Annotated in this window: 36 protein-coding genes (1 of these 36 running past the window's edge); 19 read left to right on the top strand and 17 right to left on the bottom strand. The window is 70.0% G+C overall.

The features are described 5' to 3' along the window. Nucleotides 1–751 carry the 3' portion of a thiolase family protein gene (locus V7793_RS03820; RefSeq protein ID WP_256790860.1) on the top strand. It extends 470 nt beyond the left edge of the window, so only the last 751 of its 1,221 coding nucleotides appear in the window; its start codon lies off the left edge, out of view; it ends in the stop codon at nucleotides 749–751. After that, nucleotides 748–2,877: a 3-hydroxyacyl-CoA dehydrogenase NAD-binding domain-containing protein gene (locus V7793_RS03815; RefSeq protein ID WP_335581453.1), complete on the top strand. Its 2,130-nt coding sequence runs from the start codon at nucleotides 748–750 to the stop codon at nucleotides 2,875–2,877. Before V7793_RS03820 ends, V7793_RS03815 begins: the two co-directional genes overlap by 4 nt. Before the next feature lie 132 nt (nucleotides 2,878–3,009). Here the strand turns inward: V7793_RS03815 and V7793_RS03810 are convergent, their stop codons facing one another. Continuing rightward, nucleotides 3,010–3,825 (bottom strand): DUF5753 domain-containing protein, encoded by an 816-nt coding sequence (locus tag V7793_RS03810; protein WP_335581452.1) that lies wholly within the window; start codon nucleotides 3,823–3,825, stop codon nucleotides 3,010–3,012. Nucleotides 3,826–4,021: 196 nt separating this feature from the next. Between V7793_RS03810 and V7793_RS03805 the strand changes: the two genes are divergently transcribed. From V7793_RS03805 to V7793_RS03795, 3 genes are all read left to right on the top strand, one after another. Beyond that, nucleotides 4,022–4,204 carry a hypothetical protein gene (locus V7793_RS03805; RefSeq protein ID WP_335581451.1) on the top strand — a complete coding sequence of 61 codons (183 nt, stop codon included), beginning with the start codon at nucleotides 4,022–4,024 and terminating at the stop codon, nucleotides 4,202–4,204. A gap of 70 nt (nucleotides 4,205–4,274) precedes the next feature. After that, nucleotides 4,275–4,880 (top strand): mycothiol-dependent nitroreductase Rv2466c family protein, encoded by a 606-nt coding sequence (locus V7793_RS03800; RefSeq protein WP_335581450.1) that lies wholly within the window; start codon nucleotides 4,275–4,277, stop codon nucleotides 4,878–4,880. 98 nt (nucleotides 4,881–4,978) lie between these two features. After that, nucleotides 4,979–5,335, top strand: coding sequence for a hypothetical protein (locus V7793_RS03795; protein WP_335581449.1), 357 nt, complete (start codon nucleotides 4,979–4,981; stop codon nucleotides 5,333–5,335). 79 nt (nucleotides 5,336–5,414) lie between these two features. Here the strand turns inward: V7793_RS03795 and V7793_RS03790 are convergent, their stop codons facing one another. After that, nucleotides 5,415–8,318, bottom strand: a complete 2,904-nt coding sequence (locus V7793_RS03790) for an NACHT domain-containing protein (protein WP_335581448.1) — start codon at nucleotides 8,316–8,318, stop codon at nucleotides 5,415–5,417. 639 nt (nucleotides 8,319–8,957) lie between these two features. Further along, nucleotides 8,958–10,034 carry a hypothetical protein gene (locus V7793_RS03785; protein WP_335581447.1) on the bottom strand — a complete coding sequence of 359 codons (1,077 nt, stop codon included), beginning with the start codon at nucleotides 10,032–10,034 and terminating at the stop codon, nucleotides 8,958–8,960. Between the two features lie 224 nt (nucleotides 10,035–10,258). On the opposite strand from V7793_RS03785, the gene V7793_RS03780 reads away from it, so the two are divergent. The 5 genes from V7793_RS03780 to V7793_RS03760 all read left to right on the top strand — a co-directional run bounded on the left by V7793_RS03780 (nucleotide 10,259) and on the right by V7793_RS03760 (nucleotide 16,043). Beyond that, nucleotides 10,259–12,490 (top strand): HAMP domain-containing protein, encoded by a 2,232-nt coding sequence (locus V7793_RS03780; protein WP_335581446.1) that lies wholly within the window; start codon nucleotides 10,259–10,261, stop codon nucleotides 12,488–12,490. 4 nt (nucleotides 12,491–12,494) lie between these two features. After that, nucleotides 12,495–13,793, top strand: coding sequence for a poly-gamma-glutamate synthase PgsB (gene pgsB / locus V7793_RS03775; RefSeq protein WP_335581445.1), 1,299 nt, complete (start codon nucleotides 12,495–12,497; stop codon nucleotides 13,791–13,793). Then, a complete protein-coding gene (locus tag V7793_RS03770) occupies nucleotides 13,790–14,272 on the top strand; it encodes a poly-gamma-glutamate biosynthesis protein PgsC/CapC (RefSeq protein ID WP_335581444.1) in 483 nt (160 codons plus the stop codon). Before pgsB ends, V7793_RS03770 begins: the two co-directional genes overlap by 4 nt. A 34-nt stretch (nucleotides 14,273–14,306) precedes the next feature. Further along, nucleotides 14,307–15,413: a C40 family peptidase gene (locus V7793_RS03765; RefSeq protein ID WP_335581443.1), complete on the top strand. Its 1,107-nt coding sequence runs from the start codon at nucleotides 14,307–14,309 to the stop codon at nucleotides 15,411–15,413. 99 nt (nucleotides 15,414–15,512) lie between these two features. Then, on the top strand, nucleotides 15,513–16,043 hold the full coding sequence (locus V7793_RS03760; protein WP_335581442.1) for a hypothetical protein: 531 nt from the start codon (nucleotides 15,513–15,515) through the stop codon (nucleotides 16,041–16,043). A gap of 77 nt (nucleotides 16,044–16,120) precedes the next feature. Here V7793_RS03760 and V7793_RS03755 read toward each other — a convergent pair whose 3' ends face one another. After that, nucleotides 16,121–18,223, bottom strand: coding sequence for a tachylectin-related carbohydrate-binding protein (locus V7793_RS03755; RefSeq protein WP_335581441.1), 2,103 nt, complete (start codon nucleotides 18,221–18,223; stop codon nucleotides 16,121–16,123). A gap of 359 nt (nucleotides 18,224–18,582) precedes the next feature. Between V7793_RS03755 and V7793_RS03750 the strand changes: the two genes are divergently transcribed. After that, nucleotides 18,583–27,948, top strand: coding sequence for a DNRLRE domain-containing protein (locus tag V7793_RS03750; RefSeq protein ID WP_335581440.1), 9,366 nt, complete (start codon nucleotides 18,583–18,585; stop codon nucleotides 27,946–27,948). Between the two features lie 569 nt (nucleotides 27,949–28,517). Here the strand turns inward: V7793_RS03750 and V7793_RS03745 are convergent. After that, nucleotides 28,518–29,606 carry a hypothetical protein gene (locus V7793_RS03745; protein ID WP_335581439.1) on the bottom strand — a complete coding sequence of 363 codons (1,089 nt, stop codon included), beginning with the start codon at nucleotides 29,604–29,606 and terminating at the stop codon, nucleotides 28,518–28,520. Between the two features lie 168 nt (nucleotides 29,607–29,774). Here V7793_RS03745 and V7793_RS03740 point away from each other — a divergent pair, with 168 nt between their 5' ends. Then, complete coding sequence (locus V7793_RS03740; protein WP_335581438.1) at nucleotides 29,775–30,161, top strand: NTP pyrophosphohydrolase; 387 nt, start codon at nucleotides 29,775–29,777, stop codon at nucleotides 30,159–30,161. Nucleotides 30,162–30,175: 14 nt separating this feature from the next. Here the strand turns inward: V7793_RS03740 and V7793_RS03735 are convergent, their stop codons facing one another. The 7 genes from V7793_RS03735 to V7793_RS03705 all read right to left on the bottom strand — a co-directional run bounded on the left by V7793_RS03735 (nucleotide 30,176) and on the right by V7793_RS03705 (nucleotide 40,944). After that, nucleotides 30,176–31,684: an amino acid permease gene (locus V7793_RS03735; RefSeq protein WP_335581437.1), complete on the bottom strand. Its 1,509-nt coding sequence runs from the start codon at nucleotides 31,682–31,684 to the stop codon at nucleotides 30,176–30,178. A 338-nt stretch (nucleotides 31,685–32,022) separates the two neighbouring features. Then, nucleotides 32,023–34,008 (bottom strand): 1-deoxy-D-xylulose-5-phosphate synthase, encoded by a 1,986-nt coding sequence (dxs, locus tag V7793_RS03730; RefSeq protein ID WP_335581436.1) that lies wholly within the window; start codon nucleotides 34,006–34,008, stop codon nucleotides 32,023–32,025. Between the two features lie 407 nt (nucleotides 34,009–34,415). After that, on the bottom strand, nucleotides 34,416–35,741 hold the full coding sequence (locus V7793_RS03725; protein ID WP_335581435.1) for a sugar ABC transporter permease: 1,326 nt from the start codon (nucleotides 35,739–35,741) through the stop codon (nucleotides 34,416–34,418). Further along, complete coding sequence (locus tag V7793_RS03720; protein ID WP_335581434.1) at nucleotides 35,738–36,652, bottom strand: ATP-binding cassette domain-containing protein; 915 nt, start codon at nucleotides 36,650–36,652, stop codon at nucleotides 35,738–35,740. The genes V7793_RS03725 and V7793_RS03720 overlap by 4 nt, the downstream gene beginning before the upstream one ends. Before the next feature lie 11 nt (nucleotides 36,653–36,663). After that, nucleotides 36,664–37,770: a substrate-binding domain-containing protein gene (locus tag V7793_RS03715; RefSeq protein WP_335581433.1), complete on the bottom strand. Its 1,107-nt coding sequence runs from the start codon at nucleotides 37,768–37,770 to the stop codon at nucleotides 36,664–36,666. 245 nt (nucleotides 37,771–38,015) lie between these two features. Next, on the bottom strand, nucleotides 38,016–39,215 hold the full coding sequence (locus V7793_RS03710) for an ROK family transcriptional regulator (protein ID WP_335581458.1): 1,200 nt from the start codon (nucleotides 39,213–39,215) through the stop codon (nucleotides 38,016–38,018). 1,534 nt (nucleotides 39,216–40,749) lie between these two features. Beyond that, on the bottom strand, nucleotides 40,750–40,944 hold the full coding sequence (locus V7793_RS03705; protein ID WP_335581432.1) for a hypothetical protein: 195 nt from the start codon (nucleotides 40,942–40,944) through the stop codon (nucleotides 40,750–40,752). A gap of 150 nt (nucleotides 40,945–41,094) precedes the next feature. Here V7793_RS03705 and V7793_RS03700 point away from each other — a divergent pair, with 150 nt between their 5' ends. The 3 genes from V7793_RS03700 (at nucleotide 41,095) to V7793_RS03690 (ending at nucleotide 44,439) form a co-directional block, all read left to right on the top strand. Beyond that, nucleotides 41,095–42,501, top strand: a complete 1,407-nt coding sequence (locus tag V7793_RS03700) for an FG-GAP-like repeat-containing protein (RefSeq protein ID WP_335581431.1) — start codon at nucleotides 41,095–41,097, stop codon at nucleotides 42,499–42,501. A gap of 114 nt (nucleotides 42,502–42,615) precedes the next feature. Further along, nucleotides 42,616–43,746 carry an acyltransferase family protein gene (locus tag V7793_RS03695; RefSeq protein WP_335581430.1) on the top strand — a complete coding sequence of 377 codons (1,131 nt, stop codon included), beginning with the start codon at nucleotides 42,616–42,618 and terminating at the stop codon, nucleotides 43,744–43,746. Between the two features lie 210 nt (nucleotides 43,747–43,956). Then, nucleotides 43,957–44,439: a hypothetical protein gene (locus V7793_RS03690; protein ID WP_335581429.1), complete on the top strand. Its 483-nt coding sequence runs from the start codon at nucleotides 43,957–43,959 to the stop codon at nucleotides 44,437–44,439. A gap of 93 nt (nucleotides 44,440–44,532) precedes the next feature. On the opposite strand, the gene V7793_RS03685 is transcribed toward V7793_RS03690, so the two are convergent. The 3 genes from V7793_RS03685 to ngcE form a co-directional block, all read right to left on the bottom strand. Further along, nucleotides 44,533–45,471, bottom strand: coding sequence for a carbohydrate ABC transporter permease (locus V7793_RS03685; protein WP_335581428.1), 939 nt, complete (start codon nucleotides 45,469–45,471; stop codon nucleotides 44,533–44,535). Next, a complete protein-coding gene (locus V7793_RS03680) occupies nucleotides 45,471–46,388 on the bottom strand; it encodes a carbohydrate ABC transporter permease (RefSeq protein WP_335581427.1) in 918 nt (305 codons plus the stop codon). The genes V7793_RS03685 and V7793_RS03680 overlap by 1 nt, the downstream gene beginning before the upstream one ends. Before the next feature lie 202 nt (nucleotides 46,389–46,590). Continuing rightward, a complete protein-coding gene (gene ngcE, locus V7793_RS03675; protein ID WP_335581426.1) occupies nucleotides 46,591–48,036 on the bottom strand; it encodes an N-acetylglucosamine/diacetylchitobiose ABC transporter substrate-binding protein in 1,446 nt (481 codons plus the stop codon). A 695-nt stretch (nucleotides 48,037–48,731) separates the two neighbouring features. On the opposite strand from ngcE, the gene V7793_RS03670 reads away from it, so the two are divergent. Both V7793_RS03670 and V7793_RS03665 read left to right on the top strand, forming a co-directional pair. After that, nucleotides 48,732–52,679, top strand: a complete 3,948-nt coding sequence (locus V7793_RS03670) for a GH92 family glycosyl hydrolase (RefSeq protein WP_335581425.1) — start codon at nucleotides 48,732–48,734, stop codon at nucleotides 52,677–52,679. Nucleotides 52,680–52,806: 127 nt separating this feature from the next. Beyond that, nucleotides 52,807–53,862, top strand: coding sequence for an FG-GAP repeat domain-containing protein (locus V7793_RS03665; RefSeq protein WP_335581424.1), 1,056 nt, complete (start codon nucleotides 52,807–52,809; stop codon nucleotides 53,860–53,862). Nucleotides 53,863–54,016: 154 nt separating this feature from the next. Here the strand turns inward: V7793_RS03665 and V7793_RS03660 are convergent, their stop codons facing one another. Next, complete coding sequence (locus V7793_RS03660; protein ID WP_335581423.1) at nucleotides 54,017–55,210, bottom strand: serine hydrolase domain-containing protein; 1,194 nt, start codon at nucleotides 55,208–55,210, stop codon at nucleotides 54,017–54,019. 112 nt (nucleotides 55,211–55,322) lie between these two features. Then, the gene (locus tag V7793_RS03655; RefSeq protein WP_335581422.1) at nucleotides 55,323–55,844 is read right to left on the bottom strand and encodes an EF-hand domain-containing protein; all 522 of its coding nucleotides are present in this window, start codon (nucleotides 55,842–55,844) and stop codon (nucleotides 55,323–55,325) included. A 311-nt stretch (nucleotides 55,845–56,155) separates the two neighbouring features. On the opposite strand from V7793_RS03655, the gene V7793_RS03650 reads away from it, so the two are divergent. Together V7793_RS03650 and V7793_RS03645 are read left to right on the top strand one after the other, a co-directional pair. Continuing rightward, nucleotides 56,156–56,587 (top strand): hypothetical protein, encoded by a 432-nt coding sequence (locus V7793_RS03650; protein ID WP_335581421.1) that lies wholly within the window; start codon nucleotides 56,156–56,158, stop codon nucleotides 56,585–56,587. 38 nt (nucleotides 56,588–56,625) lie between these two features. After that, the coding region (locus tag V7793_RS03645; protein ID WP_335581457.1) for a cobalamin-independent methionine synthase II family protein at nucleotides 56,626–57,671 on the top strand (1,046 nt) is incomplete at its 3' end.

The following is a 57,671-nucleotide window of genomic DNA, read 5'->3' as shown; positions in this document are numbered from 1 at the left end:
CGCGGAGAACCTGCACGACCGCTACCCGCAGCTGACCAAGGAGCGCTCGGACGCCTACGCCGTCCGCAGCCAGGAGAAGGCCGCCAAGGCCTACGCCGACGGCAAGATCCAGGCCGACCTCGTGCCGATCTCCGTGCGCCGCACCACCCCCGAGGGCGGGGAGCTGGGCTGGGGCCTGGTCACGGCCGACGAGCCGATGCGCCCGGGCACCACCATGGAGGGCCTGGCGGGCCTCAAGACGCCGTTCCGCCCGCACGGCCGGGTCACCCCGGGCAACGCCTCGGGCCTCAACGACGGCGCCACCGCCTCGCTGATCGCCTCCGAGGACGTCGCGCGCGAGCTGGGCCTGCCGGTCCGGATGCGCCTCGTCTCGTACGCCTTCGTCGGCGTCGAGCCCGAGGTCATGGGCTACGGCCCGATCCCGGCCACCGAGAAGGCCCTCGCCAAGGCCGGCCTGACCATCGACGACATCGGTCTGTTCGAGCTGAACGAGGCCTACGCCGTGCAGGTGCTCGCGCTCCTGGACCACTACGGCATCGCGGACGACGACCCGCGCGTCAACCAGTACGGCGGCGCCATCGCCTTCGGCCACCCGCTGGCCTCGTCCGGCGTGCGCCTGATGACCCAGCTGGCCCGCCAGTTCGAGGAGCAGCCGCACGTCCGCTACGGCCTCACCTCGATGTGTGTCGGCCTCGGCATGGGCGGCACGGTCATCTGGGAGAACCCGCACTTCGACGGAGGCAACAAGTGAGCACCACCGCTGAACTTCTCAAGGGCGCGGCGGAGCTGTTCCCCGGCGAGGTCGTGACCCAGGCGCACGTCCGCCACTTCGACCTCCCCTTCGGCGCCGGGCGCTTCGCGCTCATCACGCTGGACAACGGCCTGGACCACACCAAGCCGACCACCTTCGGCCCGCAGTCGCTCGCGAACCTCAACGCCGCGATCGACCAGGTCGAGAAGGAGGCCGCCGAGGGCGCGATCACCGGCATCGGCCTCACCGGCAAGCCGTTCATCTTCGCCGTCGGCGCCGACCTCAAGGGCGTCGAGCTCCTCAAGCGCCACGAGGACGCGCTCGCCATCGGCAAGGGCGGTCACGACGTCTTCAAGCGCCTGTCCTCCCTCGCCGTCCCGACGTTCGCGTACTACAACGGCGCGGCCATGGGCGGCGGCGTCGAGGCCGGCCTGCACTGCACCTACCGCACCGTCTCGAAGGCCATCCCGGCCTTCTCCCTCCCCGAGGTCTTCCTCGGCCTGGTCCCCGGCTGGGGCGGCTGCACCCTGCTGCCGAACCTCATCGGCGCCGACCGCGCGGTCTCGGTCATCATCGAGAACTCGCTCAACCAGAACCGCCAGCTCAAGGGCAAGCAGGTCTTCGAGCTCGGCATCGCCGACGCCCTCTTCGAGGGCGCCGACTTCCTGGAGCAGTCCCTCGTGTGGACGGCCTCCGTCCTCAAGGGCGACGTCCAGGTCGACCGCGCCGAGATCGACCGCGGCGAGGCCTGGGACCAGGCCGTCGAGCGCGGCCGCTTCATCGCCGACTCCAAGGTGCACGGCGCCGCCCCGGCCGCCTACCGCGCCCTGGACATCATCTCCGCGGCGAAGAACGGCGACCTGCGCCAGGGCTTCGACGCCGAGGACCAGGCCCTCGCGGACCTGATCATGGGCGAGGAGCTGCGCAGCGGCATCTACTCCTTCAACCTGGTGCAGAAGCGCGCCAAGCGCCCGGCCGGTGCCCCCGACCGCTCGCTGGCCCGCCCCGTCACCAAGGTGGGCGTCGTCGGCGCCGGCCTGATGGCCTCCCAGCTCGCGCTCCTCTTCGCGCGCCGCCTGGAGGTCCAGGTCGTCCTCACCGACATCGACCAGGAGCGCATCGACAAGGGCGTCGGCTACGTCCACGGCGAGATCGACAAGCTCCTCGCCAAGGGCCGCATCGGCAACGACAAGGCCAACCGCCTCAAGGCCGCCGTCACCGGCTCCCTCGACAAGGCCGCCGGCTTCGGCGACGCGGACTTCGTCATCGAGGCCGTCTTCGAGGAGATGGGCGTCAAGCAGCAGGTGTTCGCCGAGGTCGAGGCGGTCGTGCCCGCGCACACCATCCTCGCCACGAACACCTCCTCGCTGTCCGTCACCGAGATGGCATCGAAGCTCAAGCACCCCGAGCGGGTCGTCGGCTTCCACTTCTTCAACCCGGTCGCCATCCTCCCGCTGCTGGAGATCGTCCGCGGCGAGAAGACGGACGACGCCTCCCTGGCCACGGCCTTCGCCGTCGCCAAGAAGCTGAAGAAGAGCGCGGTGCTGGTGAAGGACGCCCCGGCGTTCGTCGTCAACCGCATCCTCACCCGCTTCATGGGCGAGATCCAGAACGTCATCGACGAGGGCACGCCGGTCGCGGTGGCGGAGAAGGCCGTCGAGCCGCTCGGCCTGCCGATGTCCCCGCTGGTGCTCCTGGAGCTCGTCGGCCCCGCCATCGGCCTGCACGTCTCCGAGACGCTGGCCGGCGCGTTCCCCGACCGCTTCAAGGTCTCCCCGAACCTCGCCGCCGTGGTGAAGGCCGGCAAGCGCGGCTTCTACGTCTACGACTCCGGCAAGCCGGAGCTGGACCCCGAGGTTGCGGCTCTGCTCGTCCAGGGCGACTCCGTCCTGACGGAGGAGCAGGTCCGGGCCCGCGTCCTGGAGGCCGTGGCCCAGGAGATCGGCCTCATGCTGGACGAGGGCGTCGTCGCCGAGGCGCAGGACATCGACCTGTGCCTGATCACCGGCGCGGGCTGGCCCTTCCACCTGGGCGGCATCACGCCGTACCTGGACCGCTCCGGCATCGCCGAGAAGGCGAACGGCAAGCGGTTCCTGCCGGTGGGTGTTGCTTCCGTCCCCGCGTAGTCGCTGGCGCTGTGCCGGTGCGAGGGCCGTACGGGGTTTCCCCGTACGGCCCTCGCTGTCGGCCCGGCGCCGTGGGCAGGTGCGGCCCCCGGGACACTCCGGGCGCCGCGACGCGCGGGGTTGACGAGAGCGTTACCGCTCCTGCAGGGCCCGGCCCATTGGCGTCGGATAGGTCAGAGGGGCGTAGTCCTCGGGCAGCGTTTCCATCACCGACCGGATGAATGTCACCGACTCCGAAGGCGACAGGGAACAGGACCTGAGCAGGTCGTAGGAACGTCGGCGGGCAGTGGCCCTTTCGAGGTCCTCCATCAGAGTCCCACTGTCGCTACCCTCCTCCCAGGCCACTTGAGTGCCGTCGGCCCTGGTGAACAGCGCCAGGGAGCCGCCCACCAGGGGGTGACCTCCGTAGGCGAAGGGCAGCACTTGCACTGTGCCCGAGGCCGTCAGCATGAGGTCGATCAGCCGGTTCAGTTGTGCCCGCATGACGGCAGGGCCGCCGAAGCCGCGATGCAGAACCGCCTCATCGAGGATCGCGGAGTAATCAGGCGGGGTGTCGGCTCGGAAGATGGCTTGACGGTTCAGCCGTATGTCCACCATGGCCTCGATCACCTCCGCCACGGCGCACGGGTAATGCGCCTTGAAGAGGGCGCGGCTGTAGTCGGCCGTCTGCAGGAGCCCCGGAACCACCTGACAGGTGTACTCGGCGACGGAGCACGCCTGCGCTTCCAGCTCCATCCGCCTTTGAAGCTGATCCGGCTGGCTTTCATTCCGCGCGAGCTGGTAAAGCTCACTGAAAATCCCGTCGGTTCCGAACCGGGCGTCCAATAACGCCGGAAGCTCCGGCGGTGGCATCGAATCCGCCGTCTCCACCCTCGCCAAGTGGCTCTTGCTGAAGTTCACGATCTCGGCGAGCCGTTCCAGGCTCATGGTGCCGCGATAGGCACGCATCTTCGCACCGAACAAGTGCCGGGCCGACCGGGTGGGTGTCAGCGGGCGTGGTCGTGCAGGCATGTGTGCACCTCCCATCTCCCCTGCTTGCACGGGGGACATCCAATGCTGGCGGTCGGGTTTCCGCCTCGGCAACTCTAGTTCTCTGAACATGAGTTGCCCGCTGTGGCGAGCAAGGACCCAACGGAGGCCGGACATGATGAACGCGCGTGCGAATGCCCACCCGCACGACGAGGAGAGCACCCGCACGGACAAGGCCTCGTGCCTGACGTGCGCGGTCCTCGTCATGAAACGCGCCGCCGCGCTCCGGCAGGGCCTGGCCGCAGTGAAGGAGGTCGAGAGGCGGCGCGATGAGCACCTCCGGCAGGGGTGCCGGTAGGCATTGGCCCACGATCTGCGCGGGGAAGTGGACCTCACTACCGGTCCACCTCCCTCGTACGCTCATGACCATGACACACAAAGTGGACTTCTACTTCGACCCCATCTGCCCCTTCGCCTGGATCACTTCCCGCTGGATCCTGGAGGTCGAGCGCCACCGCGACCTCGATCTGCGGTTCCGCGTCATGAGCCTGTCCGTGCTCAACGAAGGCCGCGCCGACCTGCCGGAGCGCTACCGCCGACTGCTCGACGTGGGCTGGGGCCCGGTGCGGGTGTGTACGGCCGCGGCGCAGGCGCACGGGGAGGGCGTGCTGCGCGACCTGTACACGGCGCTCGGTACGCGCATCCACAACGGCGGTGGCGAGCCCTCCGACGAGCTGATCAGAAAGGCGCTGGCTGACGCCGGCCTCCCGGAGTCGCTGGCCGACGCCGCCCGCTCGGCCGACCATGACGAGGCGCTGCGCAAGAGCCACCACGAGGGCATGGACCCGGTCGGTGAAGAGGTCGGCACGCCGACCATCCACATCGACGGCGTCGCCTTCTTCGGGCCCGTTCTCACCGCGATCCCGCGGGGCGAGGAGGCCGCCCGGATCTTCGACGGCGTGCGGCTGCTGGCCGGTTACCCGAACTTCTTCGAGCTCAAGCGCACCCGCACGGGCAGCCTCGACTTCAGCTGACTTTGCATGGCATGCACATGCCCGGATAGCGTGGTGATCATCCCGGTGTCCCCACCCGGGCGCCGGGGAACGTCATCGACCACGACGGGGAACAACGCATGAACATAAGGAAGTTGGCCGCCGCTGCCATCACCGCCGCCACTCTGGTCGGGGCCACCGCCCTGACCGGCGGCGTCGCCACGGCCGACGCGCGGGTCGCCGCGGCCTCGTCCTGCAGCTACAACACGCTCACGGCGCTGGAGAGCGTGAAGATCCGTACCACGACGAAGCTGAACGCCACCGCCGTCGGCCTGCTCCCCAAGGGCAAGTCGGGCCGCGGCTGCGACTCCACCGGCACCGGCCAGAGCGGCCAGTCCTACAACCTCTGCGGGAAGAAGGACAACAGCTGGGTCCTTCTGAGCTACGGGGGCCACGAGGGCTGGGTGCCCACGACGTGCATCAAGCAGTGGCGCTGACAACAGCCGGCCGCTGACCGACGGCCTGACATCCGGTGCGCTGCGAGAGGGGCTTCCGCTCCCCCCCCACCGCTGCGTTTCACGGCACCGGAGCCGGAGCCGCCCGGCGCTCATCATCCTCCGCAGCCCCCGCGAGCCGCTGCTGAAGCCGCAAGTGCCGGAACTCGTAGTGCGCGCCCGACTGGCGCAGCACCCCGCGCCGGTGGGCCTCTTCGAGGAAGGCCATGAGCCGCCACGGCGCACGCCCGGTGACGGCCAGCCAGATCCGGGCCGTGCCGAGCCGGCCCCAGGCGCTCAGCGCGAGCGAGGACGTGCCGAGCGGCACCCACAGTTCGGTGTGCATGGTGCCCAGCGCGCCGCCATTGCCGACCACCGGGATCAGCGCGAGGCAGACCCCGCCCGCGAGGACGGCGGCGATGGCGCTGCGTGCCTTGGTGGCGGCGCGGTCGGTGCGCAGGGTGCTCTGCGGGCCGGCGGCCCGCAGGGTGTCGGAGGGGGTGCTCAGGGCGCGGTAGACGCCCGAGGCGCAGCCTCCGATGGCACCGATCAGCACGCCGAATTCCGCGAGCGGGACCACGACGTCGCCGATGACGGCCGACGTACTGCGGTAGGCGAGCCACAGCCGGACACCGTGCGGCAGTTCGGACACCACGTTCCAGGCGTCGGCGGGGGGCCGGCCCGCCGTGATGAGCACCGGCCCGCCGCGCTCCATGCGGATGCGCACCGGCTGGTAGAAGGGTTCGGGCGTGCGCCCGTTGTACGCGATGCCGCCGTGGCGCGGTACGGCGAGCGGCTTGAGGTGCGGGCCGCGGGGCAGCAGCTCGCCCGCGTACGGCTTCGGGGAGTCGATGGTGCGGATGCCGCCGGGCGTCACCCGGGCGTACCAGCCGTCGATCCGCTGGCCGTTCGTCAGTGTGGGAGCGGAGCGGACCTCGTACGCCGCGAGCGCGCCCACGATGCCTCCGACGACCGCGGAAACGCACACTCCGATGAGCGAGCAGACGAGGAACCCGCGCAGGAGACCGCTCGCGAAACCGCGGAGAACGGCGGCGGGGCCCGTGAACGGGGCGGCGGCCCGCTCCCCGTGGCGCAGTCCGGCCAGGAACAGGAGCAGCCCGGCCGCGAGGCACGTCACGGCCGGTAGGAACAGCCGGACGGTCAGGAGGACCGGCCCGGCGACGGCGAGGCCGCTCGCCAGCGCGCGGACGACCCCGAGGCCGCTCGCGCTGCCGGCCCACGGCAGGCCCAGCGGGGGCGGGCGCCGGGGCAGGCCGGCGACGGCGAAGAGCATGGACAGGATCAGCCCGAAAGCGCATCCGTTGAAGAACCAGGCGGGCCGGGGCGTGATCGCGTCCCCCAGCCTCAGGCCGAAGAGCGGTGGCGCCAGGAGGCCCGCCACCACGGCGAGGGGCGCGGCGACGGCGGTCAGCGTCACCGCCGTGCGGGCCAGCCGGCGCGGTCCTTGCGGCGTGTCCGCCCGCGCGGGCAGCAGGCAGGAGAATCCGCAGCACAGTCCCAGGAAGACGCCCGTGAGGTGAAGGACCATCGACAACGTGCTGTCCCAGTCGCCGACGACGCCCTTGCCGTACCAGGCCAGCGGCACCAGCAGCGCTGCCGTCGCGAGGAGCGCCGTCAGGGCGGGGCCGATCACGCGCAGCGCCTTCGGCATCGCGTCCGGCAGCTCCCACCAGGCGAGCCGCCACGTACCGCGCCGGCGGTCGCGGCCGCCCGGATCGCGACCTTCCGGATGGCGGCCGGCCGGGTCGCCGCCGTCCAGGTCGCGGGCGAGGCGGCGAAGCCAGCGGTGGGCCGCCTCCGGCCGCCAGGTGCTTCCGGGCGCGTCGCCGAAGGCCGCCGGCACGAAGGCCTCCAGCAGATGTTCCTCGATGCTCTCCGCCGTGGGGAAGCGTGCCGCGTCCAGGAGTTCGGCCGGGTCGCGGGAGGTGTCTCCGTAGACGGTGCGGGCCAGGGCCACCATCAGGGGCGTGCCCAGCACCTCGGTCAGCGGCTCCGGGGGCGCCTCCAGCACCGGCGTCCACGAGGTCGAGCCCCGGCCGTCCGGCCGCGCCGTGCGTTCGAGGTAGGCGCGTGCCGTGCCGAAGTCGAGCCGCCGCAGCTCCACGACATCGGCGGCGGTCAGGACGTCGCCGGCCTCCACGGCGCGGCTCCAGGCGATGGTGCGGCAGGTGAGCAGGACGGGCAGCCGTTCGTCCAGCTCCCTGTTGAGCCGCCGCATCGCCTCGCCCTGCACCGGCGGGGGAAGCTCGTCGAAGCCGTCGAGCACGGGCAGGATGAGACCGGCCCGCAGCAGCTCCTCGGCCAGGATGTGGTCACCGGCCGAAGCGGCCAGCGGGGGGTACTCCGCGGAGAGCCGTTCGGCCAGCCACGCCCGCAGGGTGACGGCCTGCGGATCCCACCCGGCGAGCGGGAAGAGGACCGGCACCGGGCCGCCCGGCTGCCGGGCGGCGAGCATGCCCAGGACGAACTGCACGGCGAGAATGCTCTTCCCCGCCCCCGGCCCGCCCAGGACCACCAGCCGGCGCGACGGCACCTCCTCATACGCCTCGACGATCCGGCCGAGCTGCTGGTCGTCGTCGCGCGGCGGGGGCACGGGGCCCCCGTGGACGTTGCTCTGGTGGTCGGCGAGCGGCGGGCCGACGCGGGACCAGCGGACGCGGAGCGGCTCCGGATCCTGGAGCCGGCGCAGCTGCGCCTCCGCCGCCCACTGGCTGCGTACGGCTTCGGCGAGGGCGTCGGCCGGATTCACGGGGCCGCCGCCGTCCCCGTCGCCGGAGCCGTTCAGGAGGTCGGCGGCGAAGGCGCACGCCGAGACCACGGCGGAGACGACGGAGATCCACGTCGCGGTCCCGGGGCTGTCGACATCGCCCCGCCACAGCACGACGGCCAGCGTGACCAGAGCCGCACAGGCCAGCCCCAGCCCGATGCGCCGTTGCACGCGCGCCCGGCGCAATGGCGCCCCCATAGGCTCCCACCCCCGCATCCGAATTCCCGCCTGCTCCGGTGAACGGCTCCTACCCGCCCCGGGTGAACGGCTCCCATCCGCCCCGGGTGGACACCACCGGCCGCCCGGCCAGGTGGGCACGGGCCGCCCGCCTCGGCGGAACGGCACCTGCCACCCGCCTCACGTGAACGCCACGCGCCACCCGCCCCGGGGCCACCGGCACCGAATCAGGTAACCCCTCCCCCACGGCCCCCGGGGCGGAAATCGGCGGAAGGCCACCCGGCGGAGCGAATCGCCGGAGGAGCGAATCGCCGCCAGAGCGAGCCGCCGCCGGAGCGGATCACCGAGGGGCGGGGCACCGCCGGAGCGAACCGCGGTCAGGGCGGATCACCGGCGAAGTGGAGCGCAGGCCGAGCACATCACCACCGGAGCGATCCGCGGGCGGCGCAAATCACCGCCGGAGCGAACCGCGGGCGACCCGATCGCCGGGGAAGCGAAGTGCGGGCGGCCCCCGATCACCGGCGAAGCCAAGCGCGGGCGGCCCCCATCACCGGCAAAGCCAAGCGCCGCCGGAGCGCATGACCGGCGGATCGGATCGTCGGCGGATCGGATCGCCGGCGAAGCGCAGCACGGCACAGCACGGCACAGCACGGCGCAGCGTCAGCCCCGCCCCGTCCCCCACCGTCCGGCCACCTCCGCCAGCGCCCGCACCGCCTTCGCGACCAGCGCGTCGTCGTCCCGTATCCGCCGGTTGTGCTCCACGTGCACGAACGGCACGCCGGCCTCGCCCGCGTACTCGCCCTCCACGTTCGTGCGGCCTTCGAGGCGGCCGCAGTAGCGCTCCCAGACCTCGCACACGCGCATGCCCTGCGCGCGGTAGGCGGCGGCGAGGCCCCGGGCGGAGGGGAGGCCCGCTTCACCGCTGCCCGGGGAGACGACGACGTCGTGGTCGGGCAGGCTGCTGTCGGCGAAGCCGTGGACCTGGACGGCCGGGAGGCGGCGGTCGGCGAGGGCGGCGGAGACGGCGGCGAAGACGGAGTCGCGGCGGTGGGCGACGTCCGCGGCGTCGGGGCCGCCGCCGGAGTCCGCCGCGCGGTGGGCGCCGGCCAGGACGAGCACGCCGCCCGGGGTGCCGCGCAGGAGTCCGATGCCGAGCTGTTCGGTGCGCTGGTCGGCGGAGGGGTGCGGGACCTGGACCTGCCAGCGGACCGGGCCGCGCAGGTCGACGTAGACGCGGCCCCAGCCGCGCCGGACCTCGCCCTCCCGCGTGGCGTCGGCGATCTCCGCGTACCGGGTGCCGCCGCTGCTGTCGACGAGGTCGCGCACCACGTAGCCGACGCCGCCCAGCCTGCGCCCGGCCGCGGTGCGGTCCCCGTCGAGGAGGGCGCGGACGCCGTCGGCGACGGCGCGGCGCTCGCGCTCGGTGGGGATGCGGTAGCTGCCGTCGGCGGTGATGCCGTCGGTGTAGTCGGTGATGCGCCGGGCGAGGTCGACGGTGCCGGTGCCGTTGTGCTGCGGCGCGGCCCTGCGGGACCTGGTCGTGTCCTTGCGGCCGTCCCCGTCCGCGGCCGACGGGCCCCCGCAGCCGGCCGCCCCGGCCAGGAGCGGCGCGCCGAGCAGCACGCAGAGCAGCGCCGTCCGCACGGCGCGGGCCGTACGGGCGGCACGGGCCGCACAGGCCGTACGCGCAGTGCGGACCGTGCGCACGCTGCGGGCGGTCTCCGGCTGGCTCGTCATGCCGGCAAAAGTACCCCGGAGCCGCACGCTTTCCCGCCTGTACTTCAACTGCTCCCGATACGCACGCACATGAGGCACATGGCGTCGAAATTTTGTCAATACTTTAGCTTCCACTTAGGATTCTGCAGTTCCCCTTAGCCCATCCTGATGAGCGGCAAGCAGAACAAGGTATTCCGCCGTCCCGGGCAGCAATGCCGTGCCGCGGCCGAAAGGAATACCCAGGAATGCCGCCCACCGCTCCGCGCGGCGCGCGTCGGCGCAAGATACGCCGGCGTGCCGACATGCCCCTGCTCGGCGGCGCCCGCCCGCCGATCGCCGCGCTCCTGGCGCTGCTGCTGCTGGTGGCGGGGGCGACCGCCCTGGTGCTGGGCGACCACGACCGGGCCGCCGTCGACAAGGCCGTGCTCAGTTCGCAGCAGCGGGTGGCGGAGGACGGCGCGCTCGCGCTGCGGGCCTCCCTGGACGAGAGCGTCACCGATCTCCAGCGCGCCGCCGCGCTGTTCACCGGGCCCCAGGCCGTACCGGCCGACACCGTCCTGGACAAGCTCGGCAAGGTCTACAACAAATGGCGCGGCCTCGCGGTCATCGACCCCGCGAGCGGCAGCCTCCTCGCCGCGCGCGGCGAAACGATCCCTCTGGCCGATGCCCTCAAGGACGGATCAAACAAAACCGCCGATAACGGGAACAAGGGCGACAAGGACGGCGGCCTCGCGCCCCGGCTCGTGAAGCTTCCCTCCGGCGAGACCCGCATGCTCGTCACCGCCGCCCTGCGCGACGGCGGCAAGCTGCGGCTGCTCGTCGCCTCCGGCACCCTCAACGTGCCGGGGATCTCCACCGGCGAGAACCGCTCCCTGCTCGTCGTCGACTCCGCCGGCACGGTCCTCGCCAAGGACGGCCCCTCGATCACCCGCACGGCGTGGGCCAAGCGTGCCGCGAAGACGGCCGCCGCCGCCTCCGGCAAGACCCCCGAGCCCGGCGGCCACCCGGGCGCCGGCGGCAGCCTCATGGGCGGCTCGGACAAGAAGCACCGCACCGCGGTGGGCTATGCGGCCGCGGGCCGCTCCCCCGGCGAGACCAGCCCCGCGGGCGGCCTCGGCCTGTCGGTGGTCACCTCCGTCAAGGTCTCCGAGGACGCCAAGGCCGTACGTACCCAGGCCTTCGGGCTGGTGGCCGCCGCCGTGCTGCTCGTCCTCTCCGTACTCGTCACCTGGATCCTGGTCCGCACGGTCCAGCGCCCGCTGATCCAGCTGTACCTGGAGAGCCGCAGGATCGGCCGCGGCGAGCTCGACCGGCCGGTGCGCAGGTTCCGCGGCCGCGAGCCGGCCCGGATCGGCGCCGCCCTGGAGAGCCTGCGCGGCCAGCTGCTCGGCGGGCGGCCCACCCGCACCGGCCGGGCGCGCGGCGGCTTCGGCACCCGCGCCACCGTCATCGTCTGCGGCGTCGTCCTGCTCGCCTGGGCCGCGCCGCTCCTGCTGCTCCTCAACCGCGCCGGCAGCGGCGTGACCGTACCCAAGCAGCTCGTCGAGGACCAGCGCCGGCGCACCGACACCGCCGCCGACCGCGTCCGCAAGGCGCTCAACGAGGGCTGGGCCGACGTCGCCTCCGTCGCGCAGATCGTCGGGGCGGGCGGCGGCAAGGACGACGCCGCCGACAAGGCCGTCCTGCAGACGACGCTGCGCGAACACCCCCGCTACCGCTCCGTCTACGTCCTCGACGCCGACGGCAAGGTCCTCACCCGCGCCGGGGCCTCCCCGCGCCACCCGGGCGGCCGGAAGCCGTACCCGGACTCCGTCGCCCAGCTCAACACCTCGGGCAAGGAGCCGGCGGTCGCCGCGTATGCGGCCGTGCCCGACGGCAAGGGCCGCACCGTCGTCGGCGAGTACGACCCGCAGTTCCTGATCTCCATGGTCACCCGGCCCGGCCTCGGCCAGGTCTGGCTCGTGGACGACAAGCACCGCATCATCGCCGCCGACCGCCAGCACGGCTTCCGCGCCTTCTCGAAGCTGCCCGGCCGGCACCTGGACGCCCTCGCGGTCAAGGCGCGCAAGGCCACCAACGGCACCGCGCTGCTGCACCGCACCGGAGACGGCTCCTCCCTCGCGGCCGCCGCGCCCTTCACCGGCGGCGGAGCCGTCCGCGACCTCGGCTGGCAGGTCGTCAGCGAACAGCCGGCGTCCTGGCTGGAGCTGCCCGAGTACACCGCGCAGCGGCACACCATGCTCGCCGGACTGCTCGGCGTCACCGCCGCCGTCGCCTGCCTGGGCTGGCTGCACATCCTCGTCATCCGCCCGCTGCGCAAGCTCGCCGGCCAGGCCGAGGCGCTGGCCGGCGGCGACCGCAGGACGGTGCTGTTCCCGCAGCACCACGACGAGGCGGGCGCGGTCGTCCGCAACCTCGAACTGATCCGGCAGCAGCTCGCCCAGAAGCAGCCGGCGCGCCCCTCCGGAAGGAACTGACCCGGTGCTCTTCCTCTACACGGTCCTGGTGATCTGCTGTGCGATCGTCCTGGTCGCGGGCGTCGTCGAGCAGCGCCGCCACTTCACCAACCTGGACATGATCCCCACCCGGGTGCTGATCAACGGCATCCGCGGCAAGAGCTCCATCACCCGGCTGTGCGCGGGCGCGCTGCGCGGCGGCGGCCTGGTCACGGTCGCCAAGACCACCGGCACCGCGGCGCGCTTCATCCACCCGGACGCCACCGAGGAGCCCGTCTACCGCAAGTTCGGCATCGCGAACGTCGTCGAGCAGATCGGTATCGTGCGCCGCGCCGCCGCGTACCGGCCGCACGCGCTCGTCATCGAGTGCATGGCCGTCATGCCGGCGCTGCAGGAGGTCAACCAGACCAAGCTGATCCGCTCCACGATCGGCGTCCTGTGCAACGTCCGCGAGGACCACTTGGCGGAGATGGGCCCCACCCTGGACGACGTGGCCCGCTCGCTGAGCCGGTCCATGCCGCACGGCGGCATCTGCGTCACCGCCGAGCGCGACCGGCTGCACATCCTGCGCGAGGAGGCCGCCGAGCGCGACTGCCGGCTGATCGCCGTGGACCCGGAGACCGTCACCGACGCCGAGCTGCGCGGCTTCAGCTGGTTCACCTTCAAGGAGAACGTGGCCATCGCCCTCGCCGTCGCCGACCTCCTCGGCGTCGACCGGGCCACCGCGCTGCAGGGCATGTACGACGCACCGCCGGACCCCGGTGTGCTCTCCGTCGAGCGCTACCTCACCCCCGACGGCAAGCCGTTCCGCTTCGCCAACATCTTCGCGGCCAACGACCCCGAGTCGACGCTGATGAACGTCGAGCAGCTGCTGAGCCTGGGCGCGATCGAGCGCCCCCTGCACGTCCTCATCAACTGCCGCCCCGACCGCGTCGAGCGCAACGGGCAGATGGGCGAGCTGATCCCCCGCCTCGAACCGGAATCGGTCTTCCTGATCGGCCACCCGACGAAGAGCGCCGCCGACGCGATCCCCGCCGAGTGGCGCTCGAAGATCGTCGACCTGGGCGGCGACCGCCGCGACCCGGCCGAACTGGAGCGGGAGATCCTGGACCGGCTCGGCCCCGGCGCCTCGCTCATCGCCATCGGCAACATCCACGGCCAGGGCGAACTGCTGCTGGAGCGGCTGGCGGAACTGCCCGCGGACGAGACGCCGCAGGCTCAGCAGACTCAGCAGGCTCAGCGGCCGGAGGAGCTGAGTCCGCAGCGGGAAGAGCCCCCGGTGTACGTGCCGACCTACATAGATCCCACAGGAGACTTCCGTTGATCCCCGCCGTCCTCACCCCGGAGATCGCCGCCATCGGGATCGCCCTCGGCCTGCTGTTCTCCCTGGTCTGCTACCTCACCACCAACCTCTCCCCCGGCGGCATGATCACCCCGGGCTGGCTGGCCCTCACCCTCGTGGAGAGCCTGCAGCGCGCCGCCATGGTCGTCGGCATCACCGTCCTGACGTACCTGTGCACCCTGCTGCTGCAGCGCTACGTGATCCTCTACGGCAAGCGCCTGTTCGCGGCGGTCGTCCTGACCGGCGTGGTGCTGCAGGCCACGCTCCACGTGATCCTGCAGCAGCAGTTCCCCCTGATGTACGCCAACCAGACGCTGGGCTTCATCGTCCCCGGCCTGATCGCCTACCAGCTCGTGCGCCAGCCGCGCGGCGCGACCCTGCTGGCCACCGGCACCGTCTCGCTCGCCAACTACGTCGTCCTGACCGCCGGCATCCTGCTGGGCTTCATGCCCACCGCCTGAGCCTTCCCGACCCGACCCCACGGAGCGCAGCCCCATGACGAAGGACCGGAGCAAGGGCCGGAACAAGAGCCCGAGGAAGGGCCCGAAAAAGGGCCTGACCGGCCGCCACGCCCTCCACACCCTGGTCGTGCTCGGCCTGCTCGGCACCAGCGCCTACCTCACGGTCGAGCTGCGCGAGAAGCAGGACGCCGACGCGCCGCCGGTGCAGTCCGTCGCGGGCTCCGGCGGGACCGCCGGCAGCAAGCCGGCCTCCGGCGAACGCCGCTTCGAACGGCTGGCCAGCCCCGCCCGCACCGTCGTGCGCGCCGCCGACGGCGGAGTGCTCGGCACCTTCACCGACGGAGCCCGCACCGCCGTCCTCACCGGCGCGAGCCGCACCTTCACCGAGCCCAAGCACACCTCGGCCAAGGTGACCACGGACAGCTGGGTACGGCTGCTGCCGGAGGCCTGGAAGGAGGGCTCCGAGAAGTCCGCCTGGTTCAAGGACTGGTTCAGCAAGTCCCTGGGCAGCAAGGAACCCGACGTCTTCGCCTTCGCCATGGAATACATCGAAGGCGCCCCGCAGAAGAAGGACGCCCAGGGCATCCCCTACTCCGGCGACGCCCAGTTCGGCCCCCTGAACCCCAACGGCTCCGCGGCCGGCGACCTGCGCCTGGAACAGTCCGACTTCTACGACTACCTCGGCATCCCGTACCGCTTCCGCGACGGCACCGTCGAGCGCCCCGAGCCGGCGCGCTTCCGCGCCATGGACTGCTCGGGCTTCATCCGCACCGTCTTCGGCTACCGCGCCCGCTACCCCCTGATGGCCAAGGACGTCAAGGGCGACGGCCTCCCCCGCACCTCCAACGGCATGGCACGTCTCTCCCCCGGCGTACCGGTCCTGGAACTGACCGGCAAGCGCCCCGACGCCACGGACCGCCTGCAGCCGGGCGACCTGGTCTTCTTCGACATCGACAAGCGCACCGGCGACCGCCTGGACCACGTCGGCATCTACATGGGCCTCGACACCGACGGCAAACCCCGCTTCATCTCCAGCCGCGAAGAGGCCAACGGCCCCACCTTCGGCGACAAGGGCGGCACGGCCCGCCTGGACGGCAACGGCTTCTACGCGGCGGGGCTGCGGAGCGCGAAGAGGTTGTGACACCACCCCGGGCACATCCGGGCCCAAATATTCTGTTTGCCGGAACTCCGTGTCAGACTTGCCCGGTTCACAGGTGATTCGCGACAGAAGTGGGAGACCGTGCCCGAGCAGGTGAAGTCCTCGTCCGGCGAACGGAGCGCAGGAGAACGGATCGGCCGCGCGGCTCGCGGCGCCCGGACGCGGCTGTGGTCGACCCGCAGGCGCCGGCTGACGACGATCGGCACATCGGCCGCCTTGGTGGCCGCCGCCGTCACCGGGGTCCTGCTCTTCCGGGACAGTGACCCCGGAGCGGAGCCCGGGGCCAAGGGTGCTCGCAAGCTCGTCATGGCGTACATCGACGCGCTGGCCGACGACGACATGCGCGAGGCGTGCCACTTGATGCACCCCAAGGTGGTCTCCTCCATGGCCGAGGCCGACGGCGGGTGCCCCGGGGCCATGCGCGCCCAGATCGGCGACCGGCTCAGCGGCAAGGAGCGGGGCAGGATCGGTGACATCGACGTCCACGCGGCCCAGGTCGAGGGCGGCGGCAAGGTCGCTCGCGTCGAGGTCAGCTCCGGACCGAAGGGCGCCAGGAAGAGCACCGTGACGGTGGAGCGCACCGACGGGCACTGGCGCATTCTGGAGGACTGACACGCGCACCCGCCGCCCGCGAAGGGAGCGGCGGGTGCGAGGAGCGGGCGGGAGGCGTGCCCGCCCGCCCACCGCCGCTACCGGCCTTCCGTCACCACCGGCTTGCCGTTGTGGGACTTGGCGACGACGCCGCCGGTGAACACCGGGTCGGCCGGAACGCTGCGCTTCGACCTGGCCAGGCCCCGGGGCTGGGCGCTGCCGCCGTCCGCCTCGGAGAGCCAGTACATCCGCTCCAGGCCCTCGGTGTCGATGTAGAACACGGCCCACTGGCCGTCGTCGAGCTGCACCACCGCGGGGTCGGTCGCCGCCTGCTTCGGGGCCACGAGGCTCCACCGGCCGAACTCGCCGTCGGGTCCGAGCTGGCGGGCGTAGTGGACGTATCCCTTGTCATCCCGGACGACCACCCCGAGAGACTTGTCCTGGTTGACGGCGACCGCGGGCGAACCCGCCGTCTTCACACCCGGCAGTACGGTTCCGGCACCGAAGAAGCCGTTGAGCGGGAGCTTGGTGTCCGCGTCGGTACGGGTGGACTCCTTGGCCGTCCAGATCTCGCCGTCCTTGGTGCGGGCGAAGGCCGTCACCTTGCCGTCGGCACCGCGCGCCGCTGCCGGCGCCCCGCCGAGGCCGCTCACGTCGGAGGCACCCCAGACCCACCAGCCTTCGCGCTTGGCATCCGCGCGGTTCATGCCGAGGCGGCCCTGCTTGTCGATCCCGAGGATGAACGGACGGTCCGCGTGGACGTCCACCGAGGCGGCCTGGCCGGTACCGGCGAAGGACGACTTCTCGTACCCCGCGGGCATGGAGGAGTAGGCGTCCCGGGTGCGCCACGGAATGAAGTTGTCGCTGTTCGGGCTCTGCTGGTTCAGGTACCACATCCTGCCGTCGCGGTCGAAGGCGTGGATGGCGACGATGCCCTGAGTGTTCCTGACGACGGTGGGCGCGCCCGCGAAGTCACCGCCGAGATCCCTCAGCGCCGACCAGACCCCGCCTGCTTGACGCTTCGCCATCCAGATGTGGCCGTCCTTGCCGAGGACGAAGGCCATCGGGGTGCCGTCGGCCTGCTCCATGACGACCGGCTGGTCGACGAAATCCCGCGCGCCGGGCACGGTGCTGTAGGCCACGGTGCCCAGGTCCTTGGGATCGCGCTGGACACCGTTGATCAGCCAGCCGCGCTCGTCCACGTAGAACTGCTGGATGAGCTTGTCGCTGCCCTGCCGGATCGCGGCGGGCATGTTGGGCCGCGGAGCGACGGGGGGCTTCGCGGGACTGGCCGGGGTCTTGCAGGCGTCCGTGGACATGGATATCCCGTGGAACGTCTCGAAGTTCCAGCCGGCCTTGCGGCGGCCGGTGTCGACCCAGGCCCCGGCGTTGACGTCGTAGCGGTACCAGAACAGCGAGCCGTCGGCGTGCAGGGCGTAGAGGGTGCCGCCGCCCGCGGAGCGGATCTCCCGGATCTTGTCCCAGCCGACCGCCCAGGCCTGGCTCTTGATCTCGAGCCACTGCTGGGTGTCGACGTCGTAGCGGTAGCGGTACAAGTCACCGCCCTGGCGGGCGAAGAGCAGCCCGTCGCCCGCGGCGACGACGAGGTTGTACCCGCCCCACGTGCCGGTGTCGATCACGCGGCCGTTGCCGGGCATCGGGGCCCCGGTCTTCTCGTCGTAGCGGTACAGCCGCAGGGTGCCGTCGTCGTGGACGGCGAAGATGTTGCCGCGTTCGTCGATGGTGACGCGGTTGCGGCGGCTGGCACCGTTGAGGAAGTCGCCCCAGCCGCTGTCGATCTTCTGACCTGGAGGCGTCCCCCAGCTGTTGGTGGCCGGATCGTAGCGGTGGCGGTACAGGCCGCCGTCGGCGTTGATGCTGTAGATCCAATTGCCGGGACCACCGAGGGTGATGCGGGGAGACCCCCACCCGCTCCCGTCGATCTGCTTGCCGATCACAGGCCAGCTGAAGGACCCCTGTGCGGCGTCGGCGTGGGAGAAGAGCTCCAGCTTCCCGGCGGTGGTCGCGCCGTACAGCTGGACCGGGCGGCAGCTCACCTGCGCGGAGGGGGCGGGCGTGGGCGGCAGGGCATCGGCCGTGGCGGCGGGCGCGCACACCAGGCCCAGTGGCAGGGCTGTGACGGCTGCCAGGGTCAGTGCCGCCGAACGGGCAGCAGACAGGCGAAGGCGGCTCTTGGGCATCGAGGGCACTTTCATGACGGGGCGACAGGGCCCATCCGCGGGCCGAGGCCCCCGCCGAAGGGTGGCGGGGCGGGATGCATGTAATCACACCCCATGTACCTACCTTTCAGGGTAGTTACTCTGAATGACCATTGGGCGTCATAAGTCGGACACAAGACCCATCTTCGGCTTCGGAGCGTAAGTCTTCTTTCTCAACTCGCCCATCATCTTGCACAGCTGATCCTTATTCAGCTAAAACATCGTCTCAATGCCCGCCATCCATTGGTTGTGGCTGTCTGTGGCGACCTATGCCCATATGGCGATGCATGTCCATATTCGGGCTCGCCACTTCCGGGTTCGATGGGTGGGGTGTGTTCTCCGTGTTCCTTGGCAGTCGGCGCTCCGGGTCCTCCGGTGCGCGTCGCCGCCGCGGCGCCTTCAGGCACCGCGGCTTCTTCGCCACCAGGCCGGGCGCGCGCAGATCCGTCGCGATGACGGCGGCGATGCTGGTGTTCGCCGCCGCGGCGCCCTCGGAGGCGGTGACCAAGCCGGAGTCCGGCCCCTCGCTGCCGGGCGTCAAGGGCCACACCAAGCGCCCCGACGGGCAACGCTGGGGCAGCGCGGCAGGACTCGACCACCTCGACGGCTCGTCCGGCCCGGTCAAGGCCCGCGGGCCGCAGACCTTGCACGGCAAGTACGCCGTGGAGCGCCCGAAGACGCCCGGGCTCACCGCCCGGAACGAGGCCAAGGTCGTGGCCGCCCCCGGCAAGGAGGTCAAGGGCTACGACCCGAAGAGCAGCAGCGAGATCACCGGCAAGCGGTCGGAGTTCGAGCGCACCTTCAGCAACCGGGACGGCTCGCAGACGACCCAGTTCTCCAAGGAACGGCTGAACTACCGCGCTTCGGACGGCAGCTGGAAGCCCATCGACTCCGCGCTCGTCCCCGCGGGTGAGGGCGGCGCGGGCGGTTGGCGCAACGCCGCCGACAGCCTCGACATCCGGCTCGCCACGCAGGCCGACGCCAAGGACCTGGCCCGGCTCGTCGTGGACGGCGACCACGAGGTCTCCTTCGGCCTCGACGGAGCGCACCGCTCGGCCGGGCGGACGGACGACAAGAACAAGTCCGCGATCACCTACCCCGACGTCCTCAAGGACGCCGACCTGGAGCTGATATCCAGGCCGGGCGGTCTCAAGGAGGTCATGGTCCTGCGCTCCAAGGACGCGCCGCGCAGCTGGCTCTTCCCGCTGCACACCAAGGGCCTCGCGCCCTCGCTGGACAACGGCGACGTCGTCCTCAAGGACGCCGAGGGCAGGGAGCGCGTGCGCATTCCGCACGGCTACATGGAGGACTCCAAGGTCCACCCGGAGTCCGGCGACGGCGCGATATCCACCAAGGTCGGCTACCGCCTCGTCGACCACGCCGGCGGCCAGGCGCTGCGCGTGGACCTCGACGGCGACTGGCTCTCCGCGCCGGAGCGCACGTTCCCCGTCCGGGTCGACCCGCCCATGGTGGACCCCGTCGGCGCCTCGTCGAGCATGTACGTCGAGAAGTCCGGCGGGAACAACTGGAGCTCGGGCTCCGAGGACACGCTCAAGGTGGGCGCCGTCAGCGACGGCGGCACCAGCCGGGCGGCGAGCTACCTCGCCTTCCCGAACGTGGCCTCCAAGCTGCGCAACCACAAGATCTTCGGCGCCTCGCTCAACGTCCTCAACTACTGGTCGGCCTCCTGCCGGCCCCGTGAGGTGAGCGTCCACCCGGTCACCGAGGCGTGGACGGCCGGCAAGGGCCACACCTATCCCGGCCCCTCCTTCGGGTCGAAGATCGCCGGCTCCTCCTTCGCCCACGGCTTCATCGGCGAGGGTCAGTCCAGCTCGGCCTGTCCCGCCGCGTGGGAGGCGATGGACCTGGGCTCCAAGGGACGCGACCTGGTCGAGGAGTGGGCCAACGGCACCCGGCCCAACTACGGCCTGACCCTGCGCGGCTCGGAATCCGACACGTCGAGCTGGAAGAAGTTCTCCAGCACCAACAGCGCCAACCCGCCGTCCCTCTACGTCACGCACTCGCCGTACGACGCCAAGTACTCCGTGGAGCGCGCCAACCCCGAGCCGCCCGTCAGCCGGAGCCAGGACGGCAAGGTCAAGATCAAGGTGACCAACCTGGGCGCCGAGACCTGGACCCCCAAGACCTACGAGCTGGGCTACCGCGCCTACAAGGGCGGCAAGCTCGTCAAGGAAGTGTCCGCGGCACAGCTCACCAAGGACGTGCCCCGCGGCGCGAGCGTCACCCTCGACGCGACGATCCAGAAGGGCGACCCGGGCGAGTACCTCATCGACTTCTCGATGATCCGCAAGGGTCTGGGCTTCTTCACCGACTACAACATCGCACCGGTCCGCATCGGCCTCAACGTGCTGGCCATCCCGCCGGTCGTCGACACCTTCCACCCGGCCAACGGCTACCAGTCCCAGACGCTCACGCCGGAGCTGTGGGCCAACGCCCGGGACATGGACAAGACCGGCCAGACGCTGCAGTACCGCTACGAGGTCTGCGAGCCCGGCAAGGACGGCAAGGACAGCAAGCCGAAGGACTGCTTCTTCTCCGACTGGTCCCCCGATCGGAGCTGGGTCGTCCCGGCCGGCAAACTGCGCTGGTCCAAGACCTATCTGTGGCGCCCCTGGAGCAGGGACAACGCGGCCGTCAGCCCCGAGCTGCCCTACACCACCCTGCTGACCGCGGTGCCCCAGCCGGTCATCACCTCGCACCTGGCGGGCTCGCCCTACGGCTCCTCGGACAAGCCCTTCGACCCGCAGGTCGGCAACTTCGCCAGCTCGGCGGTCGACGCGTCGGTGGCCACCATAGGCCCGGACCTCACCGTGGCCCGTACTTACAACAGCCTCGACCCGTCCACGAACCACATCTTCGGTGCGGGCTGGGCCTCGCGCCTCGACATGAAGGTGACGCCGGACGACGACGGGACCGGCAATGTCGTCCTGACCTATCCGGACGGCCAGCAGGTCCGTTTCGGCCGCAACCCCGACGGGTCCTTCGCCGCCCCCATGGGCCGTGACGCCGTCTTCATCAGCGTCAAGGACGGGGGCTGGCAGCTCACCGACAAGAACGGTGTCCGCTACGCCTTCCGCGCCGACGGTCTGCTGGGCACGGTCACCGACTCGAGCGGCCTGGCCCAGACCTTCACCTACACGGACGGCAAGCTCGTCCAGCTCCGTAATGACGCCAGCAAGCGGAGTCTGTTCTTCCAGTGGACGGGCGAGCACATCACCGCGGTCGGCACCGACCCGCTGCGCACCAGCCCGCTGACCTGGACGTACGAGTACGACGGGGACAAGCTGACCAAGGTCTGCTCCCCCGAGAAGACCTGCACCCGGTACGAGTACGGAAAGGGCTCGCACTACCGCAGCGTCGCCCTGGACTCCGGCCCCTACGCCTACTGGCGCTTCGGTGAGGACGGCGGCGACGACGCCGTCAGCCAGGTCACCGTCAACCAGGGCAAGGACCAGGCCCGGTACGTCGACGTCACCCACGACGCCGCCGGTCCGCTGAGCGGCACCTCGGACGGCGCCGCCACCTTCAACGGCACCTCCTCGCGCGTCGACCTGCCCGAGAACCTGCTGAACCTGCAGCGCAACCTCGCGGTCAGCATGTGGTTCCGCACCTCCGGCAGCGGCGTGCTGCTGAACTACCGCTCCGACAAGCACAACGACAGCAACGACGGCACCAGCGCGCCCGTGCTGTACATCGGCGCGGACGGCAAGCTGCGCGGACAGTTCCGCATGGGCCGCATCTCCCCCATCACCACGGGAACCGCCGTCAACGACGGCCAGTGGCACCAGGTGGTGCTGTCCTCGGACGGCGCCCGGCAGACCCTGTTCCTGGACGGCAAGCGCCACGGCACCCTGGACGCACCGGTCAACCACGGCAACCAGCGGTTCGCCGAGATCGGCTCCGGCTACGCCTACGACTGGCCCTCCCCGCCCGCCAAGAGCGCGGTCTACTTCAAGGGCGACATCGACGAGGTCGCCGTCTACCACAAGCCGATCGGCACCGCCGCCGCACAGTCCCTCTACGCGGCCCGCGAGCAGGCCGACCAGCTCACCAAGGTGACGACGCCCGGCGGCCGCACGGCCGTGGAGGTCTCGTACGACACCTCCGTGGACCGGGTCGGCAAGCTGACCGACAACAACGGCGGCCAGTGGCAGCTGGGCGTCCCCGTCACGGGCCTGTACGGCAAGGAGCTCATCCGCACCGTCCAGGTGACCGACCCCAAGAACCGCCGGCACTTCTACGACTACGACCCGCTGGCCGGGCGCGCCATCCGCTACGTCTCGCCGCTGCGCGACAAGCCGGTGGACCCCCAGAAGCCCAAGCCCACGACCTCCCCGTCCCCCGGCACCGAGGGCGGCCTGTTCGAGGGCGGCGTCGTCGGCGACGGCAACCCCCCGACGGACTACCCCGATCCGGAGTTCGTCGGTGGCGCGATCAACGCCATGGGCGTCCGCAGCTTCGGCTACGACGACAAGGGCTTCCAGAACCGGGTCCTGGACGAGAACGGTCATGCGATCGACATGACCTATGACGACCAGGGCAACGTGGCGACCCGCACGACCTGCCGTGACCGGAATGACTGCCAGACCACGTACTACAGCTACTACTACGACGAGAAGAACCCGGTCGACCCGCGCAACGGCAAGCTCACCGAGTCCCGCGACGCCCGCTCGGCGAACGCAACGGACAACACCTACCGGACGACGTACGCCTACGACGCCCGCGGCGAGCTGACCGAGCAGACCGCACCGGACGGCCGCAAGGCCACCCGTGTCTTCACCACCGGATCGGACCCCGCCTTCAACAACGAGGGCACCGCTCCGGCCGGCCTGCTGGCGTCCATGACCGACGCCAAGGGCAAGACGACCAAGTACACGTACTTCGCCAACGGCGATCTCGCCGAGACCACCGACCCTGCGGGCCTGATCACCCGCTACACCTACGACCGGCTGGGCCGCAAGCTCACCGAGACCGACATCAGCGACTCGCAGCCCAAGGGCGTGACCGTCGGCTACACCTACGACGGCCTGGGCCGGACGGTCACCGTGACCAAGCCCGGCGTCAAGAACCAGGTCACCGGCGTCACGCACACCGCGCGCACGACCATGGAGTTCGACCAGGACGGCCTGGTGCTGCGCTCCGAGGTCGCCGACACCACGGGCGGCGAGCCCACCCGCGAGACCCGCACCGAGTACGACGACTCCGGACGCCCGGTACGGGTGACGGACGCCGAGGGTTCCGAGACCAGCTACGGCTACGACGCGCTGGGCAACCGTGCCTGGCAGGTCGACCCGAGCGGCACCCGGACCGAGTACACCTACACCCCGCGCAACAAGGTGGCCGAGGTGCGGGTGCGCGACTGGCGCGGCGACCCGGAGGAAGCACCCAAGGACGGCGACGAGAAGGTCCTGGTGATCGACTCCTACGCCTACGACATGGCCGGCCGCCTGACCCGGCACGCCGACGCCATGGGCCGCACGCGCGCGTTCAGCTACTACGACGACGGCCTCAGCAAGTCCGTGCGCGCCCTCGGCGTGCGCCAGCCGGACGGGTCCACCCGCGACATCGAGCTCGAGCGGAACGTCTACGACGCCCTCGGCAACCTGACGCGCAAGACCACCGGCAACGGCACCACCGTCACCGCCTACGCCTACGACGTCTCGGGCCGGGCCCAGACGATCACCACGGACCCGGGCCGGCTCGACCGCAAGGTCAGCTACACGTACGACGACGCGGACAACGTGACGCGCGTCGTGCACACCGGCAAGAGCTCCAACGTCCAGTTCTCCAGCAGCAGCTCCGAGGTCGTCGACTACACCTACGACGCCGCCGGCCGGGAGCTCAGCGAGACCACGCTCAACGGCAAGGAACGGCTGACCACCACCTTCAAGCGCGACCAGCGCGGTCTGCTGCTCGCGGAGACCGAACCGCGCGGCAACGCCGAAGGCGCGAACGCGGAGGCGTACACCACCACCTACACCTACGACGAGCTCGGCCGTCAGGTGACCGTCACCGAACCGGCCGCCGACGTGGAGAACGGCGACGGCGACGCCAAGGCGGTCCAGGTCCGACCGACCACGACCACCGGCTACAACGCCTTCGACGAGGCGACCCAGAGCAAGGACCCGCAGGGCCGGGTCTCCTCGGTCGCCTTCGACAAGACCGGCCGCCCCACGGTCAGCACCTCGCCGTCCTACACCCCGCCCGGGGCCTCCGAGCCGATCACCCCGGTGAGCCGCAACGAGTACGACGCGGCGGGCCGGATCACGGCGACCACCGACGCGCTCGGCAACGTCAAGCGCTACCGCTACGACCAGCTCGGCCGGATGGTCCAGCGTGAGGAGCCCCGTTCCTCGAAGCTGCTGGGCCTGGTGACCGAGCCCGGCAAAAACGTTCCGGCAGGTGCCGGTGCCGTGTGGTCGTACACCTACTCCCGCACGGGCGAGACGCTGTCGGTGACGGACCCGACCGGGGCCCGCACCGAGACCACCTACGACGACCTCGGCCGTCAGCGCACGGCGACGACGGTGGAGCGCAAGTCGGACCAGACCCGCTACTTCACCAGCACCTTCACCTACGACGACGCCGACCGCCTGGTGGCACAGACCACGCCCGGCGGTGACACCGCGCGCTTCACCTACGATGCGCTCGGCCAGCTCACCGGCACCGAGGACGCCGCCGGCGTGAAGACGCAGACCGGCTTCGACATGGCCGGCCGCGTCATCCGCAACAGCGACGCCCTGGGCCGCACCGTCCGGCAGGACTACGACCAGGCCGGCCGGATGACCGGTCAGCTCTGGCTGGACAAGGACGACCGCCCGCTGCGCAACCGCAGCTTCCGCTACGACCAGGCGGGCAACCCCACCACGTCGACCGACGCCCGGGGCAAGTCCACCAGGTTCACCTTCGACCCGCAGAGCCAGCTGGTGAAGCAGGTCGAGCCGGTGAGCACGGACAAGACGATCACGACCAGCTTCGGCTACGACGTCAACGGCAACCGCACCCGCTTCACCGACGGCCGCGGCAACACCACGCGCTACACCTTCAACGCCCTCGGCCTGCCCGAATCGGTGATCGAGCCCGAGACCAAGGACCACCCGGCACCGGCCGACCGCACCTGGACCACCTCCTACGACGCCGAGGGCAACCCGGTCCGGCTCACCGAGCCCGGCAAGGTGGAGCGTCAGCGCACCTTCGACCCCAGCGGTCTGCTGCTGCAGGAGACCGGCTCCGGCGCCGAGGCCTCCACCGCCTCCCGCGTCTACGAGTACGACGCGGCCGGCCGGATGACCTCCGCCAGCGCGCCGAAGGGGGCCAACACCTTCGAGTACAACGACCGTGGCCTGCTGACCTCCGCGAAGGGCGGCTCCGGCGACGCCACGTTCGGCTATGACGAGGACGGCCGTCTGCTCACGCGGGTCGACGCTGCCGGCACGGCAGTGTTCGGCTACGAGAAGGGCCGGCTGAAGACCGTCAAGGACGCGCGGTCGCAGCAACTGTTCTCCTACCGCTACGACAAGTCGGGCGCACTGGAGGGCATCGACTCCCCCGGCCTGAACCGCAACTTCGGGTACGACTCACTGGGCCGTCAGGTCTCCGACGTCACCAAGTCCACCGGCGGGGCGACGCTGGCCTCCTTCGAGTACGCCTTCGACGACAACGACCGGGTGGTCTCGAAGAAGACCACGGGCACGGCCGGCGCGGGTGAGCAGAAGTACGCCTACGACGACGCGGGCCGCCTGACGTCCTGGACCGACAAGGACGGCAAGACCACGGGCTACTCGTGGGACGACGCCGGCAACCGCGTCCAGGCGGGCGAGCGGAAGGCGACGTACGACGCGCGCAACCGGATGCTGACGGACGGTGGGGCCACCTACGCCTACACCCCGCGCGGCACCCGGAAGTCCTCCACCACGTCCGGCCTGACCGAGGAGAGCCGCTTCGACGCCTTCGGCCAGCTGGCCAAGCAGGGCGAGATCTCCTACCAGTACGACGCCCTCGGCCGCCTGGTCGACCGGGACGGCACCCAGCACACCTACGCCGGCCTCGACGACGAGGTCGTCACCGACGGCCGCGGCGTCTACAGCCGGGGCCTGACCGGCGAGCTGATCTCCGTCACCCAGGACGGCTCCACGCGCCTCGCGATGAACGACCGTCACGGCGACATCGTCGGCACCCTGGACGTGAAGGACACCAACCCGCAGAAGCTCACCTCCTCGACCGCCTTCGACCCCTTCGGCCGGACCACGGCCGCCCAGGGCGACCAGGTCTCCATCGGCTACCAGGGCGACTGGACCGACCCGTCCACCCAGCAGGTCAACATGGCCGCCCGCTGGTACGACTCCGGCGCCGGCGCCTTCACCTCCCGCGACAGCTACAACCTCGACCCGAACCCCGCGTCCATCCGGGCCAACCGCTACACGTACGGCGACGGCGACCCGGTGGACAACGTCGACCCGACGGGGCACTGGAGCTTCCGGAGCGGTCTGAAGAAGCTCGGTCGGAAGGTGGCGTCCGCCGGGCGCTCCCTGCAGCAGAAGGCCTCGCAGGCCTACCACTACGTGGAAGAGAAGGTCTCACAGGCCTACCACTACGTGGAACGACAGGTCTCGCGGGCTTACCACTACGTAGAGCGGAAGGTCTCCTCGGCCGTCCACTACATCTCCCGGAAGATCTCGTCCGGCGCGCGGTGGCTGGGCAACAAGATCTCGTCCGGAGCGCGGTACATACGCAACCAGGGCGCACGGGTCTACAAATCCGCGGCCCAGATCTACCGCGAGAGCAAGCGCTACATCAGCGACACGGCACGGTCGGCGAAGAAGTACATCGCCACCCACAACCCCATCCCCGTCCTGGCCAAGGCACTTCGCCCGGTCTACGCGGGAATGAAGATGGTGGTCGCAGCCGCGGCCCACGCTCCGGCACTGATCGTCCAGGAGACCAAGCAGGTCATCCAGGACGTGGCCAAGGTCGCCACCGAGGTCACGAAGATCGTCGCCGACGTGAGCGCCAAGATGGTCTCGGCGGTCGACACCGCAATCACCGCGGTCTCGGAGTTCGCCCAGACGGCGGCGCCGTACCTCAAGGCGGCACTGGAGTTCGCGGCCGAGGTCACGGGCGTCAACGACGCGATCGCCTGCGCCACGAAGGGCGACGCGGAAGCGTGCCTGTGGACCGTGGTCACGGTCGGCAGCATCTTCGTGCCGGGTTCTACGGCGGCGGTGCGCGGAGCGAAGGCGGCGCGAGTCGGCGCCAAGATGGGCCGTGCCGAGAAGGTCGCGGAGAAGAGTTCCAAGTTCGTCGACAACGCCGAAGGAAAGGCAGGTGGCAACACGTGGTCGTCAGACTTGAGTCATGTCACCGGGAAGACAGCCAAGTCCAGGAATCGAGCCATCGAGGCCGTCATCTCCGAAGACTTCCCTGATCTTCGTTTCACCCATCAGCCCGTCTACAGTCCATGGGTTAGCACGGGGATAGCGAAACCCAATGCTGGAACGCAGCTCGGCGCAGAGTCTTTTGTTAGCCGGGCGGAGCTTCGCGATAGCCTGATCCACGAAGAGCTTCACCACCGATGGTTCAACCGCGGGATTCCATCAGGCACCCATCATCCGCGAGATGGGTCAGGTCTGTCCCCGCGCTTCTACGGAACTATTGCGCGATACAAATCCATTCGAGGTTGGGGATGAGTGAACAAGCTGCACGGCGCTCAGGCACATGCCAGGGCTGCGGCCACCCCTGTACAGGGTGGGTAGTACAACTGACCAGGGGTGACCGACTTCGATGGGAGGTTGAGTGGGCTTGCGATCTGTGTGGGATTTCACACCATGGAGCATGGGGCCCAGCTCCCGCAGAAGTGCGGAATGAAATCTTGACGCAACACGGCCCTCACTGCCTGAAACTGACCACCAAGGAGTACCGCGCCGGGAGTCTCCTGAAGGCGTTTCGAAGCGCGTTCAACCTCTCCATTCGAGACGCCCAGGAATCAGCGCACGACCTCAAGCGGTGCGGATATGAGGGAACATACGTAGAGACGCAACTCATCTCTGACCTGCTACGGAAGGAAGGAATCTCAAGCGAAGTGCTGCCCGGCACGTGCGCACGAGTATCAGAATGCGCCAATGAGTAGCATCTGAGCAGGATTACCACAGACGTCCCGTCAGGCCCTGACTGACGGGACGTCTGCATGGCGACGGCAAGTCAACGACCACTGGTAGCGGATCGCAGTTGACATTGAGCACCCAAACGGCCGATGTCGCTACGCCCTCTGCCACTTCCCCAGAGTCAGTCCCCGCGCTCCGGCCCGCTGCCGGGCCACACGCAGTCGGCCGTCCAGGCCGAGCACCGCAACAGTCACCCGACCATTCCCATCAACGGCGAGCGCCGGGGCGCCCGCGCACTCCTCGCCCGTTTCCGACCACTGCGCGGCGAGCGTCTCGTCCCCGCTGGGGCAGACCGCCACGGCCGGCAGTCCGGACGCAGCGCGCTGGGCGAGCACCGTGCACTCGTGGCCGTCGAGGACCGTGTGGAGGACGGCGACGGGGCCGCTGCCGGTGCCGCCGACCGAGGCGGTGGCAGGCTCGGCGTCGGCGTCGCCGCCGGCCTCGGCAGCGACCTCCGCCGCCAGCGTGTGCAGTTCGCCGTCGACGGCGTCACGCCAGAAGTGCGTGATGCGGTCCTCCCCGGTGACCCCGGCCGTCGCCGAGCAAGCCCCCGGCTTGGCCGGGATGTTGCGCACGCGCCGCACCGGGCCGCCCGGCTGCTCCTGGCGCCAGCGCAGGACGAACTCGGACGCGGGGGCGAGCAGTTCGATGCGGCCGGAGGGCGTCGCGGCGGCGGTCAGACCGTCGAGGACGTGACTGCCCTTCATGTCGGTCCAGGGGCCCCAGATACCGCGGGCGTCCTGCCGGCGGCCGCAGACGCCGCCGCCGGAGTTGCGGACGAAGACCTGCAGGCCGGTGGAGTCGACGGCGGCGGTGGGCACGCCGAGCTGGGCGGAGCGCTGCCGGTCCGGGCCGTGGGGAGAGCCGATCGACCGCCAGTTCGTGGGCGGGCGGCCGGGCTGGAACTGGGTGGCGTACACGATGTCGGTGTCGACCTCGCCCGTCTCGGTCTCGCGCTGCCGCACGCCGACGAGGTACACGTAGCCCTGCGGGCTCTGCGCTATGGACAGGCACGCCTCCAGGCCGGGGACGGCCAGCAGCTCCGGGCCCGTCCACTCGGGGCCGCCGGGCCGGGTCTCGGTCCAGCGCACGACACCGCCCTCGGCCGGTGCGTAGGCCGTCAGACGGCCGTCGCTCCCCCTCAGTAGCCAGCCGGTGACCGGGGTGGCCGTACGCACTGCCATGACTCGCTGCCAGCCTTTCTCACATGCGGCTCTCGCATTCGGCCTCGGTCGCGCTGCGCTCGGAGCCCGTTTGTCGACCCTCGACAATAACATCGTGGCCGGTCAGGGCATCCGTCCGCGGCTGCCGTGCGAGGGCGGCGTGCGAAGGCGGCGTGCGAGGCTTGGGGCATGAGCGCCCTCCTCCCCGTCCTCCTCGTCGTGGACTCCGCGAACGTCGTCGGCTCGGTGCCGGACGGCTGGTGGCGCGACCGCCGCGCGGCCACCGAAAGGCTCCGGGACCACCTCGCGGACCGCGCGGCCCGGGGCGACGGCGAGCTGTTCGCGGACGCGCCCGAGGTCGTCCTCGTGGTGGAGGGCAAGGCGCGCGGCGTCGGCCCGGTGCCGGGCGTACGGATCGAGGAGGCCGCGGGGAGCGGCGACGACCGGATCGCGGAGCTCGTGGCGGCCCGGGAGGCCGGCCGCCGGTGCGTGGTCGTCACCGCCGACCGCGGGCTGCGGGCCCGCGTGACCTCCTGCGGCGCGGAGGTGGCGGGCCCGAGCGCGGTACGTCCGTAGAGGGGCGGGCGCGGTTACGGGACGCGGCTGTGCTGCCGCCCGTACACGAAGTAGACGACGACGCCCACGACCATCCACACGGCGAACCGCAGCCACGTCTCGGCCGTCAGGTTGAGCATCAGCCACAGCGAGGCCAGGACCGACAGGACGGGCACCACGGGTACGAGCGGGGTGCGGAAGGCCCGGGGCAGGTCGGGTCGCGTGCGACGGAGGATGACGACGCCGAGGGCCACGACGACGAACGCGAAGAGCGTGCCGATGTTGACGAGCTCGGCGAGGACGTCGATCGAGGTGAAGCCCGCGAGCACGGCCACGACGACGCCGAGCAGGATCGTGGACCGGTAGGGCGTGCCGTAGTGCGGGTGCACGCGGGAGAAGATCCTCGGCAGCAGCCCGTCGCGGCTCATCGCGAAGAACACCCGGCTCTGCCCGAGCAGCAGGATCATGCAGACGGTCGTGAGGCCGACGGCCGCGCCGAAGCTGATGAGCCCGGCCCAGAACGGGTGCCCGGTGGCCTTGAAGGCGTCGGCCAGGGGCGCGTCCGTGGACAGCTCGGTGTACTTCTGCATGCCGGTGACGACGACGGACACGGCCACGTAGAGCAGCGTGCAGATGGCGAGGGAGCCGAGGATGCCGCGCGGCACGTCGCGCTGGGGGTTGCGGGTCTCCTCGGCGGCGGTGGCGACGATGTCGAAGCCGATGAAGGCGAAGAACACGACGGCGGCGGCCGAGAAGATGCCCATGACGCCGAAGTTCGACGGGGAGAAGCCGAACATGAGCTGGATGAGCGGGGCCTGGATGTCGCTGCCTGCCGTGGTGCCCTGGGATTCGGGGATGAACGGGTCGTAGTTGGAGCCGGTGATGAAGAAGGCCCCGACGATGATCACGATCAGGACGACGGTGACCTTGATCGCGACCACGACGGCCGTCACGCGCGAGGACAGCTTCATGCCGAGGACGAGGATCGCCGTCAGCACCAGGACGAGGATGCAGGCGAGGATGTCGAAGCCGAAGCTGCCGTTGTGCGTGCCCTCCAGGCCCGCGGGCAGGTGCCAGCCCGCGTTGTCCATCAGGGAGCGGATGTAGCCGGACCAGCCGACGGCGACGACTGCGCAGCCCAGTGCCAGCTCCAGGATCAGGTCCCAGCCGATGATCCAGGCGGGCAGTTCGCCGAGGGAGGCGTAGGAGAAGGTGTACGCGGAACCGGCGACCGGCACGGTGGAGGCGAACTCCGCGTAGCACAGCGCCGCGAGCCCGCAGACGATGCCGCCGAGAACGAACGCCAGCGCCACCGACGGGCCGGCGTTCTCCTTGGCGACCTTGCCCGTGAGGACGAAGATGCCGGTGCCGATGACGACGCCGACACCGAAGACGGTCAGGTCGAAGGCCGTCAGGGACTTCTTGAGGACGTGCTCGGGCTCCTCGGTGTCCCGGATGGACTGCTCCACCGATTTGGTCCGGAAGACTCCGCGCTTGCTCTTGCCGCGGGGCTCCCCGAGAGGTTGCTGTTCGCTCGTGCTCATCGGCCCACCTCCACCTGTCCACCTGCTCGCGTGCTCACCATGAACTGAGCGAGTGTCCGCGATGATCCGGGCCGGGCAGGGGCCTGACCGGCCACCCTCAACAGGATTCACCCGATGGGACGCACCGGTCCATATGCAGACGGACCGGTCGGACCACCCGGATAGGGGGTCCGACCGGTCCGTGAGGAGCGGTGACCGCGCCCCGTAAGGGGGGCGGGGAACTGCGCGACCAGCCACGTACCACCGGCAGCCGACCAACGGCCGGCCGACGGCAAAGAACCGCAGCGCGGCGAACGCGAAGGCGGACGCCGACGCGGAGGCGAACGCGAGGGCGCAGCCTAGTCGCGCGCCGGCTCCACCGCGGCCTCGGAGGCCGCCGGGGAAGCCGGGGCCGCCTCGGGAACCGGGGCCGCCTCGGCCGCCCCGGGCACGTCCTCGAGCCGCCCGTCGAGCTTGGCGACCAGCCCGGTGACCTGACGGGCGATGTCCGGCGCGGTCAGCCCGATCTCGGCCATGACCTCCTTGCGGGAGGCGTGGTCGAGGAAGCGCGGCGGGATGCCGAAGTCGCGCAGCGGCAGGTCCACGCCGGCGTCGCGCAGCGCCTGCGCGACCGCCGAACCGACGCCGCCGACGCGGCCGTTGTCCTCGACGGTGACGACGACGCGGTGCTCGGCGGCCAGGCCCGGCAGCGCCTCGTCGACCGGCTTGACCCAGCGCGGGTCGACCACGGTCGTGGAGATGCCCTGCTTGTCGAGGAGGTCGGCGATCTCCAGGCACATCGGGGCGAGCGCGCCGACGGAGACGAGGAGGACGTCCGGCCGTACGACGCCCTCGGCGGGGCGGCGCAGCACGTCCATGCCGCCGACGGTGCCGACGGCCTCGACGGCCGGGCCGACGGTGCCCTTGGAGTAGCGGACGACGGTGGGGGCGTCCTTGACCTCGACGGCCTCGCGCAGCTGGGCGCGGACCTGGTCGGCGTCGCGCGGGGCGGCGATCCGCAGGCCGGGGACGACCTGCAGGATCGACATGTCCCACATGCCGTTGTGCGAGGCGCCGTCGTCGCCGGTGACGCCGGCACGGTCCAGGACGAAGGTCACGCCGCACTTGTGCAGGGCGACGTCCATCAGCACCTGGTCGAAGGCGCGGTTCAGGAACGTGGCGTAGACGGCGAAGACCGGGTGCAGCCCGCCGGTGGCCAGGCCGGCCGCGGAGGTGGCCGCGTGCTGCTCGGCGATGCCGACGTCGTAGACGCGCTCGGGGAAGGCCTTGGCGAACTTGCCGAGGCCGACCGGCTGCATCATGGCCGCCGTGATGGCGACGATGTCCTCGCGCTCCTTGCCGAGCTTCACCATCTCGTCGGCGAAGACGGAGGTCCAGCTGGCGCCGCCGGAGGCGACGGGCAGGCCGGTGTCGGGGTGGATCGCGCCGATGCCGTGGAAGCGGTCCGCCTCGTTCTGCTCGGCGTGCTTGTAGCCGCGGCCCTTCTGGGTCAGGCAGTGCACGAGGACGGGGCCGCCGAAGCGCTTGGCGCGCTGCAGGGCGGACTCCAGGGCCTCGATGTCGTGGCCGTCGATCGGGCCGACGTACTTCAGGCCCAGGTCCTCGAACATGCCCTGCGGGGCGATGAAGTCCTTCAGGCCCTTCTTCGCGCCGTGCAGCGTCTCGTACAGCGGCTTGCCGACGACCGGGGTGCGCTCGAGGATGTCCTTGCCGCGGGCCAGGAAGCGCTCGTAGCCGTCCGTGGTGCGCAGGGTGGCCAGGTGGTTGGCGAGGCCGCCGATGGTGGGCTCGTAGGAGCGCTCGTTGTCGTTGACGACGATCACGAGCGGGCGGTCCTTGGCGACGGCGATGTTGTTCAGCGCCTCCCAGGCCATACCGCCGGTGAGCGCGCCGTCACCGATGACCGCGACGACGTGGTCGTCCTTGCCCAGGACCTGGTTGGCCTTGGCGAGGCCGTCGGCCCAGCCGAGCACGGTCGAGGCGTGGCTGTTCTCGATGACGTCGTGCGCGGACTCGGCGCGCGAGGGGTAGCCGGAGAGGCCCTCCTTGGCGCGCAGCTTCGAGAAGTCCTGGCGGCCGGTGAGCAGCTTGTGGACGTACGCCTGGTGCCCGGTGTCGAAGAGGATCTTGTCCTTGGGCGAGTCGAAGACCCGGTGCATGGCGATGGTCAGCTCGACCACGCCCAGGTTGGGCCCGAGGTGCCCGCCGGTCTTGGAGACGGCGTCGACGAGGAAGGTGCGGATCTCCGCGGCGAGCCGGTCGAGCTGCTCCGGGCTGAGCCGGTCCAGGTCGCGCGGTTCCCTGATGCGGGTCAGCAGGGCCACCCGTGCCTCCTCTTCGTCGAGCTGTCGGCTTGTAGAAACATGTAGAAGTCTTGAGAAACCTCTAGATCCGTCGAGTCTAATGTTCCGCCCGCAGTGGCGATGAACGGGTGATGCGACCTGAGTCACCCGACCGGACGCATGAACGACCGGCGACACGACAAAACGCCCCATAAGGCGTGACTCGTACGTACGACTGTATGGCCGCGCCCTGCCGCGCCCCGAAGACCCGCCCCGAAAGGGGCGCGGGGAACTGCGCGACCGGCCACAGCGCGCCCGCAGCCGGGAAGGCTCGTAAGGCAGGCAGGCCCGTACGCAAACGTGCCGCTGTCCGCCACCCAGAGCGGGCGGCGGACGGCGGCGGTACGCCGGAGCAGGAGCCGGAGCCTGCGGCAGGCCCTACACAGGGCCTACGCCCGCCCGGCCGTCTTCTGCGTCCGCCGGGAGACGGAGTCGATCACGACGGCGGCCAGCAGCACCGCGCCCGTGATCATGTACTGGACCGCCGAGGCGATGCCCAGCAGCGCCATGCCCGACGCGATCGACTGGATCACCAGCACGCCCAGCAGGGCGGACCAGGTCTTGCCGCGCCCGCCGAAGAGGCTGGTGCCGCCGATGACGGCCGCGGCGATCGCGTTCATCAGCAGGCTGCCGGCCCCGGAGGACTGGTTCGCGGCGTTGATCTGCGACGCCAGGAACATGCCGCCGACGGCGGCCATCGTCCCGGAGAGGGCGAAGACGGAGATCCGCACCGCGGCGACGTTGATGCCGGCGCGGCTGGCCGCCTCCACGCTGCCGCCGAGGGCGAAGACCTTCCGCCCGTACGCCGTGCGGCGCAGCACGAGGTCGAGCGCCACGACGACCCCGAGGAAGATCACCACACCCAGCGGAAGGCCCTTGTACTGGTTGAAGAGCCAGGCCACCACGTAGGCGGGCACGGCCAGCGCCACCGTGCGGAGCACGATCTCGCTGAGCGGCCTGCTGGGCACGCCCGCGGCCTCGCGGCGCCTGCTGTCCCGGAAGGACACCAGGAAGAACGCGGCCACGGCAAGCGTCGCGAGCCCGTACGCGGCGGAGATGTCGGTGAAGTAGTGGTTGGTGAGACCGGCGACGATGCCGGAGTCGTCGAGGTTGATGGTGCCGTTGGAGCCGAGCACCTGGAGCATGAGGCCGTTCCAGCCGAGCAGGCCGGCCAGGGTGACGACGAAGGCGGGTACGCCGATCCGGGCGAAGAAGAAGCCGTGCAGGGCGCCGATGAGGGTGCCCGAGAGGATCGCGAGGACCAGCGCCAGCCACTCCGGCATGCCGTGGCTCACATTGAGCACGGCGAAAACGGCGGCCGCGAGCCCGCTGACCGAGCCCACGGAGAGGTCGATCTCGCCGAGGATCAGCACGAAGACGATGCCGACGGCGATCAGGCCGGTGCCGGCGGCGGTGACGAAGAGGTTGTTGAGGTTCTCCGCGCCGAGGAAGGCCGGGTCCCGCAGCTGGAACACCAGGGCGATGACGATCAGGCCGACGATCACGGGGAGGGAGCCGAGCTCGCCGCTACGGAGCTTGCGGAGGAACTCGCCCCAGTAGCCGGCGAAGCCTTCCTCGCGGACGAGGAGACGGGGGTCGACAGCGGGGACGGCGTCGTGGGCGGGGGCCTGGCCGTTGGCGGCACCATTGATGGCACCGCTGACGGCACCGTCGGCCGGGCCGCCGGGGGCCGTCGTGGGCGGCTTGGTGGTCATGCGCCGGCCTCCTTGTCGGTCTTGGCGGGCTCGCCGGGCTCGGCCGGCTTGGCGGGCTCGGCCGGCTCGGCGGCCGGCTTCGCAGCCCCCACCGCTGCCGCGGCCTCCGCGGCGCGGGCCCGGCGCCGGGTGACAGCGTTGTCCGTCGCACCGGTGATGGCGGAAATGATCTCTTCCTGGGTGGTGCTCGCCACCTCGAACGTGCCGTTGTTGCGGCCGAGGCGCAGGACGGCGACGCGATCGGCGACGGCCTTCACGTCGGCCATGTTGTGGCTGATGAGGATGACGCCGAGACCGCGCTCGCGCAGCCGCTCGACCAGGTCCAGGACCTGCGCGGTCTGCTCGACACCGAGCGCCGCGGTCGGCTCGTCGAGGATGACGATCTTGGGCTCGCCGAGCAGCGAGCGGGCAATGGCGACGGTCTGCCGCTGCCCGCCGGAGAGCGAGGCGATGGGGATCCGGACGCTGGGGATCCGGATGGACAGGGTGGAGAGCAGCTCACGGGCGCGGCGCTCCATCTCGACCTCGTCGAGCACCCCGGCGCGGGTGATTTCGCGGCCGAGGAAGAGGTTGCCGACGACGTCGAGGTTGTCGCAGAGCGCGAGGTCCTGGTAGACGGTCGCGATGCCGAGCTCCTGGGCGGCGTGCGGCCGGTCCACGGTGACCGGACGCCCCTCCCACTCGACGACCCCGTCGTCGGCGGGGCCGACGCCGGCGATCGTCTTGACGAGGGTGGACTTGCCGGCGCCGTTGTCACCGACGAGGGCGACCACCTCGCCGGCGTGGATCTCCAGGTCGACGTCGGTGAGCGCCTGGACGGCACCGAAGCGCTTGGAGATCCCGCGCAGGGCGAGGACGGGGGTGGCGCCGGATCGGGCCGTTGCGGCCGTTGTGGCAGTGGTGGCGGACATCTGCGGAATCCCTACTTGATCCCGGCGGAGTCGCACTGAGCCTTGTACTTCTCAGTGCAGATCTCGTCGCGGTTGAAGAAGCCTTCCTGACCGACGTACTTCCCGATGTCGGCCTTGGTGAGCGCAAAGGGGGTGACGATGATGGAAGGAATCTTCTTCTGGGTGCCGCTGTCGACGGTGCTCTTGGCGATTCCGTCGAGCGACTTCCCCTTGGCGAGCGCAACAGCCATCTCGGCAGCGGCATCGGCCTCGGGCTTGTACGGCTTGTACACGCTCATGAACTGCTCGTCGGAGAGGATCCGCTGAACGGCGGAGAGCTCGGCGTCCTGGCCGGTGACGGGCGGGAGCTTGTCGAAGCCGGCGCTCTTGAGGGCGGTGATGATGCCGCCGGCCATGCCGTCGTTGGCGGAGTAGACGCCGACGATGTTCTCCTTGCCCAGCGAGGAGATTGCGCCCTTCATGTTCTCGTTGGCGTTCTCCGGCTTCCACTCCTTGGTGTCGTACTCCTTGCCGACCTCGACCTTGCCGTCGAGCACGGAGTGGGCGCCGTCCTTGTACATCTTGGCGTTCGGGTCGGTGACCGACCCGTTCATCATGACGATCTTCCCCTTGGACGCGTTGTCGCCGAGCTCCTTGAGCAGCGACTCGCCCTGGATCTTGCCGACGCGCTCGTTGTCGACGGAGGTGTACGCCTTGATCGGGCCCTCGGCCAGGCGGTCGTACGCGACGACGGGAATGCCCTTGTCGTTCGCCTTCTTCACCGAGGAAGCTATCGACTTCGCGTCCACGGAATCGACGATCAGCGCGTCGACCTTCTTCGTGATCATCGTGTCGACCTGCTGCTGCTGGACGGAGGCGTCCTGCTTGGCGTTCTCGTAAAGGACGACGGTGTCGGCGCCCGCCAATTCCTTGATCTTCTTCTCGATCAGCGGCTTGTCGAAGCGCTCGTAGCGCGCGGTCTGGTTCTCCGGAAGGAGGAGCCCGATGGTGAGCGGGCCCTTCTTGTCCTTCTTGGTCTCCCCGCCGCCGGCCTCCTTGGCACTGCCACAGGCGGCGAGACCGGCCGCCATCGACATGGCCGCCACGGCCACGGCTGCACGACGCAGATGCGTGTTCACTTGCAGAAACCTCCCTGACGAGGCCGCGTCGTTGCGGCCGAGGTGGCTGGAAGTCAACTCGGCCGCAAAGGGGCCGTCAAGAAGTAAATCCTTAACGAGATGGCAACGGTGCCATTCGTTATCTACGTGAACTCAAGGAGGAGCTTGACCGGCTTGACCCAAAAGCGGGATGAAGCCACCGGGAACCGGCTGGAACGACTGGAACCGAACTCGGGCGGACCTCAGGCAAGGCCCCAGGCGGGGCCTCAGGCAGGCAGCGGAGCACCCACCGGAGCATGCCCCTCCAGCAGGGTGGAATCACCCATCTCGCTCAGCACGAGGGCGAGCGCACCGAGCACCTCGGCGCGACCGCCGAGCGCACCGGGGACGACCTCCAACTGCCGTGCGGCACTGGGGATCGCGTAGCGCGAGACGGATTCACGGATGGGCGCGAGGACGAGCTCACCGGAGTCGGCGAGGTCGCCACCGAGCACGACACGGCGGGGGTTGAGGAGGTTGCAGAGGTTGGCGACACCACTACCAATATGCCGCCCGACGTCCGAAATCACCCGTCGGCAGCCGGGGTCGCCTTCACGGGCGAGCTGGACCATGCGGGTGACGGTGAGATCGGTGCCGTGCGCCGAATGGAGGAGCGGCAGCACGTAGCGGGCAGCTGTAAAGGTCTCAAGACACCCACGGTTGCCGCAGCGGCAAACGGGTCCGGACTCATCAAGAGTGATATGCCCGATTTCACCCGCTGTGCCGCCGGGCCCCCGGTAGATCTGCCCGTTGATGACGAGCCCGGCACCGACACCACTGGCGACCTTGATGTACGCAAGATCGGAAGCCCCGCGCCCGGCCCCCCACACCAGCTCGCCCAGGGCCCCGAGGTTCGCATCGTTATCGACATGCACAGGCACGCTGAGCCGCTCAGCGAGCTCGTCCCGCGGATTGGTCCCGGCCCATCCGGGCAGAATGGCGGTCGACCCGAGCGTCCCGGTCTCGACATCAATGGGCCCGGGCACACCGAGCCCCACACCAATGATCTTCCCGGGGTCGATCCCGGTATCCGCGATCAGCCGCCGGACCAGCTGCTCGGCCCGCTCCAGCCCCTGCGCGGCGGAGGCATCCACATCCAGCGGCTCGGCGTCCTCGGCAAGCACGCGCTGGGCGAGGTTCCCAACGGCGACCCGCAAATGGGTATGCCCGAAATCAACCCCCACAACGATCCCGGCATCCCCCGACAAGGACACGCTCCGGGCCCGCCGCCCCCCGGAGGAGGTGGGCGTGACCTCGACGGTCCCGCCGTCCTTCAGCTCCCGAACGATATTGGAGACCGTGGCGGCGGACAGCCCCGTAGCCCGGGCGATCTCCGCCTGCGTGAGCGACCCCGCCCTGCGCACCGCACGCACGACCCGCTCGAGGTTGGCCCGGTGCAGCGACGACTGCGACCCCGGAGTCTCCACGCCCATCCACTCCCGCCTAGCCGGACACGGCACGCCGGCCGTCCCCGTGCCGGACCACAGCTCTGGAGCCCGGCGTCCATACAACACATGAACTCTAAGCTGAGCCGCCAGGCGGATCCCCCGTCAAGACCTCGAACCACATCGAGGCCGCATCGTACGAATGGCCACGGCCCCGGGGCAGGCAGATCTTCGGCGGCGAGCGACGAAATCGATTCACAAGATCACGTCATGCTCGACGGGCGGTTCCGGGCAGCCGCACACAAACGATCTTCCTGCAGGCGATCCGGGCCCTCTGCCTTGCCGGGGCCGCTCAGACGTGGGGGCCACACGCGCCTGAAACCCTGCCATGAACGGAAAGGCCCCCTTTCCCATCAGGAAGAGCCAACCGACAGGCCGGCACTCGCCAACTGACGGCACGCAACCTCGCCGATGCTCACAGGGCCCACGAAGTGACGCCCTGCCCAGCATTTGTCATCGGGTGAGGCAGCCCCCGTACGCCTTGACAGGGCCCACCGTCGCTCCGGAGACCGGACTCCGCCGTCGCGGACGACGCTCCCTCAGATGCGCCCCTGACCATGCGGCAGCACGGCCGGAACGCGAACATAGTCACGTACATGACATGCAGTCAGGTGCGTCACGTTCACACCGCCTGCAGGCCCTACGACCCGATTCAGACTGTATGGTATGTTCACCTTTATCGCCTGTCACCTCGGCGCTACTCGCAGCTACGGCCGCAGAGAAAACTTTGGAAGGATTCCTAGGTGATGTCACGTGCGCGCAAACTCCTGCTCGCAGGGTTCGTCGCCGGGGAAACGTCCTTCACAAGGGCGATGGGAACATTCAGCTGGCGGACCGCTCTGTTTCCCGGGGCTCTATCGCCCTGTCCGCCCTGACCGATGAGCCGAGCCCTGGCCGGGACGACCCTGCACCGAAGTCACCGGCAGCGTTGCCGGCAGACCGGGTATCCGGCCCCTGGAGATCTCCAAAGTCTCCCGCACATCGCCAGGTGACGACGGTCTCTACGCCTTCGTGAACGCCGAGGGCAAGAACACGGATTGCGCCGCCCGGCGGTACAGCAGAACGGGAATCGGCCGGGGAGCCGGCCTTCCGGAATCCTTGCCGCCATCGAGCTCCGCGCCACCGATTGGCTCGACGCCACCGCGCCCGTTTCCCAGTCCGCCCGCAGAGGAAGATCAGCATGCCTGCCATACGCTCACGTGTCGCGTGGATGACAGGATTACCTGTTTCCGCCGTCGCCGTCAGCGTCCCGAGCGGTCCGCCGAGCAACGTGGCCGCCGGCGCGAAGGCCACAAGCAATTCGCCACGCAGCTGCTCGATCGCACTCACCTCACCGGAGTTGCGGGCTACCGCAGCCGGTTGCTTCGCGGACAACCCGGCTCAGAGCGACAAGGCTGCTCCAGACGCCAACCCTGATCTGACGTCAGCCGAGCTCGCCAAGTCTGCCACCAGCGCCGCTCCGTTCGGACTCGGCGCCCATTCGCCGTAGCCGGGTGAGGTCTTCGGCTCGGAGATCTCATTCCTCCCCGGCCGCGTACACCCGCAGCCCCCAGGGTGAAAAGACCTCTTCCTCAAGCAAGACCCACGACACCGCAACGCGGCGGAATGCCCCGGCTTGCCGCCACCAGAGAGCGGCGAGCAGCGCAGGCAACGCGCCCGCCTCTTCCGGGCCTCGGCAGAAGAGCAACGCGTACCCGACGCCGGTGGCCACGAGACGTCACCTCGCACAACGAAGCGGCACTCCTGGCTCTCCCAGAAGCAGATATGACAGAGAGTTATTGATTTGAAGAAAAGCACCCGCCTCAGACCGTCATCGACGCGACCGGTCGCGCTTACGCTGACTGCCGCCCTTGCAGTCGGCATGACGGTCACTCAGGCCGCTGCCGTCGATGCGCCGCAGCCATCGGCCTCCGCCGGCCGCTCGGTCGCATCGGCAGCCGCCGCGAAGAACTGGAAGCTGCCGCGGCTCGCCGTGATGCCCCTGGGCGACTCGATTACGCACGGCGCCGGTAGTTCGAACGAATCCGGGTACCGGGGTGAGCTGTGGAACCGGCTGGCGTCGCACACGGATCACCTGGACTTCGTGGGTTCCAAGCGGAACCGCAAGCTCCCTGACCTCGACCACGAAGGCCACTGGGGGTGGAGGATCGAGGGACTGTCCAACAACATCGACCGATGGCTGCCGGCTGCACAGCCCAACGTGGTGCTGCTGCACATCGGCACCAACGATCTCAACGACAACTACCAGGTGGACACTGCCCCCCGTCGCCTGGGCGCCCTCATTGACAAGATCACGTCGGCTGCTCCCGGCATGACGGTGCTGGTCTCCTCGCTGGTCCCCTCCGCGACCGCCGAGACCCAAGGGCGCATCGAGCAGTTCAATGCCGCAATACCCCGGTTGGTGTCGGAGCGGCGCGCCAAGGGCCTGCACGTCGGGTTCGTCGACATGGGTGAGGTGACCACCCAGGACCTCGACGACGACGTTCACCCCAAGGACAGCGGCTACGTCAAGATGGCGGAGGCATTCTCCAACGGGATCGCCCGCGCCGCTGCCGACGGCTGGATCCGGCAGAGCGTCGACATCAAGTCGGGCCCCCCGATACGCAAGTCGCCGCCGGGCGACTACCGCGTCGACATCAACGGCGACGGCGCGGCCGATTACCTCGTCGTACACGAGAACGGCAGCGTCAAGGCCTGGATCAACAAGGGCGGTGACGGGCGCGGCGGCTGGGAGGGATTCGGCACCTTCGCCACCGGCGTCGGCGAACCCGGAGACAAGGTCCGCTTCGCCGACATCAACGCCGACGGCAAAGCCGACTACCTCACCCTCCAGGACGACGGCGTCGTCAGAGCCTGGATCAACAACGGCGGCACCGGACACGGCGGCTGGCACGAGCAAGGCGCCTTCGCCCTCGCCATCGGCGAACCCGGAGACAGGGTCCGCTTCGCCGACATCAATGGCGACGGCAAAGCCGACTACCTCGCCCTCCAGGACGACGGCGTCGTCAAAGCCTGGATCAACAACGGCGGCACCGGACACGGCGGCTGGGAAGAATTCGGCACCTTCGCCACCGGCGTCGGCGAACCCGGAGACAAGGTCCGCTTCGCCGACATCAACGCCGACGGCAAAGCCGACTACCTCACCCTCCAGGACAACGGCGCCGTCAAGGCCTGGATCAACAACGGCGGCACCGGACACGGCGGCTGGCTCGGAATCGGCAATATCGCCACCGGCATCGGCGAACCCGGAAGCAAAGTGCGCATTTAGCGGCAGCTGTGAGCCCTGGATCGATTTTTTCTAGAGCCGTGCCACGTTCTCGCAAGGTTCTGCGGCGTAACAGGCGTCGCAGCACCCATCTGCTCTTCTATGGGATAACCAACAGTGAGCCTGATAACCCCCGTCACCACCAAGCCGTCCGGCGAACCATCCGCCTCAAGGGTGCGTCTGGACTCGCTCACAGGCCTCCGGTGGTACGCGGCACTGCTCGTCGCCTGCTTTCACTTCTTCTACGAGGAGGCGTCGACCGGCACTTCACTGCACGTCTTCCGGTTGAAGGAGGTCGTCTACGCCGGCCCCTCGGCGGTGTCGTTCTTCTTCATCCTCTCCGGATTCGTCCTCGCCTGGTCGGCGCGCTCCCGCGACACCGTCACCGGATTCTGGCGGCGCCGCTTCGCGCGGATCTATCCGAGCCACCTGGTGACCTTCTTCGTCGCCGTGCTCACCATGGTCTGGATGGGCAAGTCCCTCGATCCCCGGATCGCGCTGACGAACCTCAGCCTCACGCAGTCCTGGATTCCCAACCGGAAGGACTGGTGGTTCGGATACAACGGAGTCTCGTGGTCCTTGAGCTGCGAGTTCCTCTTCTATCTGAGCTTCCCGCTCGTATTTAAGATCATTCGACGGCTCTCCACCCGGGGACTGTGGGCGACCGTGATCGCCGGCAATCTGTGCGTGGTCCTCGCGCCACTGGCCGCCGCCCGCATCGCGCACGCGACGGGCTGGGACCCCAAGTTCATGCTTTACATCTTCCCGCCCGTCCGGCTGCTCGAATTCGCGATTGGTATCGCGGTCGCCCTGCTGGTGAAGAGCGGCAACTGGCGTGGTCCGGGGCTCACCACCAGCCTCGCTCTCTCCATGCTGGCCGTCTTCGGGCTGTCCCACGTCATGCCCTTCGACTTCCACTGGGCCGCAGACACGGTCATCCCGTACACGCTCACCATCGCCGCCGCGGCCCGTGCCGACGTCCGGCAAGAGCCCTCGCCCTTCCGGAATCGCATCGCGGTGTACCTGGGTGAGGTCTCCTTCGCCTTCTATCTGGTGCACGAGATCGTCATTTTCAGCGTCGATCACTTCCTCAAGTCCCACCACCTCCTCATACCGCTCAGCCTGCACCTCGGACTGGTCCTCACTGTGTCCTTCCTCGGCGCGGTCCTCCTCCACGAGTACGTGGAAAAACCCGGCGTGAAACTCCTCTCCGCCCGGCGTCGGAAGCCCGCCCCGGCCACCGGCTGACCGGCGGTCCACGGCGCGAAGCACGCGGTGGGCGGCGGCCCCGGCCGTCGCCCAGTTTCACTGGAATTCCCATTTGATGCCTAACACACCACAATACGCATTCATGTGGTTTGGTGTGGATACGTCACAGATGATCGCCTTTCCTTCGCCATCGTGGTTCACCCAGGGTCGTGTGACAGCACGGCCCATCGATGAGTGAAGGGCGATCCGATGCGAAATATTGCGCGTGCGGCGCTGGTGGTCCTCTGTGCGACCGGTGCTGCGCTGCCCGTCATCCCCGTGGCGCAGGCGGCGTCTGCGGCACCTCTCGACTGCCGGTACGTCTACTCCCACGGGCGTCCCGGGCCCAGCGGGGAGAGCAGAGGCAGCGGCGTCTACGACGAGGGGGACCGTGACGCCGAGGGCCGCGTGTGTCACAACGGCTGGTGGGTGCACCCGTACGAGATCCACCGCCACGACGACGACCACCACCGCGGGGACGATCACCGCCGGGACGACGACCACGGTTGGAACGACGACCACCGCTGGGACGGCCACCGTGAGGACGGCGACCACCGTCACGACGGCGACCACCGCCGGGACGATCACCGTCGCGACGACGACCACCGTCGTGACGATCACCGCCACGACCACGGCGACCGTCACGACAACGACCACCACCACGGCGACCACGACTACGGGCACCGCTCGTAGTCGTCCGAGCGCCGGACAGCAGCAGGCCGTCCCCCGGTGTCCGCGGTGTCCGCGAGCGCCGGGGGACCGATTCCCCGCCGGCCCGGCTCATCCCTACTTCAGCGCCCCCGCCGTGAGCCCCGCCTGCACCTGCCGCTGGAAGACGATGTACGCCGCCAGCACCGGCAGCATCGCGATGACCAGGCCCGCGAAGAGGCCCGACCAGTCGCCCTTGTAGCCCTGGCTGACGGCCAGCGCCACGAGGCCCTGCGGCAGCAGCTTCTTGTCCTCGTCGCCGACGTTCAGGACCGCCGGCAGCAGGTACTGGTTCCACTGGCCCAGGAAGTTGAAGATCCCGACGCTGATCAGGCCCGGCTTGGCCATCGGGAGCATCACCTGGAAGAAGGTCCGGGTGTGCGAAGCCCCGTCGATCATCGCGGCCTCGGCCACCGAGCTGGGGAGGGTACGGAAGAAGCCGCTGAGGAAGAAGATCGTGAAGGGCAGCGAATAGGCGATGTAGACCAGGATCAGTCCGTGGTACGTGTCCAGCAGCTGCATGTTCTTCAGGACGAAGAACAACGGCACCAGGGCCAGGATCACCGGGAAGCTCATCCCGCCCACGAACAGGTAGTAGACGAAGCGGTTTCCCGGGAATTCGAAGCGCGCCAGGACGTACGCCGCCATGGAGCCCAGCAGCATCGTGCCGAACAGGGATCCCGCTACCACCACCACCGAGTTCATGAAGTACTCGCTCATGTGCGCCTGCGACCACGCCCTCGACCAGTTGTCGAAGTGCAGGCTCGTGGGCAGCGCCCAGGGCGACGTGAAGATGGCCTTGTCGTCCTTCAGGGCGCTCATCACCGCCCACAGCAGCGGCAGCGTGACCATCAGGGCCCACAGGATCAGCACTCCGTGCGAGAAGACGTTGAGGACTCTTCCCTCGGTGCCGATGCGTCCCTCCGGCGAATCGACGTTCCGGTTCCGGTTCGGAGCGTCGGTCTTCTCCGGCTGTGCGTCCGCCGGCACCGTCTCGGTCGTCTCTGCGCCGCTCATCAGAACTCCAGCCGTTCGCGCCGGCCCAGCTTCATCACGATGCCGGCGAAGATCATGGTGACGATGAGGAGGGCGACGCCCAGCGTGGTCGCGTATCCCGCCTGCCCGTCGCGGAATGCCTTCGTGTAGAGGAAGTACGCGAGGACCTCGGTCGAATAGTCCGGTCCGCCCGGGCCGACCGTCATGATCTGGACGACCGCGAAGCCGTCGAGCGCCATGATGCCCATGTAGACCCAGCCCGTCTGGACGGTGTCCCAGAGGAGCGGGAGCGTGATCCGGAAGAACGTCTGGAGGCGGTTCGCACCGTCCAGCAGCGCGGCCTCGTAGAAGTCCTTGGGGATGGAGCTCATACCGGCCGAGAACAGCACCACGTAAAAGCCGACGTTGCTCCACACCATCACCGCCATCACGCACCACAGCGCGAGATCCGGGTCCCCCAGCCAGTCCGGCCGGACGGAGTCCAGACCCACCGCGTCCAGGAACGAGTTCAGCGCGCCGCTGTTCGGGTTGTACGCGAATTGGAACAGCAGGGCCACGATCGCGATCGACAGCACCTGCGGGAAGAAGTAGACGACCTTGTAGAAGCCGGAGCCGCGGACGCCCGCCACCGCCGCGTTCTTCCTTCTCCGCCCGCCCACGTTCAGCATGAACGCGAAGAAGAGCCCCAGCCCCAGCGTCACCAGCGGCAGGACCAGCAACAGCAGGACGTTGTGGCCGACGGACTTCCAGAACACGTCGTCGGCGAACATCTTCCGGTAGTTCTTGAACCCGACCATCTTGAAGTCGGGACTCAGTCCGGTCCAGTCCGTGAAGGAGTAGTAGATGGCCTGGACGAACGGCGAGATCACGAACACCGCGTAGATCGCCAGGGGTACGACCAGGAACCCCACGATGAACCGGTACTTGCCGTGCTGCATTGCTTTCGACCCCGATCTCCCGCAGATGTCCGCGGTTGTCCCGCAGACGCGGAGCGGCGGGCGGGCACGTGGCCGCACCGCCGCCGGTGACCTGACTTGATACGGCCTGACTTGATCAGACCCGACTTCATACGACCTGATCCGATCTGGCCTGAGGACCTGAGGACCTGACCTACCCGCCCCAGTACGCGTTCCGCACGCGCTACTTGTGCCGGTACTTCTTGATCGAGTCGTCCGCGCGGGCCTCGTCCGAGAACTTCTGGATCTTCGCGACCGTCTCGTCCGGGGTCATCCGGCCCGCCATCATCTCGCCCAGCGCGGCCACGCCGATCTTCTCCTTCTGCAGCGCGGTGTACCAGTCCCCGATCCGCGGATTGATCACGTTCTGGCCGGCCTTGGCGAGGACCTCCTGCGAGGAGCTCAGGCCCGGGGGAAGCGACAACCCCTCCGTACCGCCGTTCAGCGACGTCAGCGACGAGACCTGTTTGATGAAGTTCTGCGAGGACTTCTTACCCAGCATGATGCGGAGCAGTTCCATGCCGCCCTGCGGGTTCTTGGCGTTCTTCGGGACGATGAAGGGCTCGCCGCCCGAAGCCCAGATCGTGCCGAAGGGCATCTTGTCGCGCTTCGCGTCCAGGCTCGACGGCGCCCCGACCGCCATCTTGAAATCGGCGGGCGTGGTCTTCTTCGCCTCGTTCTCCACCCACGATCCGTTCGGGATGAACAGCGCCTTGCCCTGGTTCCAGGCCGTCTGCGCCTCGATGTGGGTGAGGCCGGGGGTGCCCTGGAGGATGTAGCCCTTCTTGTAGAGCTCGTAATAGGCCTCGAAGGCGGCCTTGACGGCCGGGTCCTTCCAGGCGTTCGGCTCCAGGTTGTCGATCCGGTCGATGACCTCCTTCCCGCCGATCTTCGCGATGAACGGGTAGAGGCTGAACGGCAGGTAGTACGGGTGCTTGCCGGGGTACGTCCAGCCCGCGATGCCCTTCTTCTTCGCCTTCTCGCAGACGGCGAGCATCTCGTCCCACGTCTCGGGGTACTGCGCGTCCAGCTTCTCCAGATTGGTCTTCGAATACCAGACGCCGTAGACGGTGTAGGCGTAGAAGAGGACCCAGGTCTCCCGGCCGTCGAACTGACCCATTTCCACGACACCCGGCCGCAGCGTGTCCCGCACCTTCTTCGACGGGTCGTCGATCGACGGCGCGTCCAGCAGGGCGTTCAGATCGGTCAGCTGCTTCTTCCCCACCAGGGTGCCCATGTCCATCTGCTTGGCACCGGAGTTGTCGATCAGGTCGGGCGGGGTGCCGCCGTTGAAGCGGGGCTGGAGCTGGGTCTGGATCTCCTGCGTGGCGGCGTGCTGGACCTTGGCCTTCGGGAACGCCGCCTTGTACTCGGCCTCGGCGTCCTTGGCGTACTGCTGGCCGAAGCCGCCGTCGAAGATGACGACGTCGAGCGGGGCGGACTCGTTGACCGCGAGCGGGTTCTTCTCGCTCTTCGTGCCCTTGTCGACCTTGTTGTCGCTGTCGCCGTCCCCGCTGGCGCAGGCGCTCAGCACGCCCATCGACGGCACCGCGATCAGGCCCAGTGCAGCCGCTCTCTTGATCAGGTCGCGCCGGCCGAATTCCCCTGTGGATCCCGTGCTCGATCCCATGCTCAAGTCCTCGCCTTCTCCAGGACTCAGGCGGTGCACCGGTACTTCCCCTTGTTCACAAGAGTTGACGAAGGGCCCGACACCGCGGGTCAGTTGAAGCTGGGTGTACAGGAAGTGCAGGAAGTGCAGGAATGCAGGAAGTGCTAGACGTACAGGAAGTGCTAGACGTACAGGAATTGCTGGACGTGCAGGAATTACTGGCGGTACTGGATGCGCTCGGCGTGCTGGGGGTGCGTGCGCCGGGGAGCGGTGACGTGCCCGCGGCGTTCTCCCCCGCCGCTCCCCGCCGTTCCCCCCCGCCGCTCTCCCCCGGGGCAGCCGCGGCGGCCCTCAGGACCTCCCCGGTAGCCGACAGGTATAGTCCACTTCTCACCAACTGGGCAAGATCGGAAGCCGCTTTGGGCTCCAGTCTTTCCCTAGTTGAGACCTCTTACGGTACGAGTCCCCACCCGCCCGCGACCCCGTCCGACCACGCGCAACCGCGACACCAACCCCGGGACCCTTGACACCACCCACCTCTCACGCCCTACTTATCTCTGCGCGACTCACTTGACAACGTTGTCGGTTTCGTTGGGAGACTTGAGATGCGGCAGGGCAGGCAGCGGCACAGACCCCGGCACCGATGGCCCAGTCTCACCCGTTCGCTCACGCGCCCCCTCGCCTTCCTCCTCACCTTCCTCCTCACCTCGGGTCTTATGACGGCCGTTCAGGTGACCCGGCCCCAGGCCTCCCAAGCCGTCCAGGGCGCCCAAGCCGCCCAAGCCGCCCAAGCAGCACCGGCCGCCCCCACCGACCGCGAGGCCCCCACCGACCGCGAGACCCCCGGCCGCTCCGCCCCATCCTCCACCCCCTCCTTCGCCTCCTCCTTCGAGCCGGGCCAGCCGCAACCCGACTGGCGCAACACCGTCGAGACCGCCCCCGGCGGGCACAAACGCGCCTCCGGCGTCGACGGCAACGACGAGCGCGGCATCCCCGGCAACGTCACCGACTCCGTCACCGCCGTCCGGGCGAGCAACGAGAACGCCGGCTCGAGCGAGGTCAAGGAGAACGTCGTCGACGGCGAGAGCACGACCAAATGGCTCACCTTCGAGAAGTCCGGGGCCTGGCTGGAGTTCGACCTCGCCGAGCCCGTCACCGCCGTCCGCTACGCCCTGACGTCCGCCAACGACGCGCCCGGCCGCGACCCCCGGGACTGGACCCTCCAGGGCTCTCAGGACGGCCGGAACTGGACGCCCCTGGACTCCCGCAAGGGCGAGGCCTTCGAAAAGCGCTTCCAGACCCGCGAGTTCTCCTTCCTCAACTCCACCCCCTTCCGGCACTACCGGCTCGACATAGCCCGTAACAGCGGCGCGGACATCACCCAGCTGGCCGAGGTGCAGCTGGCGCCGTCCTACACCGGCCCGCCGCCGCCCTCCGACATGCGCAGCTACGTCGACAGCGGCCCCCCGGGCTCCCCCACCGCCAAGGCGCGCGCCGGCTTCACGGGCACCCACGCCCTGCGCTACGGCGGCGTCCACCAGAGCCGGGACCGCGCGTACTCGTACAACAAGGTCTTCTCGATCGGGGGCGGCGGCCTGCGCGTGACCCCGAAGACGGTCCTCTCGTACAAGGTCTTCCCGTCCATGCCCGAGGTCGACCGGCGCTATCCGGCCACGCACGTCGCTCTGGACCTCGCCTTCACCGACGGCACCTATCTGAGTGACCTCGGCGCGGCCGACCAGCACGGTGCGCCGCTCACCCCGCGGGGCCAGGCCGAGTCCCGGACGCTCTACGCCAATCAGTGGAACAACAGGGAGTCGCGCATCGGCGCCGTCGCCGCGGGGAAGAGCGTGGCGCGGGTGCTCGTCGCCTACGACTCCCCGTCCGGTCCGGCGAAGTTCCGCGGCTGGGTGGACGACGTCTCCCTCGCCCCCGCGCCCGCCGAGCGGCCCCCGGCGCACCTGGCCGACTACGCCGTGACGACGCGCGGCACCCACTCCAGCGCAAGCTTCTCGCGCGGCAACACCTTCCCCGCGACCGCGGTCCCGCACGGTTTCAACTTCTGGACCCCGGTGACCAACGCGGGCGCCATGGACTGGCTCTACCAGTACGCCGCCGCCAACAACGCCGACAACCTCCCCACCATCCAGGCGTTCAGCGCGAGCCACCAGCCGAGCCCCTGGATGGGCGACCGGCAGACGTTCCAGGTGATGCCGATGGTGCTGCCCGCGGCCACCGCCGGCTCCGGCTCCGGCCCCGGTTCCGGCTCCGCTCCCCCCGACACCGGGCGCACCGCCCGGGCCCTCCCCTTCCGCCACGCCAACGAGACGGCGCGCCCCCACTACTACGGCGTCACCTTCGACAACGGCCTCAAGGCCGAGATCGCGCCCACCGACCACGCCGCCGTCATGCGCTTCACCTATCCGGGGGACGCCGCCGACACCGCCGCCCTGGTCCTCGACAACGTCCGCAACCAGGGCGGCCTCGCCCTCGACCCCGGGAACCGCTCCTTCACCGCCTGGTCGGACGTGCGCAGCGGGCTGTCCGTCGGCGCGAGCCGGCTCTTCGTCTACGGCGTGCTCGACGCGCCCGTCACGGCGAGCGGCAAGCCGGGCCCGGGCGGCGAGGACGGCACGACCGGCTATCTGCGGATGACCCCCGGCCGGGACCGCACCGTCACCCTGCGCATCGCGACCTCCCTCATCGGCACCGAGCAGGCGAAGGCCAACCTGGAGCAGGAGATCCCGGAGGGCACGGGCCGCGCCGCCTTCGACCGCGTCCACGACCGCGCCCGCGCCGCGTGGGACGCCGTCCTGGGCCGGGTCGAGGTCGAGGGCGCGACGCGGGACCAGCTCACCACGCTCTACTCGAGTCTCTACCGGCTCTACCTCTATCCCAACTCCGGCTTCGAGAACACGGGCACCCGGGCCCGCCCGCGCCACCGCTACGCGAGCCCGTTCTCGCGCCCGGAGGGCGAGAGCACGCCGACCCGGACGGGCGCGCGGGTCGTCGACGGCGAGGTGTACGTCAACAACGGCTTCTGGGACACCTACCGCACCACCTGGCCCGCCTATTCCCTCCTGACCCCCAAGCAAGCAGGCCGGCTCGTCGACGGCTTCGTCCAGCAGTACAAGGACGGCGGCTGGATCTCGCGCTGGTCCTCCCCCGGCTACGCCGACCTGATGACGGGCACGAGCTCCGACGTGGCCTTCGCCGACGCCTACGCCAAGGGCGTCTCCTTCGACGCGGAGGCGGCCTACGAGGCGGCGCTCAAGAACGCGACGGTGGTGCCCACGCAGCCCGGCGTCGGCCGCAAGGGCATGGACACCTCCGTCTTCCTCGGGTACACGAGCACCACGACGCGCGAGGGTATGTCCTGGGCCCTGGAGGGCTACCTCAACGACTACGGGCTCGCGACGATGGGCAAGGCGCTCTACGAGCGGACCCGCAAGGCGCGCTACCGGGACGAGGCCGCGTACTTCGCCAACCGCGCCCGCAACTACGTCAAGCTCTTCGACCCCGCCGTCGGCTTCTTCCAGGGCCGCAACGCCGACGGCTCGCGGCGGCTGCCGCCCGGGCGGTACGACCCGCGCGTCTGGGGCCACGACTACACCGAGACCAACGGCTGGAACTTCGCCTTCCACGCCCCGCAGGACACCCGCGGGCTGGCGGGGCTGTACGGCGGCCGGGCGGGCCTGGCCGACAAGCTCGACCAGTTCTTCGGCACGCCGGAGACGGGGGCGCCGGAGTTCGCGGGTTCGTACGGCGGCGTCATCCACGAGATGACCGAGGCGCGGGACGTCCGCATGGGCATGTACGGCCACAGCAACCAGGTCTCGCACCACATCGCGTACCTCTACGACGCGGCGGGGCAGCCCTGGAAGACCCAGGAGAAGGTGCGCGAGGTGCTGTCCCGGCTCTACCTGGGCAGCGAGATCGGCCAGGGCTACCCGGGTGACGACGACAACGGCGAGATGTCGGCCTGGTACCTGTTCAGCGCGCTCGGCTTCTACCCGCTGGTGATGGGCGGCGGCGAGTACGCGGTGGGGTCGCCGCTGTTCACCAAGGCGACGGTCCACCTGGAGGGCGGCCGCGACCTGGTGGTGAAGGCCCCGCGGAACAGCGCCCGCAACGTGTACGTGCAGGGGCTGCGCGTCAACGGCAAGGCGTGGCGGTCCACGGCGCTCCCGCACTCCGTCCTCGCGAAGGGGGCGACGCTGGAGTTCGCCATGGGCCCGCAGCCGTCGTCCTGGGGCAGCGGCAGGAACGACGGGCCGGGCTCGCTGAGCAAGGACTTCGAGGCGCCCGTCCCGGACGGCGACGTGACCCTGCCCGGCGTCTCCCCCCTCACCGACGACACCTCGCTCACGGAGGCCCCCTTCACGACGGCCCTGCTGCAGGTGCCGTCCGGCGCGCGCGTGACCTCCTACACGCTGACCTCGGCCGACCGGGCCAAGGCGCCCGAGGGCTGGGTCCTGGAGGGGTCAGCGGACGGCGAGCAGTGGCGGGAGGTGGACCGGCGCACGGGCGAGGCCTTCTCCTGGGACCGGCAGACCCGGGTGTTCTCGGTGGCACGGCCCGGTTCGTACCACCACTACCGGCTGCGGCCGGCGGGCGAGAGCACTCTGGCGGAGATCGAACTATTGGGGCCGAGATCCGCATAACTGCGCCATTGACTTGTAAAGAGAGTGTGAAACGATCACGTGGATCCAGTGGCGTGCTCCTGTCAGGGGCCAGGGGCTCCTGACAGGAGCACGCTGCTCTTCGCTGAGACCCTCTTGGAGAACCCACGTGGCTCACCTTCCCGGCCGCCCGCGCTCCCGCGCGGTGCAGCGCGTCGCCACCGCGGCGATAGCCGCCGCCCTGGTCGGCACCACCGCAGGCACGGCCCTGGCCGACGGCCCCAAACCCTCCCGCGTCACCGGCGCGGCCGAGCGGGCGGCCGAGCTGCCGGCCCACACGTCGTTCAAGCACCGCTCCGAGGCGCTGCGCGGCGAGGCGAAGTCCGGCGACTACCCGAAGTCCGGCCCTCTCGCCCCCAAGGCGCCCTCGGCCGCCCCCGCCCCGGGTCTCGCGGCCCCGCGCAAGGGCGTCAAGGCCGACGGCCCCTCCGCCGAGGCCCCCTTCCTCCCGCTGAGCGCCGTCAACAACGACGACCTGTACTTCTACTGGCCCGACGGCAAGGGCGGCATCACGCCCAAGGAGTACGTCACCAACGGCTGGAACGCGATCAACGCCGCGGCCCGCGTCGACCACGACCGGGACGGCATCGCCGACGGCCTGTACGTCCGCGACAACGACCAGAACATCATCTTCGCCCCCGCGGGCGGGAGCGCGAGCATCGTGGCGGACGACTGGGGCCAGTACGACCAGTTCATGTCCCCCGGCAACCTGGGCGGCGGCAAGGAGTCCGACATCCTCGTCCGCGACCGCGAGGGCGTCCTGTGGCTCTACCTCGCCTACCCGGACGGCACGCTGACCGGCCGCAAGAAGGTCGGCCCGGGCTGGGGCCAGTTCACCGAGATCGCCGGGCGCGGCGACCTGACCGGTGACGGCAAGGCCGACATCGTCGCCCGCGACAAGGACGGCGTGCTGTGGCTCTACAAGGGCACCGGCGACTACACCAAGCCGTTCGACTACAAGCAGCGCATCGGCGGCGGCTGGAACCAGTTCAACAAGCTGGTCGGCACCGGCGATGTCGACCTGGACGGCAAGGCCGACCTGATCGCGCGCGACAAGGACGGCGCCCTGTGGCTGTACAAGGGCACGGGCAAGGCCGCCCAGCCGTACGACTACAAGGTGAAGATCGGCAACTCGGGCTGGAACCAGTTCCGCATGATGTACTGACGCGACGTGATGACGCGATGACGTGCTGATCCGCCGCGACGCGATGTGACGCGAAGGGCCGCACCCCACCGGGGTGCGGCCCTTCGCCACCGGCCCCGTCTCTCAGCCGCGTATCCCGGCCCTGCCTCTCAGCCTTGTCTCTCAGCCCTGTCTCTCAGCCGCGGCCGCACGTGGCGCCGAGGGCGGCGAGCAGGAACTCCTGCCAGGCCTTCTCCACGGCCGGCGGACCGCTCACGCCCGGCGCGCTCACCGTCCAGCCGAAGCTCACCTGACGGCGGCCGTCCGGGGAGCTGAAGCTCATGGAGCGGTAGCCGAAGCCGTTGCCCCGGTTGCCCCACAGCACCTCGCCGGGGTTCGCGGGACACAGGTCCCCGCCGGCCATCAGGCCCTGCGTGTAGTACGGGTACTTGCCGTCCTGCTTGCGCATCTCGGCCAGCCCGGCCGGGGAGAGCAGCGTGCCGTCGGACAGCGCGCGGAAGAACCTGTTGAGGTCGGCGCTGGTCGACACCACGCCGGCCGCGGCGCCCCATACCGACGGGGTGTAGTCCGTGGCGTCGAAGAGCGGCCCGCTCTCCGGCTTGATGTAGCCGTTCACGTGCGGTCCGCTCAGGAACGGGTTCACGGTCGGGTACGAGGTGTCGCGCATTCCGGCGGGCCGGAAGACCCGGCGCGTCAGCTCGGTGCCGAGCGAGTGGCCGGTGGCCTTCTCCACCACCAGGCCGAGCAGGGCGTAGTTGGTGTTGGAGTAGGGCAGGTCCGGGCTTGCGGGGTCCGCGAGCGGTCTCTTGACCGCGTTCCTGATCAGGCTCTGCGGAGCGAAGTACCGGAACCGGTTCTTCTGATGCTCTTCGAGCGAACCGGTCGCGTACAGGTCGTCGAAGTAATCCGGGATCCCGCTCGTGTGGTTGAGCAACTGCCGCAGCGTGATGGGCTCCTTATAAGGGAGCACGCCCGGCAGGTGCTTCGCGACCGGGTCGTCGAGCTTCAGCCGCCCCTCGTCGGCGAGTTGCATGACGACGGTCGCGACCATCGACTTGGTCACGCTGGCGACGCGGTAGCGGTCGCCGGGACGGGCGGACTGCTTGGTGCGTACGTCCCGCACACCGCTGGCGCCGGACCAGCGCCGATCTCCGACCCGCACCTCGGCGAGGGCCGCGGGCGCGCCGGCGGCCGTCAGCTTGTCCAGGGCCGCCTGCAGGGCCTCGGCGTCCAGCCCGGTGGGCGCGGTGCCCGCGGTACCGGTATGTGCAGGCGCGGCACTCGCGGCCGCTGCGGCCGTGCCCGGCGGAAGGGCCAGGCCGATGACGAGGGCGGCCGCCGCCGCGACGGATCGGAGCCTCGAATTCACTTGTTCCCCCAGGCGTTCGACTCTTCGCGATCCTAAATGATCAAGCCGAACCCGTGGCCGGCCGGGGGGCTACGGCGAGGTCACGGCGGGGCTGCGCCTCGCGGGCGGATCCTCATCCGCGCAGTGAGGCCTCCCGGCGGTACAGGGCCTCGCCCACGGGGGAGTCCTCCCCGGCGACGTGCGCACGGACCGAGGCCAGGTAGTCAGAGCGGCCGACCAGGCCGTCGCCGTCACCGTCCAGGGCTGCGAAGGCGGATTCGATGTTGCCCGCCGGGTTGCCCAGTGCCGTGCGCAGCGTCGTGAACTCCTTCAGGTTCAGGGCGCCGTCCTCGTCGGTGTCGGCGAGGTCGAACAGGCCGCCGAGCACGGGCTCGCAGACGGTGTCGAACGCCTCGGCGCCGGCCCAGGCCGCGTATTCGCCGAAGGTCACCCCTCCGTCGCCGTCCGCGTCCATCGCTGCCCATGCCCGCGCACCGGCTGCCCGTGCGGCGATGACCAGCGGGTCGTCGTCCGTCCGCCCCGTCGCCTGCGTCACGCGCTCGACCCGCGCGGAGTATTCGGCCTTCGAGATGACTCCGTCGCCGTCCGCGTCGAGCATCGCGAAGACCAGCCGCTTGGCAGCAGTTTCGTCCACTGAAACACCTTCTATCAGGCTACGTTCCGGTTCGGCTGTCCCTACCCGGAATACGGGGCCCCATTCGGTCGTAGCAGCGTGCAAGCCCCGCGCGCAGGCGGAACGCACGCGGTCGGGCCACTGCAAGAGCCGTGGGCGGCGGAGCCGTGCGGGGGTAGTCACAGGGCCGGCAGTGAAACCGGTCCCAGGGAGGGCACATGATCGGCGGACGCGGTGCGGCAGTAACACTGAGTTCTTTGGCCTTGCTGGGGTCGTCATGGGCGTGGCCACCGGCCGGACAGGCGGACTCCGACCGGCACAGAGATGGCCCGGTGCTGTGCACGGGCAGCAGCAACAGCACCTACGATCCGCCGCTGACCCTCGCCTCACGCCGGACGCGCGTCTCCGTGCGAGCCCACTACACGTGCAGCGTCGCACCCGGCCGCAACGTGACGGCCACCGGGACGCTCGACGGGACGTCGCCGTCGGCTTCCTGCCTCACGCTGGGCAGCTCCGCCCGGCTCACGGAGGTCGTCCGCTATGCCGACGGACAGCAGTCTCTGATCGCCTACGGCGACGGCGCCACCTACCGCGTCACCGGCGCCCAGGTCCTCAGGCTGACGGGCGAGGTCGTCGAGGGGCGGGGAAAGGGGCAGCGAGCGCAGCGGACCGTCTCGGCCGCGTCCGAGGAGCTGCCCACGGAATGCCTCTCCTCCGGACTCGACGGAAGCAGCGGCCAGGCGCAGCTGGAGATCCGGCCGTGAGCAATGCCCCCGCGCTCCCCGTGGCCCCCGTGACCCCCGTGACGATCCCCACCGAGCCCATCGGCAGCATCCCCCGGCCGGCCGAGCTGCTCGCGGCCATGGCGGACCACGCCGCCGGCCGCATCGGGGACGACGAGCTCGCCACCGCCCAGGACCACGCGGTCCGCGACACCGTCCGCCGCCTGGAGGAGATCGGCTCGCCGGTGGTGACCGACGGCGAACAGGCCAAGCCCGGCTTCGCCACGTACCCCCTCGCCGACCCGGACCGGCTCGCGCCGGACGGCGCGATCATCCCCTTCGCCGACGGCCACTCGCGGCAACTGCCCCGGCTGACGGCGGGGCCACTGCGCTACGCCGTGCACGCCGATCACTATCTGCGCTCCGCCCTCCGGTACGCGACCGTCCCCGTGAAACAGGCCGTCATCGCCCCTTCGGCGCTCAGCCTGATCTATCCGCAGGCCGGTATCGGCGGGTACCCCCGCGAGGCCTTCCTGGACGACCTCGCCGCCGAGGCCGAGGCGGACATCCGCGGCTGCCTGGAGGCGGGGGCCCATGTCGTCCAGCTCGACTTCACCGAGGCCCGCCTGTCGTTGAAGCTGGACCCCTCGGGGGGCCTGCTGGAGGAGTTCGTCGCGCTCAACAACCGTGTTCTGGAACGATTCTCCGCCGGCGAACAGGCCAGGATCGGTGTGCACACCTGCCCGGGCGGCGACCAGGACTCCACGCACAGTCTCGACGTGGACTACGCCGCCCTCCTTCCCGGGCTGCTGCGGCTCAAGGCCGGGGCGTTCTACGTCCAGCTGGCGAGCGAGCCGGATCCGGACAAGGTCCTCGGCGTCCTCGCCGACCACCTTCCCGGCCACGCCCGCGTGTTCGTCGGGGTGACCGACCCGATCGACCCCCGCGTGGAGACCCCCGAGCAGGTCCGTGACCGGGTCCTGGCCGCCGCCCGCCATCTGCCCGTCGACCGCCTGGGCACGTGCGACGACTGCGGCTTCTCCCCCTTCGCCGACGACACCTCCACCTCCCGCGACACCGCCTTCGCCAAGATCCGTGCCCGGATCGAGGGCACCGCCGCGGCCGC

The organism is Streptomyces sp. KLMMK (assembly GCF_036961605.1).
In the GTDB taxonomy this organism is placed as follows: domain Bacteria; phylum Actinomycetota; class Actinomycetes; order Streptomycetales; family Streptomycetaceae; genus Streptomyces; species Streptomyces telluris.
This window is presented reverse-complemented; position numbering and strand designations above follow the sequence as displayed.

Coding starts and splice junctions, on each gene's coding strand:
- V7793_RS03810 (WP_335581452.1), bottom strand. CDS start 3,825: ATGCGTGCCTATCGCGGCACCATGAGCCTGGAACGGCTCGCCGAGATC.
- V7793_RS03805 (WP_335581451.1), top strand. CDS start 4,022: ATGATGAACGCGCGTGCGAATGCCCACCCGCACGACGAGGAGAGCACC.
- V7793_RS03800 (WP_335581450.1), top strand. CDS start 4,275: ATGACACACAAAGTGGACTTCTACTTCGACCCCATCTGCCCCTTCGCC.
- V7793_RS03795 (WP_335581449.1), top strand. CDS start 4,979: ATGAACATAAGGAAGTTGGCCGCCGCTGCCATCACCGCCGCCACTCTG.
- V7793_RS03790 (WP_335581448.1), bottom strand. CDS start 8,318: ATGGGGGCGCCATTGCGCCGGGCGCGCGTGCAACGGCGCATCGGGCTG.
- V7793_RS03785 (WP_335581447.1), bottom strand. CDS start 10,034: ATGACGAGCCAGCCGGAGACCGCCCGCAGCGTGCGCACGGTCCGCACT.
- V7793_RS03780 (WP_335581446.1), top strand. CDS start 10,259: ATGCCGCCCACCGCTCCGCGCGGCGCGCGTCGGCGCAAGATACGCCGG.
- V7793_RS03765 (WP_335581443.1), top strand. CDS start 14,307: ATGACGAAGGACCGGAGCAAGGGCCGGAACAAGAGCCCGAGGAAGGGC.
- V7793_RS03755 (WP_335581441.1), bottom strand. CDS start 18,223: ATGCCCAAGAGCCGCCTTCGCCTGTCTGCTGCCCGTTCGGCGGCACTG.
- V7793_RS03745 (WP_335581439.1), bottom strand. CDS start 29,606: ATGGCAGTGCGTACGGCCACCCCGGTCACCGGCTGGCTACTGAGGGGG.
- V7793_RS03740 (WP_335581438.1), top strand. CDS start 29,775: ATGAGCGCCCTCCTCCCCGTCCTCCTCGTCGTGGACTCCGCGAACGTC.
- V7793_RS03735 (WP_335581437.1), bottom strand. CDS start 31,684: ATGAGCACGAGCGAACAGCAACCTCTCGGGGAGCCCCGCGGCAAGAGC.
- V7793_RS03725 (WP_335581435.1), bottom strand. CDS start 35,741: ATGACCACCAAGCCGCCCACGACGGCCCCCGGCGGCCCGGCCGACGGT.
- V7793_RS03720 (WP_335581434.1), bottom strand. CDS start 36,652: ATGTCCGCCACCACTGCCACAACGGCCGCAACGGCCCGATCCGGCGCC.
- V7793_RS03700 (WP_335581431.1), top strand. CDS start 41,095: ATGACGGTCACTCAGGCCGCTGCCGTCGATGCGCCGCAGCCATCGGCC.
- V7793_RS03690 (WP_335581429.1), top strand. CDS start 43,957: ATGCGAAATATTGCGCGTGCGGCGCTGGTGGTCCTCTGTGCGACCGGT.
- V7793_RS03685 (WP_335581428.1), bottom strand. CDS start 45,471: ATGAGCGGCGCAGAGACGACCGAGACGGTGCCGGCGGACGCACAGCCG.
- V7793_RS03680 (WP_335581427.1), bottom strand. CDS start 46,388: ATGCAGCACGGCAAGTACCGGTTCATCGTGGGGTTCCTGGTCGTACCC.
- ngcE (WP_335581426.1), bottom strand. CDS start 48,036: ATGGGATCGAGCACGGGATCCACAGGGGAATTCGGCCGGCGCGACCTG.
- V7793_RS03670 (WP_335581425.1), top strand. CDS start 48,732: ATGACGGCCGTTCAGGTGACCCGGCCCCAGGCCTCCCAAGCCGTCCAG.